Annotated in this window: 53 protein-coding genes (2 of these 53 only partly in view); 39 read left to right on the forward strand and 14 right to left on the reverse strand. The window is 39.9% G+C overall.

What is annotated here, in order from left to right:
* The 6 genes in view from gspJ to AC3KZC_RS01730 are tightly spaced (at most 14 nt apart) and all read left to right on the forward strand, a layout consistent with a single transcriptional unit that may run on beyond the window.
* Window positions 1-361: the 3' portion of a type II secretion system minor pseudopilin GspJ gene (gene gspJ / locus AC3KZC_RS01705; protein ID WP_490579562.1), read on the forward strand. The gene continues 257 nt to the left of window position 1, outside the view; the window shows 361 of its 618 coding nt (coding positions 258-618); its start codon lies beyond the left edge, outside the window; it ends in the stop codon at window positions 359-361.
* Window positions 351-1,349 (forward strand): type II secretion system minor pseudopilin GspK, encoded by a 999-nt coding sequence (gspK, locus tag AC3KZC_RS01710; protein ID WP_490579561.1) that lies wholly within the window; start codon window positions 351-353, stop codon window positions 1,347-1,349. Before gspJ ends, gspK begins: the two co-directional genes overlap by 11 nt.
* Window positions 1,346-2,551: a type II secretion system protein GspL gene (gene gspL / locus AC3KZC_RS01715; RefSeq protein ID WP_490579560.1), complete on the forward strand. Its 1,206-nt coding sequence runs from the start codon at window positions 1,346-1,348 to the stop codon at window positions 2,549-2,551. Before gspK ends, gspL begins: the two co-directional genes overlap by 4 nt.
* On the forward strand, window positions 2,548-3,015 hold the full coding sequence (locus AC3KZC_RS01720) for a type II secretion system protein M (protein WP_490579559.1): 468 nt from the start codon (window positions 2,548-2,550) through the stop codon (window positions 3,013-3,015). The genes gspL and AC3KZC_RS01720 overlap by 4 nt, the downstream gene beginning before the upstream one ends.
* Window position 3,016: 1 nt before the next feature.
* Window positions 3,017-3,775, forward strand: coding sequence for a type II secretion system protein N (locus AC3KZC_RS01725; RefSeq protein ID WP_490579558.1), 759 nt, complete (start codon window positions 3,017-3,019; stop codon window positions 3,773-3,775).
* A 14-nt stretch (window positions 3,776-3,789) separates the two neighbouring features.
* On the forward strand, window positions 3,790-4,428 hold the full coding sequence (locus AC3KZC_RS01730) for a UPF0149 family protein (RefSeq protein ID WP_490579557.1): 639 nt from the start codon (window positions 3,790-3,792) through the stop codon (window positions 4,426-4,428).
* A gap of 71 nt (window positions 4,429-4,499) precedes the next feature.
* On the opposite strand, the gene AC3KZC_RS01735 is transcribed toward AC3KZC_RS01730, so the two are convergent.
* Complete coding sequence (locus AC3KZC_RS01735; RefSeq protein ID WP_490579556.1) at window positions 4,500-4,703, reverse strand: hypothetical protein; 204 nt, start codon at window positions 4,701-4,703, stop codon at window positions 4,500-4,502.
* 1 nt (window position 4,704) lies between these two features.
* A complete protein-coding gene (locus tag AC3KZC_RS01740) occupies window positions 4,705-5,058 on the reverse strand; it encodes a hypothetical protein (RefSeq protein ID WP_490579555.1) in 354 nt (117 codons plus the stop codon).
* A 203-nt stretch (window positions 5,059-5,261) separates the two neighbouring features.
* Here AC3KZC_RS01740 and ccoG point away from each other — a divergent pair, with 203 nt between their 5' ends.
* Genes ccoG through AC3KZC_RS01760 form a run of 4 tightly spaced genes read left to right on the forward strand, consistent with a single transcriptional unit; the run spans window position 5,262 to window position 9,016 of the window.
* On the forward strand, window positions 5,262-6,686 hold the full coding sequence (gene ccoG / locus AC3KZC_RS01745) for a cytochrome c oxidase accessory protein CcoG (protein ID WP_490579554.1): 1,425 nt from the start codon (window positions 5,262-5,264) through the stop codon (window positions 6,684-6,686).
* A gap of 60 nt (window positions 6,687-6,746) precedes the next feature.
* Window positions 6,747-7,721 carry a serine/threonine protein kinase gene (locus AC3KZC_RS01750; protein WP_490579553.1) on the forward strand — a complete coding sequence of 325 codons (975 nt, stop codon included), beginning with the start codon at window positions 6,747-6,749 and terminating at the stop codon, window positions 7,719-7,721.
* A 12-nt stretch (window positions 7,722-7,733) separates the two neighbouring features.
* Window positions 7,734-8,357, forward strand: coding sequence for a thiol:disulfide interchange protein DsbA/DsbL (locus tag AC3KZC_RS01755; RefSeq protein ID WP_490579552.1), 624 nt, complete (start codon window positions 7,734-7,736; stop codon window positions 8,355-8,357).
* Window positions 8,358-8,383: 26 nt separating this feature from the next.
* Window positions 8,384-9,016: a thiol:disulfide interchange protein DsbA/DsbL gene (locus AC3KZC_RS01760; protein WP_490579551.1), complete on the forward strand. Its 633-nt coding sequence runs from the start codon at window positions 8,384-8,386 to the stop codon at window positions 9,014-9,016.
* A gap of 46 nt (window positions 9,017-9,062) precedes the next feature.
* On the opposite strand, the gene AC3KZC_RS01765 is transcribed toward AC3KZC_RS01760, so the two are convergent.
* From AC3KZC_RS01765 to AC3KZC_RS01775, 3 genes are read right to left on the reverse strand one after another with little or no spacing between them, the layout of a single operon-like run.
* On the reverse strand, window positions 9,063-9,875 hold the full coding sequence (locus tag AC3KZC_RS01765; RefSeq protein WP_490579550.1) for a DUF4198 domain-containing protein: 813 nt from the start codon (window positions 9,873-9,875) through the stop codon (window positions 9,063-9,065).
* An 8-nt stretch (window positions 9,876-9,883) separates the two neighbouring features.
* The gene (locus tag AC3KZC_RS01770) at window positions 9,884-10,381 is read right to left on the reverse strand and encodes a DUF2271 domain-containing protein (protein WP_490579549.1); all 498 of its coding nucleotides are present in this window, start codon (window positions 10,379-10,381) and stop codon (window positions 9,884-9,886) included.
* A gap of 14 nt (window positions 10,382-10,395) precedes the next feature.
* Entirely contained in the window at window positions 10,396-11,001 is a 606-nt protein-coding gene (locus AC3KZC_RS01775; protein WP_490579548.1) for a PepSY-associated TM helix domain-containing protein, read from the reverse strand.
* A gap of 502 nt (window positions 11,002-11,503) precedes the next feature.
* On the opposite strand from AC3KZC_RS01775, the gene AC3KZC_RS01780 reads away from it, so the two are divergent.
* From AC3KZC_RS01780 to AC3KZC_RS01815, 8 genes are all read left to right on the forward strand, one after another.
* Window positions 11,504-12,622, forward strand: coding sequence for an EAL domain-containing protein (locus AC3KZC_RS01780; protein ID WP_490579547.1), 1,119 nt, complete (start codon window positions 11,504-11,506; stop codon window positions 12,620-12,622).
* 418 nt (window positions 12,623-13,040) lie between these two features.
* Window positions 13,041-14,588: a 2-isopropylmalate synthase gene (gene leuA / locus AC3KZC_RS01785; protein ID WP_490579546.1), complete on the forward strand. Its 1,548-nt coding sequence runs from the start codon at window positions 13,041-13,043 to the stop codon at window positions 14,586-14,588.
* On the forward strand, window positions 14,585-15,661 hold the full coding sequence (gene leuB, locus AC3KZC_RS01790; protein ID WP_490579545.1) for a 3-isopropylmalate dehydrogenase: 1,077 nt from the start codon (window positions 14,585-14,587) through the stop codon (window positions 15,659-15,661). Before leuA ends, leuB begins: the two co-directional genes overlap by 4 nt.
* Window positions 15,662-15,715: 54 nt before the next feature.
* Entirely contained in the window at window positions 15,716-17,116 is a 1,401-nt protein-coding gene (leuC, locus tag AC3KZC_RS01795) for a 3-isopropylmalate dehydratase large subunit (protein ID WP_490579544.1), read from the forward strand.
* Window positions 17,116-17,712, forward strand: a complete 597-nt coding sequence (leuD, locus tag AC3KZC_RS01800) for a 3-isopropylmalate dehydratase small subunit (protein WP_490579543.1) — start codon at window positions 17,116-17,118, stop codon at window positions 17,710-17,712. The genes leuC and leuD overlap by 1 nt, the downstream gene beginning before the upstream one ends.
* Before the next feature lie 140 nt (window positions 17,713-17,852).
* Window positions 17,853-18,467, forward strand: coding sequence for a trimeric intracellular cation channel family protein (locus tag AC3KZC_RS01805; protein WP_490579542.1), 615 nt, complete (start codon window positions 17,853-17,855; stop codon window positions 18,465-18,467).
* A 38-nt stretch (window positions 18,468-18,505) separates the two neighbouring features.
* Entirely contained in the window at window positions 18,506-20,026 is a 1,521-nt protein-coding gene (locus tag AC3KZC_RS01810; RefSeq protein WP_490579541.1) for a YifB family Mg chelatase-like AAA ATPase, read from the forward strand.
* A gap of 84 nt (window positions 20,027-20,110) precedes the next feature.
* Window positions 20,111-21,823 (forward strand): tetratricopeptide repeat protein, encoded by a 1,713-nt coding sequence (locus AC3KZC_RS01815; RefSeq protein WP_490579540.1) that lies wholly within the window; start codon window positions 20,111-20,113, stop codon window positions 21,821-21,823.
* A gap of 26 nt (window positions 21,824-21,849) precedes the next feature.
* On the opposite strand, the gene AC3KZC_RS01820 is transcribed toward AC3KZC_RS01815, so the two are convergent.
* The gene (locus AC3KZC_RS01820) at window positions 21,850-22,554 is read right to left on the reverse strand and encodes a response regulator transcription factor (RefSeq protein WP_490579539.1); all 705 of its coding nucleotides are present in this window, start codon (window positions 22,552-22,554) and stop codon (window positions 21,850-21,852) included.
* Window positions 22,555-22,726: 172 nt separating this feature from the next.
* Window positions 22,727-25,183, reverse strand: a complete 2,457-nt coding sequence (locus AC3KZC_RS01825) for an alpha/beta hydrolase family protein (protein WP_490579538.1) — start codon at window positions 25,181-25,183, stop codon at window positions 22,727-22,729.
* Between the two features lie 312 nt (window positions 25,184-25,495).
* Between AC3KZC_RS01825 and AC3KZC_RS01830 the strand changes: the two genes are divergently transcribed.
* The 5 genes from AC3KZC_RS01830 (at window position 25,496) to AC3KZC_RS01850 (ending at window position 29,981) form a co-directional block, all read left to right on the forward strand.
* Window positions 25,496-26,128 carry a 2OG-Fe dioxygenase family protein gene (locus AC3KZC_RS01830; RefSeq protein WP_490579537.1) on the forward strand — a complete coding sequence of 211 codons (633 nt, stop codon included), beginning with the start codon at window positions 25,496-25,498 and terminating at the stop codon, window positions 26,126-26,128.
* Window positions 26,129-26,140: 12 nt separating this feature from the next.
* Window positions 26,141-27,376 (forward strand): cysteine desulfurase-like protein, encoded by a 1,236-nt coding sequence (locus AC3KZC_RS01835; RefSeq protein WP_490579536.1) that lies wholly within the window; start codon window positions 26,141-26,143, stop codon window positions 27,374-27,376.
* Between the two features lie 841 nt (window positions 27,377-28,217).
* Entirely contained in the window at window positions 28,218-28,856 is a 639-nt protein-coding gene (locus AC3KZC_RS01840; protein ID WP_490579535.1) for a class I SAM-dependent methyltransferase, read from the forward strand.
* A gap of 55 nt (window positions 28,857-28,911) precedes the next feature.
* Complete coding sequence (gene yihI, locus AC3KZC_RS01845; protein ID WP_518525905.1) at window positions 28,912-29,487, forward strand: Der GTPase-activating protein YihI; 576 nt, start codon at window positions 28,912-28,914, stop codon at window positions 29,485-29,487.
* Complete coding sequence (locus AC3KZC_RS01850; RefSeq protein WP_490579835.1) at window positions 29,484-29,981, forward strand: DUF2489 domain-containing protein; 498 nt, start codon at window positions 29,484-29,486, stop codon at window positions 29,979-29,981. Before yihI ends, AC3KZC_RS01850 begins: the two co-directional genes overlap by 4 nt.
* A 176-nt stretch (window positions 29,982-30,157) precedes the next feature.
* Here AC3KZC_RS01850 and hemN read toward each other — a convergent pair whose 3' ends face one another.
* Window positions 30,158-31,528, reverse strand: coding sequence for an oxygen-independent coproporphyrinogen III oxidase (gene hemN / locus AC3KZC_RS01855; protein WP_490579834.1), 1,371 nt, complete (start codon window positions 31,526-31,528; stop codon window positions 30,158-30,160).
* A gap of 595 nt (window positions 31,529-32,123) precedes the next feature.
* Between hemN and AC3KZC_RS01860 the strand changes: the two genes are divergently transcribed.
* The gene (locus tag AC3KZC_RS01860; protein WP_490579833.1) at window positions 32,124-33,365 is read left to right on the forward strand and encodes a malic enzyme-like NAD(P)-binding protein; all 1,242 of its coding nucleotides are present in this window, start codon (window positions 32,124-32,126) and stop codon (window positions 33,363-33,365) included.
* 40 nt (window positions 33,366-33,405) lie between these two features.
* Here the strand turns inward: AC3KZC_RS01860 and metJ are convergent, their stop codons facing one another.
* On the reverse strand, window positions 33,406-33,729 hold the full coding sequence (metJ, locus tag AC3KZC_RS01865; protein ID WP_009840547.1) for a met regulon transcriptional regulator MetJ: 324 nt from the start codon (window positions 33,727-33,729) through the stop codon (window positions 33,406-33,408).
* Window positions 33,730-33,973: 244 nt separating this feature from the next.
* Here metJ and metB point away from each other — a divergent pair, with 244 nt between their 5' ends.
* Both metB and metL read left to right on the forward strand, forming a co-directional pair.
* Window positions 33,974-35,239, forward strand: a complete 1,266-nt coding sequence (metB, locus tag AC3KZC_RS01870) for a cystathionine gamma-synthase (protein ID WP_490579832.1) — start codon at window positions 33,974-33,976, stop codon at window positions 35,237-35,239.
* A gap of 6 nt (window positions 35,240-35,245) precedes the next feature.
* The gene (gene metL, locus AC3KZC_RS01875) at window positions 35,246-37,591 is read left to right on the forward strand and encodes a bifunctional aspartate kinase/homoserine dehydrogenase II (protein ID WP_490579831.1); all 2,346 of its coding nucleotides are present in this window, start codon (window positions 35,246-35,248) and stop codon (window positions 37,589-37,591) included.
* Window positions 37,592-37,658: 67 nt separating this feature from the next.
* Here the strand turns inward: metL and AC3KZC_RS01880 are convergent, their stop codons facing one another.
* Window positions 37,659-40,121: a penicillin-binding protein 1A gene (locus AC3KZC_RS01880; RefSeq protein WP_490579830.1), complete on the reverse strand. Its 2,463-nt coding sequence runs from the start codon at window positions 40,119-40,121 to the stop codon at window positions 37,659-37,661.
* Window positions 40,122-40,256: 135 nt separating this feature from the next.
* On the opposite strand from AC3KZC_RS01880, the gene AC3KZC_RS01885 reads away from it, so the two are divergent.
* The 9 genes from AC3KZC_RS01885 to AC3KZC_RS01925 all read left to right on the forward strand — a co-directional run bounded on the left by AC3KZC_RS01885 (window position 40,257) and on the right by AC3KZC_RS01925 (window position 49,139).
* Window positions 40,257-41,336 (forward strand): pilus assembly protein PilM, encoded by a 1,080-nt coding sequence (locus AC3KZC_RS01885; RefSeq protein ID WP_490579829.1) that lies wholly within the window; start codon window positions 40,257-40,259, stop codon window positions 41,334-41,336.
* A complete protein-coding gene (locus AC3KZC_RS01890; protein WP_490579828.1) occupies window positions 41,324-41,890 on the forward strand; it encodes a PilN domain-containing protein in 567 nt (188 codons plus the stop codon). Before AC3KZC_RS01885 ends, AC3KZC_RS01890 begins: the two co-directional genes overlap by 13 nt.
* The gene (locus AC3KZC_RS01895) at window positions 41,887-42,486 is read left to right on the forward strand and encodes a type IV pilus inner membrane component PilO (RefSeq protein WP_490579827.1); all 600 of its coding nucleotides are present in this window, start codon (window positions 41,887-41,889) and stop codon (window positions 42,484-42,486) included. The genes AC3KZC_RS01890 and AC3KZC_RS01895 overlap by 4 nt, the downstream gene beginning before the upstream one ends.
* On the forward strand, window positions 42,486-43,019 hold the full coding sequence (locus AC3KZC_RS01900; protein WP_490579826.1) for a pilus assembly protein PilP: 534 nt from the start codon (window positions 42,486-42,488) through the stop codon (window positions 43,017-43,019). Before AC3KZC_RS01895 ends, AC3KZC_RS01900 begins: the two co-directional genes overlap by 1 nt.
* Window positions 43,003-45,081 (forward strand): type IV pilus secretin PilQ, encoded by a 2,079-nt coding sequence (locus AC3KZC_RS01905; RefSeq protein ID WP_490579825.1) that lies wholly within the window; start codon window positions 43,003-43,005, stop codon window positions 45,079-45,081. The genes AC3KZC_RS01900 and AC3KZC_RS01905 overlap by 17 nt, the downstream gene beginning before the upstream one ends.
* A 151-nt stretch (window positions 45,082-45,232) precedes the next feature.
* Window positions 45,233-45,751: a shikimate kinase AroK gene (aroK, locus tag AC3KZC_RS01910; protein WP_009840538.1), complete on the forward strand. Its 519-nt coding sequence runs from the start codon at window positions 45,233-45,235 to the stop codon at window positions 45,749-45,751.
* A gap of 19 nt (window positions 45,752-45,770) precedes the next feature.
* A complete protein-coding gene (gene aroB, locus AC3KZC_RS01915) occupies window positions 45,771-46,850 on the forward strand; it encodes a 3-dehydroquinate synthase (protein WP_490579824.1) in 1,080 nt (359 codons plus the stop codon).
* Complete coding sequence (locus AC3KZC_RS01920; protein WP_490579823.1) at window positions 46,840-48,258, forward strand: AAA family ATPase; 1,419 nt, start codon at window positions 46,840-46,842, stop codon at window positions 48,256-48,258. The genes aroB and AC3KZC_RS01920 overlap by 11 nt, the downstream gene beginning before the upstream one ends.
* 53 nt (window positions 48,259-48,311) lie before the next feature.
* Entirely contained in the window at window positions 48,312-49,139 is an 828-nt protein-coding gene (locus AC3KZC_RS01925) for a Dam family site-specific DNA-(adenine-N6)-methyltransferase (protein WP_490579822.1), read from the forward strand.
* 150 nt (window positions 49,140-49,289) lie between these two features.
* Here the strand turns inward: AC3KZC_RS01925 and AC3KZC_RS01930 are convergent, their stop codons facing one another.
* Together AC3KZC_RS01930 and yjgA are read right to left on the reverse strand one after the other, a co-directional pair.
* Window positions 49,290-51,836 (reverse strand): Ig-like domain-containing protein, encoded by a 2,547-nt coding sequence (locus tag AC3KZC_RS01930; RefSeq protein WP_490579821.1) that lies wholly within the window; start codon window positions 51,834-51,836, stop codon window positions 49,290-49,292.
* Between the two features lie 9 nt (window positions 51,837-51,845).
* The gene (yjgA, locus tag AC3KZC_RS01935; RefSeq protein WP_490579820.1) at window positions 51,846-52,370 is read right to left on the reverse strand and encodes a ribosome biogenesis factor YjgA; all 525 of its coding nucleotides are present in this window, start codon (window positions 52,368-52,370) and stop codon (window positions 51,846-51,848) included.
* A gap of 226 nt (window positions 52,371-52,596) precedes the next feature.
* Here yjgA and pmbA point away from each other — a divergent pair, with 226 nt between their 5' ends.
* From pmbA to AC3KZC_RS01955, 4 genes are all read left to right on the forward strand, one after another.
* A complete protein-coding gene (gene pmbA / locus AC3KZC_RS01940) occupies window positions 52,597-53,946 on the forward strand; it encodes a metalloprotease PmbA (RefSeq protein ID WP_490579819.1) in 1,350 nt (449 codons plus the stop codon).
* Window positions 53,947-54,358: 412 nt separating this feature from the next.
* Window positions 54,359-54,574, forward strand: a complete 216-nt coding sequence (locus AC3KZC_RS01945) for a ParD-like family protein (RefSeq protein WP_490579818.1) — start codon at window positions 54,359-54,361, stop codon at window positions 54,572-54,574.
* A complete protein-coding gene (gene map / locus AC3KZC_RS01950; RefSeq protein WP_490579817.1) occupies window positions 54,567-55,340 on the forward strand; it encodes a type I methionyl aminopeptidase in 774 nt (257 codons plus the stop codon). Before AC3KZC_RS01945 ends, map begins: the two co-directional genes overlap by 8 nt.
* Window positions 55,337-55,885, forward strand: a complete 549-nt coding sequence (locus AC3KZC_RS01955) for a hypothetical protein (RefSeq protein ID WP_490579816.1) — start codon at window positions 55,337-55,339, stop codon at window positions 55,883-55,885. The genes map and AC3KZC_RS01955 overlap by 4 nt, the downstream gene beginning before the upstream one ends.
* An 86-nt stretch (window positions 55,886-55,971) precedes the next feature.
* Here the strand turns inward: AC3KZC_RS01955 and AC3KZC_RS01960 are convergent, their stop codons facing one another.
* Both AC3KZC_RS01960 and AC3KZC_RS01965 read right to left on the reverse strand, forming a co-directional pair.
* Window positions 55,972-56,259, reverse strand: a complete 288-nt coding sequence (locus AC3KZC_RS01960; protein ID WP_490579815.1) for a DUF3630 family protein — start codon at window positions 56,257-56,259, stop codon at window positions 55,972-55,974.
* Between the two features lie 55 nt (window positions 56,260-56,314).
* A protein-coding gene (locus AC3KZC_RS01965) for a protein adenylyltransferase SelO (protein ID WP_490579838.1) crosses the window boundary here: on the reverse strand, window positions 56,315-57,671 show its 3' portion. Its footprint extends 95 nt past the window's final position; the window shows 1,357 of its 1,452 coding nt (coding positions 96-1,452); the start codon falls outside the window, past its right edge; the stop codon is at window positions 56,315-56,317.

Here is a 57,671-nt window from a genome sequence, read left to right on the forward strand (position 1 = left end):
ATTAAATAGCCAGTACGACGGCGTTGCCTTTGTGCGAGATGGTTGGCGTAATCCTGCGTATTTATTGCCTCGTAGTGAATTGCAGGCGGTGGCTTATCGCGTCATTGACGATAAACTTGAGCGCGTTTACAGCGTTTATGTTGATAGTCTCGATAACAGCGAGCCTCGCAGCCATGCGCTGATCGAAAATGTTGAAGAATTTAAACTGACTTTTTTAGATAAAAAAGGTAAATGGCAAACACAGTGGCGCGATAAAGAGTTACCGCTTGCGGTTGAGGTTGAATTAAAACTCAAAGAGATGCCAGCTTTAAAGCGTAAACTCTTAATTCCCGGAAGTGGAGGCGGCTCTGATGCGCGATAAGCAAAATCAACGCGGTGCTGCACTGGTTATTGTGCTTTTTGTCGTTGCGTTAGCAGCAATTCTTGCGGTCGAAATGAGCTCGCGCTTAATGATCCAAGTGCAAAAAAATAGTAATTTACAAGATTACCAACAAGCAAAATGGTACGGCTATGGCGCCGAAGCATTCGCTAAAAAAGTCATTTTAGATGCAAAACAACAAGATAAAGATAAAACCCATTTACAGCAAGCGTGGGCTGCAGATGAAACCACCTTTCCGGTTGATGGTGGTACCATTACTGGAAAAATAACTGATTTACAGGCTTGCTTAAATTTAAATGCGCTAAGAGTTTCGCCAAATTCAGATGGCAATAACTCAGTTAAAAACGATAACGATGGCCACAAAGCATTATTAGCCTTGATTAAAAATATTGAGGAATTGCCAATTGAGGAGTCTGAAGAGTCCTTAGCCGATAGCGTACTCGATTGGGTTGATGCAGATAGTCATCACTTTGGTGAAGGTGCAGAGGAAGACGAGTACTTATCTCGTAGAATTCCTTATTTAACCGCCAATCATTATTTAGCGTCTTTATCAGAATTACGCTTAATTAAAGGCTTTAATCCGTTAGTGATGAAAAAAATAACGCCTTTGGTGTGTGTGATCCCCGGTAGTAATTTATTGGCAATTAACATCAACACCCTAAAAACCGAGCAAAGCGTTATTTTGAGCGCCTTAATCAAAGATTTGGACAAAGAAGCTGCCAGTGCCATTATTTCAGCCCGTCCTCAAGATGGTTGGTCATCAGTAGGTGATTTTATTGCTGAAGCGGTTAAAAATGGTGCAAAAAATTTAAAGAACGATGACCCTAGATTTGTGTTAAAAAGTGATTATTTTCAGCTGGCTGCGACCACAACATATGCTGATAGCCGATTTCAAATCACCACGGTTTTTCATGTAGAAGAAAATAAAAAAATAACCATACTGGCGCGAAAATTTGGAGCCGTACAGTGACAGAAGCATTATTAATTCATGTAGGCAGCAATGTTAATGCTGCTATTAATTGGCTCATTTGGTCAGCCAAAGACGCTGAGATTATTGCCAGTGGCACATTAGATAACGCCAACGACTTAACTCTTTTGACCGAAAAAGGCGCGCATCGTGAGGTCGTATTATTGCTGCCCGCAGCGCAAGTGCAACTTAAAACCCTAGCCCTGCCGAGCAAATGGGGCAGAAAGCTTGAACAAGCATTGCCGTTTATTATTGAAGATGAAATTGCCAGCGATATTGATGATGTATTTATAGCAATCAATAAACCATTGACGCGAGATAATAAACATTTTGTGGAGGTGGCGTTAGTCAGTGAGTTGTTTTTACAAAATTGGCTTAATGTATTAAGCGAAAACCAACTTCAGCCCATTAAAGTGCTACCCGATGCGCTATTACTGCCCACACCGTTAGATGATTTTCACGTAAGCGCTATAGAGCTTAATCATAATTGGTTATTTCGTACCGCTGATTGGCAAATTGCACAGGTCGAAGCCTCATGGTTAAACGACTATTTAACTGCGGCGAAGGTTAATACGGTATCGCATTATTCACCGTGTGATTTTACGAATGTGGCCTTGCAAGACAACCCTACAGAGATTGACTTGCCTTTAGCTATTTTTGCTAAACAACTGCCTCTGAGCAGCCTAAATTTATTGCAAGGTCGCTTTAAAGTAAAAAAACAAGGCTCTCCTTTTTGGCAAAATTGGCGAACACCTTTGGTCGCGGCAAGTGTGGCTTTAGTGTGTTCGTTAAGTTTGAAGGGTGTTGAGCTTTTTCAATTAAAACAGCAGCTTGTTGATGTTGAAAGTACGATAGTGGCTCAATATCAAGAGGCATTCCCCGGCAGTAAAATCCGCATTAACCTCATTCAAAACCAAGTCAAAAATAAGCTATTGCAAGTTGAGGGTGGATCAGATGCAGGCTTTTTAGCTTTATTGCAAAATATCGCGCCAGTGTTTAAGCAGGTTAATGGCTTTGAGCCTCAGTCAATTCGTTACGATATGAAACGCAATGAAGTAAGAGTGCGCGCAATAGGTAAAGACTTCCAAAGTTTTAGTCAAGTGAAGCAAGAACTAGAAAAGCAGGGCTTATCAATTGAGCAAGGTGGCTTAAATAATGATGGTGATTCTGTGGTCGGTGAAATTAAAATTCGGAGCCAAGCATGAAGCAATTAACGCAATATTGGCAATCTTTAAGCACAAAAGAGCAAAAGTTACTTTCTGTTGCAGGCGCCATTTTTATCGTGTTTTTATTTGTGATGGTGGTTTGGCGGCCGCTTAACTTAGCGTTAGAGAAAACTCAAAAAGACCTTATTAAACAGCAAGAGTTATCGATTTGGCTCACAACAAGCTTGGCGAAAATTAAAACCAATGAGCCAAAAGGTAGCAGCAGTACAAACTTAAGCACCTTGGTAAACAGCAGTCGCAATCGTTATAACATCAACATCACTCGCATGGTGCCAAAAGACAATAGCCTACGTGTGACAATCGACAGCGTTGAGTTTAATAAGTTGGTCGACTGGCTCGCAGAGCTCACGTCTACGCATGGTGTTGTGATTACAAATGTCGAATTAAACAAGCACGATACACTGGGTTTTGTGAAAGTAAGTCGTTTAGAGATAGAGAAGTAATATGAAAAAAACAGCCATGCTCAGCGGATTATTTTTAGTGTGTTGGGTCTTTTTTATTATTTGTCTGATGCCTGCACATGTTGTTGCTACGTTGGCAAAACCATATTTACCCGCGCAATTAAAAATCGGTGAAGTCACCGGCTCAATTTGGCAAGGGCAAATTGCTCAATTGGCGTTTGAGCAAACTCATATTCAAAAGTTAGAGTGGGAAATTGCTCCAGCACGTTTATTGTTAGGCCAGCTCAATGCCAATATCACCTTTGGCCAAACTCGTGACGCGGCTTTGCTTTCAGGTAAAAGTTTAGTTAGTTATGGGTTATTCTCTGGTGCTTTAATACTTGATAATACTCAAGTGCGTTTACCGATTTCAGATATCATCACTGCGTTAAAACTACCTTTGCCAGTCAGTGTAAAAGGTCAGCTTATTGCCGACATTAACCACTACAAATTGGGCATGCCTTATTGCCAAGAGTTAACCGGTGACTTGTTGACCAAAGATGTATCGGTACAGGGTTTTTCGGGTTGGTTTAACATTGAAAGTTTAATTGGTGAACTTACATGCAGTGACGGCGCGCTGGCGTTGAAGGTTGAGCCAGATAATGAGCTTGGCTTAGAGGTTGACGCCACTGTGCAGGGGCCTAATCAAATTAAACTAGCTGGTTTTATTAAACCTGCGACTTCAATGCCAAAAGATGTGCATAATGCGGTAAAATTTTTGGGGCGTCCTGATGATCAAGGTCGCTACACACTTAGATTTTAATTTTAGGCGACACAGTGCAACAACTTTATTTAACACCCGATGAAAAAAAAGCGCTGGCCGATTGGCTAGCAAGTGATGAAACTGCCGAAAACGCGATGGCATTTGCGCAGCTACAAGGCTATTTATTTGCCTTAATTTGCGCCCCAGAACCACTTGATGTGGAAGTATGGGTAAAACAGGCGGTAGGCGATGATTTAAGCCAGCTTTCGCAAGATCATTTGTTTGCACTGATGGCACTTCACAATGAGATGAGCGAGCACGTGTTTGAAACAGGCTTTCAATTACCCGATTACTTTAAAGTAGCGCAGGGCTTATCGCCACAGATGTTAGTTCAAAGTGAGGCGCAGCTTTGGTCGTTAGGTTTCGCTCAAGGCGCGCAAGAGTACACTACGTCGTTACTAAAAAGTGATGAATTGCCCGAAGAGTTCGCGACCACTTTTTCATTCGCTTATCACTGTTTAGCATTTTTGGCAGAGCCAGAAAAATTAACTGAAACAGCTAGGCGTCAGGGTCATGAATTGGCGCAATATTGCCACCATATGCTTGCGTTAATGGCTGACTTTTCCTTAGGGTTTGCCGAGTTAGTTGAAGCCGCTGCATTGCAAAGTGGCCTTTTTGATGACGAAGCATGGCAGGATGCAGAAAGTGAATAGCGAGTTTTAGCTCTTTAAGATAATAAAAAAGGGTCATGTGACCCTTTTTTATTATGTTCACGTAATGACAGTTAAACAAAATCTAGTGCAATGTCAGTGCAGCCTTTTGCACAACGGGCGCCAGGGTTAGTACTTTGCTCTGGTAGGTACAATACAATAGCTTGTTGGCACTGGGGGCATTTAATCTCACGACCTTGCATCAGTTTTTTGATTGTCGCTTTTTGCTCATTAAATGATTTAGCTGAGCTTTTATTGAGCTGAGAAAAATCAATCATATTATTTATGGGTTGTAATTTCGGATGCCATAATTTGGCAAATTTGACGTAATTTGTCGCCATAAAAGAATTGATTTAAATCGCGATCGGTACAGTAGCGTTTATGAAAAATACTTACTTTGATATCTGTATCGGTATTTTCATCAAGGTGAATACGTTCTTTTTCTTTTAGTTTCACTTTTGCTTTTATCTCGGCATTTATTTTTTTTGCGAGCTTATCTTTTTGTAACTTGGTTGATTCACTCATTTTATCGCTGAACATAGCGAAGAGCTCGTCACGTGGTTTTTTAATGATTTCGTGATCAATACTCAGTAACGCTAAAATAATCACTACAAAAATAAAAAAGTTTTTCATAAATCACTCTAATTATTGATCTAATCTCAACATTTATACATCGATTGTAATAAAATGCTATGTAACTAAAGCTCGCTTAGTTTTTGTCCTCGAGTTTTAGCCAAGGGGCATTGTAAAGATAACTGCGTGCGTGCGCGACACTTTTATAGTTAAGTTGTTTATACTGAATGAGTATTTTAATCCAAACAAGTTGAGGAACTTCGATGGAAAATAAAATAAAAGTTAAAAATATTCCTGTTGATGTCAAAATTCAGCAGCCAGATCCAGAAAAGTTTGATCGTTTTAATCCAAGAAACCGAATTTATGTCCGAGCCGTTAACGGCTTGCATCAAATGCTTCGTCAGCGTTTAGGCTTTATTGCCATGCTTTCTTTTATGTTGTTGCCTTGGCTTACCTTTAATGGGCAACAAGCTATTTTGTTTGATATTTTTGAGCAAAAATTTAATATTTTTGGCATGACGCTTTGGCCTCAAGATCTCACTATTTTAGCTTGGATCTGTATTATTGCTGCGTTTGCGCTTTTTCTTGTGACTGCGTTTTATGGTCGAGTTTGGTGTGGCTATATGTGCCCACAAACGGTTTGGACGTTCATTTTCATTTGGTTTGAAGAAAAGTTTGAAGGCAGTGCCAATCAGCGTAAAAAGCTCGATCAGCGGCCAATGAACTTTGATAAGTTTTGGCGAAAATCGGCCAAGCATTTAAGTTGGGTTGGTTTTTCGTTATTCACGTCTTTGACCTTTGCTGGCTACTTTACCCCTATTGCTGATTTAATGGTGGATTTTTTCACTTGGCAAGCCAGTAGTTATGCAGTGGGGTGTGTACTGTTTTTTACTGTGTGCACGTATGGTAATGCTGGCTGGATGCGTGAAATTATGTGTTTGCATATTTGCCCTTATTCACGTTTTCAATCTGCGATGTTTGATAAAGACACGTTTACCGTAACATACGATGCAGCGCGAGGCGAAAGCCGTGGGCCGCGTAGTCGTAAACAAGATCCAAAAGAAATGGGTTTAGGTGATTGTATTGACTGTAATTTATGTGTTCAAGTATGCCCAACCGGAATAGATATCCGTAATGGTTTGCAATATGAGTGCATCAATTGTGGTGCGTGTATTGATGCCTGTGATGGGGTGATGGATAAAATGAATTATCCAAAAGGCCTTATTGCTTACACAACGGAGCGCAATTTAGAGCCTGGTAAAAATACTAAGGCAGTGCGCCCTAAACTGATCGGGTATTCGGTTGTTTTATTGGTGATGATCGGTGTATTGGCGGCAGATATTATGTCGAGAAAACCAATGGATTTAGATATTATTCGCGATCGCAATCAGTTATTTAGAGAAAGTAACGAAGGGTTGATTGAAAATACCTACACCCTTAAAATTTTAAATAAATCACAGCAAGATCATTACTATGAAATTGAAGTTGAAGGGTTAACAAACTTTACGTTTATTGGTAAACAAGAAGTGCACATTAAAGCAGGTGAGTCATATAGTTTGCCATTATCGCTCGCCATTGATCCGTATGATTTATCACAATCAGTAACAGAGTTTAACTTTGTATTGTTTATGAAAGAGACACCGGATATTCGCATTGCTCAACCGAGTAACTTCTTTAAAGGTCGCTAAGCGACAAAAATGATACACTCTAAAACGAGGCATTTGCCTCGTTTTTTTAATGGTGCCTTAATGAGCAAATTTAGTTTTAGCGATCTCACACCTGATCTTATTTTAGATGCGATAGAAACGGTGGGTGTTTATGCCGAGTCAGGTTTAATCCCCCTTAATAGTTATGAAAACCGTGTTTATCAGTTTAAAGCCGAAGATGGAAAGCGTTATGTGGCAAAATTTTATCGGCCCGAGCGCTGGACTCATGAGCAAATTAATGAAGAACACCAATTTGCATTTGAGCTTGCTGACGCAGAAGTACCTGTAGTTGCACCAATTAAAAGAGATGGCACTAGTTTATTTTCACATCAAGGGTATTTGTTCACGTTATTTCCAAGTGTAGGTGGGCGAATTTTTGAAGTTGATAATTTAGACCAGCTCGATGTTTTAGGTCGTTTTATTGGTCGTATGCACCAAACGGCCAAAGCAAAACCCTTTGTGCATCGACCAACAATTACCAGTGCAGAATACTTAGTTGAAGCGCGCGCGCATTTAGTGGCCAGTGATTTAATTCCTATGTCACTTACTACTGCTTTTTATACTGTATTAGATATGGTGATTAAGCAGGTGCAGCAGGCATACAAAGCTAATAGTCTCATTCGCTTGCATGGTGATTGCCATGCGGGCAATATAATGTGGACTGGCGAAAAGCTCATGTTTGTTGACTTGGATGACAGCCGAATGGGGCCTGCGATTCAAGATTTATGGATGATGTTAAGCGGCGATAGGCAAAACCAGCTTATTCAGCTTGATACTTTGGTTCAAGCGTATGAAGAGTTTTGTCCATTGGATTTTAGTCAGTTTAAGTTAATCGAACCTTTGCGAGCATTACGTATGGTGCATTACATGGGTTGGGTAGCAAAACGTTGGCAAGATCCCGCATTTCCACGGAACTTTCCATGGTTTGCATCAGACAAATACTGGGAACAACAAATCTTGGCCTTAAAAGAACAACTTTCGGCACTAAATGAGCCTGCGCTCAGTTTACTGCCATAACTAGAGATGATTATGATTAAAAAATTAAAATTAACCCTATTGCTATTATTACTTCCGGCTGCTGCTTGGGCGGCGCAGTTTGACGCAGGTAAGCATTATGTTGAACTTGATACAGCCAAAAGCGCGTCACCTCAGGTGTCGGAGTTTTTTTCGTTCTATTGTCCACATTGTTATAAAATGGAGCCTGTTGCTATCGCTCTGGCCGAGCAGCTTCCTAAAGGAACTGCGTTTAATAAGATCCATGTAGATTTTTTAGGTGGCTTAAACAAAGAACAGCAAACAATGTTATCGCGTGGCTATTTGGTTGCGAAAGAGAAAAACCTTGCAGAGCCTATTACTAAGGCGATTTTTAATTACATTCATCGTGATAGAGCCCAGTTTAGCAGCATTAAGGATGTACGCGATTTACTTGTGTTAAATGGCCTTGATGGTAAAGAGTTTGATGATTTGGCGTTTAGCATGCCTGTTGAAGCACAAATTAATGACATGGTTGCAGCACAAACTAAATACACTCAATTGGGTGCGTTGTCTGGTGTACCAACCTTTATTGTGAATGACAAATATAAAGTAAATTTTCACGAAGTAAAATCTCAAGAAGAATTCAATCAATTGGTTAGTTTTTTATTAGCTAAATAAAAATAAAATTTGGAGAAGGAAGAAGTATGAAGTTTTTAACTGGTTTATTATTTGCAGCATTTTTAGCGCCTATCGCTGCAGTGGCAGCGGATTACCAAGAAGGCGTTCATTATGAAGTGATATCAGATCGCGCGACTAAAAAACCTGAAATCAAAGAGTTTTTCTCTTTTTATTGCCCAGCGTGTAATAATTTTGAAAAAGTAGTTCACGATTTAAAACCGTTATTGCCAAAAGACGTTGAGTTTAAGAAAAGCCATGTTGATTTTATGGGTGGGCGCACGACTGAAAATCAGCAAATGTTATCGCAAGCCTTAGCGACTGCTGAAGTTGTACCGCAAAAAGACAAAGTGATTGCTGCATTATTTAATCACTACCATGGAAAGCAAAATAAATTTAATGATGTGCAAGATGTAAAAGATATTTTTATTGCTCAAGGTGTTGAAGCTGAAAAATTTGATAAATTATTCAATGGGTTTGCCGTAAAAACTAAGGCTGCCAAAATGAAGCGTGACCAAGATTTCTTTAAAGAAAAAGGCGCGTTAAGTTCGGTGCCTACCTTTATCGTTAATGGTCAGTATAAATTATTACTTGGCGGTAAATCGGGCGTGAGCTCAGCTGAAGATATAAATAAACTAATTAGTTATTTAGCAACTAAATAGATTTTATTGCTAAAAAAACAAAGCCCTCAATTGAGGGCTTTGTTGTTTATTCTAAACTTGCAGCAAATGTTAAAAAGAGCGAACTGGCAAGCTCATCAGCTTTATTATTGTCACTTAATGGCTCGGTATGTTCAGTGTGCAGTAAATAGCGCCCTGCATATTTTGGTACAAAACTTACTAAACCCGATTGGTCAGACACTGCGGTAATCTTTTTAATTTCATTACGATACAGCGTGCCCTCAGGAATAATATCAACTTCAACACCTTCAATGGGTTGGCCATTAAAAGTTAGCTTGAACTTAACAACTTCGTTTTGTGCAATATCAGCAGGGTGTGTCAGTGGTGTCAGTTCTAAATATTTACCACTTGATTTAAGTACAATATCACTTGCTTTATTGAGGGTGACGTAGCTTTCGACACGCGAAACGCTTAAGCGGGTGGTGAAGTCCGTTGCACCTTCAGGTGCTTGAGCCTTGGCTGTTACTTTATCTTCACGTTTACGTTGCCATTGTTCTTCGCCTTTTAGTTTAAAGCGAGTGAAATAGCTCTCAGTAACGGGATATTCGAATTTATACGTACCATCAACAGTGAGTTGGTAATCAAATACTGCTTTACGTTTACCTTGAAAAATAGCGGCAGGGACATCAGTTTTGCCTTCGGGAGTTTGAATGATGACTTTATCCGCTGAAAAAGGTTTGTCGTATTCAAATACTTGGTTACTAGCGCTGGTATCTGCTGTGATCCAGACACCACCTTTATCTGATGAAACATTAAAGTGGCTAGGCAATATCCAACGATCGTGAGCTTGCGCTTGAATGCTTACAAGGCAAAGTGCCGCTAATGCAAATGAGTGTTTCATGGTAGTCCTTATTGATAAGTGATTGTGATAGGACCTGTCTCAGCGGTTGCTGCGAGGGTCGTGGTAAATTTTTCGTCTAGAGTAAACGCGTGTTTTACTAAATTTCGGCCGCCATGTTCTCGAACCACTTCAATCAACAATGTGTAGTTTCCTGCCGGTAAAGGCTGGTTATTTTGATCAAGCCCCGTCCAAGTCAATTGGTATTTTCCAGCAGGTCGAGTCGCTGATGTCATTGCATCAACAAGGTCTTTATCATCGCGGCCAGCTTTGCGCCACCAACGTTGAATATCTTTAAGCCATTTAAAGCCTTTGTCTTCGCGCCAAAGTGCAATAGTAGCTTGATGTTTTGCGTGGCTGTCTTCAACCCATACCGCAACATAAGGGCGATGGTACTGACCTTCGGTAATGTCAGGCAGCGTAAGCGAGATTTGCATTGATGTTGCGCTGTAGGCGTTTAAGCAATAGCAAGTACATAAAAGAGCCAGTATTTTGGTGGTTATTTTCATTAAGGTCTCCAAAGTTAAGGGGTCAACGTGAGGTAAGCCAGCAAGCAGCTGCCGGTTGCAAGTAACATGTAAAAAAGTGATTTCTTCAGGCGCTTTTGTTGTGGTACGAGTAGTAACGCACCTGAAATAGAAAAAAGAATAATCAATACTGAGCAGATATCTAAAATAGCTGACCATACAAGCCCGCTGTTTCGGCCTTTATGAAGGTCATTTAAAATAGCAATAGCACCATAATCAATGCGTTCAAAATAACTTTGCTGTTCAACTAAATCTAAGGTCAATGTTTTGTAACTACCTGGTGATTTATGAACGAGTTGTATTTCGTCAGAATCGATTTGTGCGGCGTCATAATCCATTGCAAAGCTACTTTTGACGAAATGAGCAAGGGCTTGTTGTTGCTCTTCTTTTGGTAAAGACAGCAAATATGGAGGTATGGGATCTTCTTGATAGTGTGTTGTCCCTTTGGCATCAAACCAAGTGGGGTGATTGAGTGTAATGCCCGTAATTGCAAAAAAAAGCATCATCACTAATAGCGCCATGGACACATAAACATGAATAGCGCGAATAAGCGTTAATGTTGATTTGCTGAATTTAAATTTTGTTTTAGAAGGTGCGTACATTTTAGTTTTGCGTTAAATATTGTTTGTAGGTGAGTGGGTTCTTAAAGCATGGTTTTGATTCAATGGTTGGCATGGAAAAATCTTATTTGTATATAAAGTCGATATGAAGAACCAATTAAATCTATATGTTAATCTAATTGATAATCGTTTTTATTTGATTTTATGGTGTTTAAGATAAAAAAGCATTCATTATTTTTGCTTTAATACCAATCACGATAAGTAAGAGATCAAAAATAGCGTAGGAAAAACGCTTGAGAACAAGGCAGATTTTTTCGATAAGTAGTTATTCTACAATCAAAAAATCTAACGAAGTTATCGAGTGTTTTAACAAGCTAGGGTGAACAGTTATTTATTACTATTGGTATAACTGAAGATGAGGCGGTTTTGTGATGATTGATGAAAAAAGCCCCCTAATGAAAGAGGCTTAAAATTAGCGAGCCAAAGTCAGTGAGGGAATGCTTTTTGTGCTATCACTAATAGAGGGTAACTTGTCGAGAATACAATGAGCAATTTGCAATTCAATCAAACAATTTTAGTCTGCGATAGTGATGACATCAGTCGTGCCAATACGGTTAAGTGTCTTAAATATTTATGGTCAGGGCCTATTGAGCAGCGTAACTCTAGCGCTGGCGCGCAAGCATTTTTATCTCAGCCAGAAAATAAACAAGCGATTTTTATTGCCGCTTTGAGTGATTTTAGTGAAGTGGTATTTTCTTCTTGGTTGCTTGATTTAGGTTTTAAAGGGCAGTTGATTTTATTATTAAACGCCGCAGACACATTGCCCAAATTTGTACCATCAGAAGACATTACTTTGATTGATAAGCCGGTAAAACTCCATGATTTTCAAAAAATATTTTGCATTGATAAAAATGAAATAGCGACCTTGAGATTAGATAAAGCGTTCTTGTCGCAATTACTTGGTCGCCGAGATGCTTTATCAATAGAATTTCAAGCACAATACTTAGCGCGCACTGAAAAAATATGGGGTTTTGAATGCTTAACTCGTTTTCAATACCAAGGGCAAAAACTCGATACTTTTTTGGTAATAAAAGCAATTGAATCATCTGGTTTGATGAAGGAGTTCAGTTCGATATTTTTTACCCGATTAGCAGAATTGCTGCCTGCCTTTAGAAATAGCCGAATATCATTGAATTTATCTTTATATGATATTGAAAAGTACGATTTACTAAATTTAATTTCCGCGATGCTAAAACAAACAAAAATGCCAGCGCATAAGATGACCCTTGAGTTTTCTTACGATGCATATTTTAACTCTTCACCATTGGCTATTACGCTTTTGTGTCAGTTTAAGGCGTTAGGTTTTGATATGGCCATTGATGGTTATAAAGGTGATTTAGCGGCGTTAACTCGATTACCGCTGATGATAGATGAAGTGAAATTATCTTTAAGCAATCAAAAGAATCATAAAAATATTTATATTTTACCTGATATTAAAGACATTGTGCCTTTGTCACATAATTTGGGTACTCGTATAGTGTTTGCCGAAATTGAGCAATATCAGCAATTCAAAAAAGCTCAAAAGTTTTCAACCGATGCAATTTTGCAAGGGTATTATTTATCTCCTCCTGTGGGCTTTAGTGAGTTAGCTAGCTTGCGGTAAACTTTGTAGCCCAAAAGCCTGCTTTTTGGCTTACTTTTATCGAGAATGTAATAAAACTTAGAATGTTGTTCATTTTACATTTCACCTATAGATAAAACGCTTCAAGCTATAAATTTAAATATAAAAACCACAAAAGCTCTATTTTGTGGTTTTTATATTTTCAAAATTGACTTTTATATGGTTTTGCTGCTGTTTTTATGCTTGATTTGCCTGAGTGTGAATGTTAAAAAGGTGGCATTGAAATGTAAAGGTTCACGAGAAAATGCAAATAACGTCATTATTAACACTAAATATTAAACTCTCACTCTTACTTAAGAGCGATGGGGTTTAGTGTATTTGCATTAAAAGAATACGTTAAAAAACCCCGCATTAGTCGGGGTTTTTTTATGTCTATAAAATTGTTAGTTAAGGAACAGTAATGAGCGATAAAGTTTGGATTTTTGATACGACACTACGTGATGGTGAACAAGCCCTAAAAGCAAGCTTAACGGAAGATGATAAATTACAACTCGCTCATACTATTAGCCGACTAAATGTGGATGTGATGGAAGTTGGGTTTCCGGTATCAAGCCCTGCAGATTTTCGCTCAGTACAACGTATTGCGACTGAAGTTAAAGGGCCGATTATTTGTGGTTTAGCCCGTGCTGTAGCAAAAGATATTGAAGCGTGTGGCGAAGCGCTTCGCCCTGCTGAGCAGCGCCGTATTCATACTTTTATTGCCACGAGCCCATTACACCTTGAGCATAAATTGCGAATGAGCTTAGACCAAGCAACTGAAATGGCGGTTAAATCGATACAGTTAGCGCGTAATTATACTGATGATGTTGAGTTCTCATGTGAAGATGCAGGGCGCACACCGCATGATGATTTATGTCGCATTGTTGAGCGTGCAATTGCAGCGGGTGCATCAACAATCAATTTACCCGACACCGTAGGTTATGTCACACCGCAAGAATATGCAGCAATGATCCATCATTTAATGAATAACGTGCCCAATATTGATAAAGCGCGTTTAAGTGTGCATTGCCACAATGATTTAGGTTTAGCCGTGGCCAATTCAATTGCCGCTGTGCAAGCGGGGGCGCGTCAAATCGAATGTACAGTGAATGGTATTGGTGAGCGTGCTGGTAACTGTTCGATGGAAGAAGTAGCGATGATTTTAAAAATGCGCCACGACTATTTAAATCTTCATACCGATATTAATAGTGAAGAGATTTACCGCGCATCACGTCAGGTCAGCAAAATTTGTAATATGCCGGTACAACCAAACAAAGCGATTGTGGGTGAAAATGCGTTTGCCCATAGCTCAGGCATTCACCAAGATGGCGTTTTAAAAGCGCAAAATACCTATGAAATTATGTCGCCAGAAACGGTGGGCGTACCGAGTAATCAACTTAATATGACGTCGCGATCTGGTCGCCATGTTATTCAGCATCGTTTGAATGAATTAGGTTACCAAAGTGGTGATTACGATATGGAAAGTTTGTATGAAAGCTTTTTAGCGCTCGCAGATCAAAAAGGGACCGTGTACGACTACGACCTAGAAGCGATGATCCATTTTAATAAAATCACTGACAAAGATGACCAGTATCAATTGGACTTTGTTCATTCAACGTCAAACTCTCAATCGGTTGCAAGTAGCACAGTTGGTTTGGTGATTGGGGGTGATAAAGTCTCTGAAGCTGCCACCGGTAACGGCCCTGTTGAGGCATCTTACAAAGCCATTAAACGCATTACAGGCATGGACGTTGAAGTGATTGAATACAACCTTGATGCAACAGGGGCAGGTGAAAGCTCACTTGGCCAAGTGGATATTATTGCCAAATTTGACGGCAAACAATACCACGGTGCGGGGCTTGCGGCCGATATCGTTGAGGCATCTGTGCGCGCTATGGTGCGTGTTTACAATTTAATTTATCGGGCACAGCAAGTGTCAGACATCAAACAACAAAGGAAAGCAGGATGAGTCAGTCAAGTTATAACATTGCCGTACTAGCAGGTGATGGTATTGGCCCAGAAGTAATGGTTGCAGCAGAACAAGTACTTGATGCCGTAAGTCAAAAATTTGGTTTTACCTTGAACCGTAGTCACCATGCAATTGGCGGCGCAGCGATTGATCAGTTTGGTCAAGCTTTACCGCCTGCAACATTAGCAGCGTGTGAGCAAGCTGATGCCATTTTATTTGGTTCTGTCGGTGGGCCAAAATGGGAAAAGCTTCCCCCTGCAGAGCAACCTGAGCGTGCATCTTTGTTACCGTTGCGTAAGCATTTTGGCTTGTTTTGTAATTTACGCCCAGCGCAACTATTACCAGCATTGAGTGCAGCATCGCCTTTACGTGCTGATATCAGCGAAAAAGGGTTTGATATTTTATGCGTACGCGAACTCACAGGCGGTATTTATTTTGGTGAAAAAGGTCGCAGTGGTGAAGGTGAGGACGAAGCAGCATTTGATACCCAAACATATTCACGCAAAGAGATTGCTCGTATCGCGCACTTTGCTTTTTCAGCCGCGCGTTTACGTCGTAATAAAGTGACCTCAGTTGATAAAGCAAATGTCTTGGCCTCAAGTGTACTTTGGCGTGAAGTGGTTACTGAAGTATCAAAAGATTACCCCGATGTGGCGCTTGAATATATTTATGTTGATAACGCGGCAATGCAATTGGTTAAAAACCCTGCGCAATTTGATGTGTTACTGTGTGATAACTTATTTGGCGACATTTTATCGGACGAATGCGCCATGATCACCGGTTCAATGGGGTTGCTTCCTTCTGCTAGTTTAAATCAATCTGGTTTTGGTTTGTATGAACCCGCTGGTGGCTCTGCGCCTGATATTGCAGGAAAAGGCATTGCCAATCCAATCGCTCAAATTTTAAGTGCGGCATTAATGTTACGTTACTCACTTAAACAAGAAGAAGCGGCGCGTACCATTGAAAAAGCAGTGGCCGAAGCGGTTGCAGCGGGTGTTGGCACGCCGGATATTTACCCTAAAGCAGGGTGTACAACGGCGGATGTTGCTGCGGCAATAGTTGCGCGTATCTAATTCATTTTGTTGCACTCACCGTCACCGAGTGCCACTTTTTACGAGGTAAGCATTGTGGCTCAAACCTTATATGACAAAATTTGGCAGGCGCATAAAATCACTGCCATTAACGAACAAACCGATTTATTGTACGTAGACCGTCACCTTGTGCATGAAGTCACTTCACCGCAAGCTTTTGCAGGGCTGAGAGAAAAAAATAGAAAAGTCCGCCGTCCAGACAAAACCTTTGCGACCATGGATCATAATATCTCAACTAAAGAACGCTCATTGGCTGCAGCAAGCAAGGTTGCTCAAAACCAACTCAATGCCTTAACCGAAAACTGTAAAGAATTTGGTGTGCCTTTGTATGACTTAAGCTCGATTAATCAAGGTATTGTTCATGTAATGGGGCCTGAGCAAGGCATCACTTTGCCAGGAACTACCATAGTATGTGGTGATAGCCATACATCTACTCACGGCGCATTTGGTGCATTGGCTCATGGTATTGGAACCTCAGAAGTTGAACATGTTCTTGCGACACAAACTTTGCAGCAAAAAAAGGCACGCTCATTGAAAATTCAAATCAATGGCTCACTAAAACCAACGGTAACAGCAAAAGATTTGATCATGGCTGTGATAGGTCGCCTTGGTACTGCGGGCGGCAATGGTTATGTGGCAGAATTTTGTGGTCAAGCCATCCGCGAGCTTTCGATGGAAGCGCGTATGACGCTGTGTAACATGAGCATTGAAATGGGCGCCAAAGCCGGTTTAATTGCCCCAGACCAAACAACTTATGATTATTTAGAAGGTCGCCCATTTGCGCCAAAAGGTGCCGATTGGCATCAAGCGGTTGCGTATTGGCAGACGCTGGAATCGGATGATGATGCCGTATTTGATCATGTAGTTGAGTTTGAAGCGGCAGACATTCAACCACAAATTACGTGGGGCACAAGTCCTGAGCAAGTAATTGGTGTTGATGGAATTATTCCTGATCCTGATAAAGAGCCCGATTTAATTAAAGCCGATGCAATTCGCAGAGCGCTTGCTTATATGGGTTTAACACCAGGGCAAAAAATCTCAGACGTCAAAGTGGATACCGTGTTTATTGGTTCATGTACTAATAGCCGGATTGAAGATTTACGTGCCGCTGCCGCCATTGTGCAAGGCAAGCAAGTCGTTAATGGCATTGAGGCCTTAATTGTACCTGGTTCTGGTTTAGTTAAAAAACAAGCTGAAGACGAAGGGTTGGCTGACATTTTTAAAGCAGCTGGTTTTGAATGGCGTGAGCCGGGTTGTTCTATGTGTTTAGCCATGAACGACGATCGTCTTGAAGCGGGTAAACGCTGCGCTTCTACCTCAAATCGTAATTTTGAGGGGCGTCAAGGTCGTGGTGGGCGTACTCATTTAGTGAGTCCAGCCATGGCTGCTGCTGCGGCAGTATATGGTCACTTTGTTGATATTAGAGGAGAGGTGTAATGAGCGTGTTTCATCAAGGGCTGTTAGCGCCATTAGACAAAAATAATGTCGATACCGATCAAATTATTCCTAAGCAATTTTTAACGTCAACTAGCCGAGATGGCTTTGATAAGGCGCTATTTTATGACTGGCGTTATCTTGATAATGGCGAGCTTAATCCAGAATTTATTTTGAATGAACGTCGTTATCAAGGAGCTAGCGTTTTACTGACCCGCGACAATTTTGGCTGTGGCTCATCACGTGAGCATGCACCTTGGGCATTAAAGCAATATGGTTTTGAAGTTATCTTAGCTGAAAGCTTTGCCGATATTTTCTTTAATAATTGTGTTAATAATCAAATGCTCGCTATTGCGCTGCCAAGTGAGGTATTAGACCAATTATTTGCATTAGCTCAACAGCAAGAGTTACAAATTGATGTTGATTTAGCCGCGCAGCAACTGCGCAGTGAGCACTTTGCTCCGATTAGTTTTACAGTGCGCGCCGACATTAAAGAGCGTTTATTAAGTGGCCTTGATTTTATCGGCGTAACAGAAACATTGAATCACGAGATCCAGCGTTTTGAAGACGAACTTGCCCAGGCAAGGTCTTGGCAATAATGGTTTGTAACTCAGTGAAATAACAATAGATCTGCAATCCTAATTGCAATCAATCAGTATTGAGGTAATCTGTAGGGCTAGACTTAATTTGTCTAGCCCTTTTTTGTTTGTATTACGATAAGTTGATATTTGAGAGTGTTATGGAAGCGTGGTTTCTTTGGTTTGATTTAATTGGTGTTGCAGTGTTTGCTATTTCGGGGGCGCTGGTGGCGCACCGTAAAAAGCTCGATGGTTTTGGAGTGATAGTACTTGCCGCAGTAACAGGTATTGGTGGGGGGACAATTCGCGATGTCATTCTCGATGCACCTGTCTTTTGGTTGCACAACCCAAGTTATCTTTATTCGATTTTAGGTGCATCCGCTATCACCATTTATTGGCTCAATAAACGCGGTGCTATGCATAAAATTATTATTGAAAGTGCAGATGCCCTTGGTTTAGCCTTTTTTGTGGTGATGGGGGTGCAAAAAGCGCTTGATTACGGCATGCCGAATATCACCGCAGTGGTGATGGGTGTCATAACAGGTTGTTTTGGTGGGATGATCCGCGATGTACTGGCCCGCTCTACGCCAATGGTATTAAAAAGTGAGCTATATGCAACGACCTGTATTTTTGGTGGTATTGTTTATACCCAATGTCTAAACTTTGAAGTGGCCAAAGAAATTGCCATGATCTTAGGAATGTTAGCCACCCTTTCTTTACGTGCAGCTGCAATTAAGTGGCGTTGGAGTTTACATGTTTTTAAATATCCAAACTAAACTACAATAATTATATTATTTAAATTAAAGGACATGGAATGTCTTTAGCGCGTATTTATTCTCGAGCCCAAGTGGGCATTCAAGCACCTGAGGTCATTGTTGAAGTTCACTTAGGCAACGGTTTACCTTCATTTAGTATTGTCGGATTGCCCGAAACCTCTGTTAAAGAAGCCAAAGATAGGGTGCGTAGCGCGCTTATTAATTCTCAGTTTTCATTTCCAGATCAACGAATTACCGTTAATTTAGCCCCTGCTGACTTACCCAAGGAAGGGGGGCGGTTTGATTTAGCTATTGCAGTTGGTATTTTGATTGCCTCAGAACAATTAACATGCGCTGATATTGGTCAGTATGAGTTTTATGGCGAGCTGGCGCTAAGTGGTGAGATTCGCACTGTATCGGCTATTATCCCAAGTGTTATGGCTGCCACAGTCGCTAATCGCTGTTGTGTTTTACCGAGTGAAAATGATCCGCTAGCAAGCTTAATTGAGGGTTCAAATCGTAAAGCCTGTGCGAGTTTACAGCATGTTTGGCTTGATTTAAGTGGGCAAATTCCCCTTGCGTTTAATCAGGCGTATCAAATGGCTGAACCTCAAAATAATGAGGCTGAGCATTTACTTGATCTCAATGAAGTTAAGGGGCAACAGCAAGGTAAGCGTGCGTTAGAAATCGCCGCGGCAGGTCAGCATAATTTATTGTTTTTAGGGCCGCCAGGCACAGGTAAATCAATGCTAGCGCAGCGCATGACGGGTATCATGCCGCATATGAGTACCGCAGAAGCGCTCGAAACCGCAGCAGTGTATTCTATTACGGGCCAACAAATTGAATTAGCAAATTGGCGCAAGCGACCTTATCGAAATCCCCATCATACCTGCTCAGCGGTTGCGCTGGTGGGTGGTTCATCGAACCCTCGGCCGGGGGAAATTAGTTTGGCCCATAATGGTATTTTGTTTTTAGATGAGTTGCCAGAATTTGAGCGTAAGGTGCTTGATAGTTTGCGAGAGCCAATGGAAACGGGCAAGGTGGTGATTTCGCGCGCTGCTCGCCAAGCTGAATTTCCTGCTAATTTTCAATTGATTGCTGCGTTAAATCCAAGCCCAACAGGTTGCCATACCGATAAACGCTCAACCCCTGACCAAGTATTAAAGTATCTAAGTAAAATATCTGGCCCATTTTTAGACCGTATTGATTTACAAGTTGAATTACCAAGGCTGCCTGCTGCGCAACTGCAAAGCGTTGAGCATGCAGAGTCAAGTGTTCAAGTGAAGGCGCGTGTTGTGGCGGCGTATGAAATACAAATGAAGCGTCAAGGAAAGGTTAATGCACTGCTCAGCAACAAGGAAATTGCCATACATTGTTCGTTGGCTGAGTCGGAGTCGCAATTTTTAGCACAAGTAAGTGAAAAACTAGGGTTATCTCCTCGCTCGTATCATCGAATTATCAAAGTGGCGCGTACCATTGCCGATTTAGCGGGCGAACCGCAGATTTGTTTAGCACATTTGAAAGAGGCTATCGGTTATCGTGCTTTAGAACGGCTGTTAAATCAATTATCTCAGTATTAATCATGACTTTCTGCATTTAGTGGTTTGCACCATAATTTACCAACTGTTAACATGCTATTTGTTGATATTTATAAGGAGAAAGATATGAAAAGATTAGCGCTTTTACTCGGTTCACTATTTAGTGTGCCTGTAGTGGCTGATGCAAATAAAGCGATGGATCTCTATCTTAATCAAAATTATCAACAAGCGTTTAATCTTTTCTTGGATACCGCTCATTTGGGGCATGCAAAAAGCCAATTTAATATTGGTGTGCAATATCTTCGTGGTCAAGGGGTGCAGGCTGACCCAATCATGGCATACAGTTATTTAACTTTAGCACTTGATAATGGCTTTATGATGGCAAAACAAGCTCGTTTGTCTGTTGAAAAAAGGCTTTCTGAAGAGCAGCTGGTTGAAGCTGAAAAGAAGGCTCAAGATTTAATCGCACTGTATGGTGCTAAGGGAAGTGATAATTTAGAAAATAAGTTCGTTTATGCTCGTACTATTAATCCAACACCAAAACGTACTATTAACCCTGATGCTGAATATCCGTCTACTTTTGCTCGAGAGGGAGTGCCTGGTTTTGCCTCGTATTTATTTGATATTGACCGTAATGGGGTACCAAGGGATTTAGTGTTATTGCAGTCTTATCCAGATGCTGCATTTGGTGAAAGTATTAAAGAAAAGCTCGAAAACTCGCGCTACCAAATTCTAAAAGTTGCAGGGAGCTTACGTACGTTCACTAATGCCCAATTTAGTGGTGTATTTCGAAGTGCTAACCTTTCAGCTGAAATGAAAGAAAATATTGCCAGTAAACAAACGGTATTATTAGGGCAAGCGAAAGTAGGGGATATTAACGCACAAGCTGAGCTGGCCAACATGTTAACACTGATGAATGATGTTGCAGACCATGTGGCTGAGATTGACCCAGAGAAAGTGCTTGGTGCGAAAGAGCTGCCCTCGCGCATTTTTTTCAAAGACGATATGCAGCCTGAATTCAACTTTAGCGATAACATAACTGGAAATTTTCATAATTTCAGTTACTTAGTCTGGGTAGATCAACAGGGGAAAGTGAGTCAGAAAAAGCCTTTTTATAGTCATGCCGTACCGCAGGCGCTAATTGATAATGCTGTTGCGACCTTAGATAAATGGGAGTTGACCTATTTAGAGCCGCAAAAAGTAAAGTCAGAACAAGGCCCTTATCTGGTTGAGTTCTTTTATAATAATGAACCTAAAAACACGCGATTTTCGAATTATCTAACGCGCAGTAATGTCACTATTAAAGCTATTGTTAATAAACCTAAAGAGCAATTAGCAGACTATTGGCGTAAGGAAGCAGCGAAGGGGGGGCACGCAGAAAGTTTGTTTTTATTAGGGGCAAACTGTAATTTACCACTTCTTACCATTGCTGCTAACAACGACTTTTTACCTGCTCAAGTACAAGCCGCAAAATGTATTTTGCAGAATGAAGAGTTAACCGGCAATGAGCAGCAGCGCGTTGAAAACTGGTTAAAAGAGGCATCGATCAAAGGTAATTTAATCGCTAAGCGAGAGCTGGCGGGTTTGTATGCGCGCAGTTCTAATATGCGTAGTGAATTAGAGCAAGCCATTGCACTGGGTAAGGAAGTGATAGATAAAGAAGATGACCCGTGGACGCTTGAGTTTATGGCTGCAGCGTATGCAAAATTGGGGCAGTTTGAAGATGCTGTTTCGCTACAAAAACAAGCAGTGAAACAAGCATGGAGCAAAGACTATTTTATGGCACCGTTTGAGCAACGTTTAACTGCGTATGAAAACTCTGAAATAGCCCCGTGGTAATCAGTCGTTTTTAAAACATGATTTCATTAACCTAACGAAATCATGTAACCTTTACCGCGTACTGTCACAATGCGTTTTTGGTCTTTTTCGTCACCGAGTTTTTTACGTAACCGACCAATTAATACATCGACTGTTCTATCGGCTGGACTCCAATCTGTTTGGCCTATCTCTTCTGATAGTTTTTCGCGCGACGTTGCTTTACCTGCATTTGAAATTAAACAAATTAGCACTTTGTGTTCGGCTTCAGTGAGGCGCATTTCTTCACCGTTACCACAAATTAACGTGCGGTGCTCGGGATGAACTTTAATGTCGGCATATTCGATGTAGTCTTCAGAATCATCTGTATCAATTACGATCCGCTTACACAGCGCACGCATGCGAAGTTCTAGCTCAAGTAAATCAACGGGTTTGCAAATATAGTCATCGGCACCTTGCGCTAATCCGGCAATGCGGTCTGATTGTGAATCACGACTTGAAAGCATGATAACGCCAATATTCGTAAAAGCATTGAGTTCTTTGGCAAGTAATAAGCCGTCTTTACCGGGTAAAACAATATCAACAATCGCTAATTGAATCGCGTTTTGAGGGTTGTGCTGCTGAGTTTGCACAATCTTAAGGGCTTGAGTTCCTGTCGTATCAATCACAAAGCTAAAGCCACTACCACTGAAGTGGGTTTCTATGCGCTTAACTAATAATTCGTCATCTTCGACCAATAAAACTCTAACTGTCATTATTATTTATCACAAATTTTGGGGAGTGAATTATACCATCAATCTAACTTGTTCAGAAAAACAAGGCGATAGTAATTTTGTATGTAAATGTAAACAATTATAGACTTAAAAGTCCATTATTCGAACAAATTGCTTAAAAAGGGCTAACCACAAGTGTTAGCCCAAATAAAGATTACTGATTTGGGTAAAGAGAGTTCCACCATTGGGGTTGGTTTTTTAGCTTTGCATCAAAATAAGCAAGCATGGTATTCCACCAATGAAAACGCTGCTCTCGCGTAATAATTTGGTGGTCAGCCCCTTTGTATTCAACTAACTCAACATCTTTATTCAATAATTTAAGCGCTGTGTACATGTTATGGCTTTCGCCTTTTGGCACATTAGTATCGGCATCACCATGAATTAATAGTAGTGGTGTTGTCACTTTATCGGCATGAAAAACAGGGCTACGCTGGCTATAAAGTTCACTGTTATTCCACGGAAAGCTATTTTTAGAAGCCTCGCCAGAATATAAGTAGCCCCACCAACCTTGACCCCAGTATGAGGTAATGTTTGAGATGCCAGCATGAGCAATTGATGCGCTAAACATATCGGTTTGAGTAGCAAGTAACATTGTCATGAAGCCACCGTAAGAGGCACCTAAGTTACCTACTTTTTTAGCATCAACATAAGGATATGCTTTTAGGAACTCTTGTGTGCCTTGCATAATATCATTGGCAGTATATTCACCCCATGCATTAACGTGTTTAGCCGAAAACTCTTGGCCAAAGCCAGTTGTTCCGGTTGGTTGAATTACATAGACTACGTAACCATGATCAGCCCATAAATTAAAAGGATAACGGCCTGTAAAGCCTCGGTTAACCGGTGAAGTACCTCCGTAGTAGTAAACGAGCGCAGGGTATTGTTTATTGCGATCAAGATTATGTGGTAAGTACACACGACCACTGATTTCAACGCCTTCTTTATTGGTAAAGTTAAACTCATCTAGTTTTGCAATGTGAGAGTTTGCATAAAATTCAGAATGAGAATTCCATAGAGTCTCTGCATTATTCTTTTTCAAATTAATGCGCTGTAAACGCTGCGCTAAAGAAGCGTTGCTACCAGTAACCAATAATTGAGCGTTTTTTTCTTCACTGATTGAGAAACGCTCTACCACATCTAATTCAGTATCGATTTTTTTGAACTGATTTTTCTTGTTATCAAAAAGATACAGTTGTTTTGTGTCTTTTTCAGTTACATACACAATCGCATCTTGGTTATTGATAACCGTAAAGGCTTCAATTGCCGGATCGAATTTTTTTGATAATGCGGTTACTTTCGTGCCATCGAAGCTGACATTGTAAAGTTGCCCGTCATAGTTGTTTGCTAATAATTCGGTGGCAATGGTTCTGCCTGCACCTTCTTTAAAATCAGGCCCTGCAGTAATAAATAAACCATTTTTATGGTAGCGGGCTTGGTTAAAGGTGCGGTATTGGCCAATGAGGGTTTCGCTATTATCAGCTAAATTAACTTCAACAAGCTGCGTTAGCATGTGTGGAGGCGCTTGGTAGTCAATTGGATTGCGGCTAAGCAAAACGGTGTTACGGGAGGCGCTGTAATCTTCTAAACTATGGCTATGTGATTGATTACTTACTTGTCGTATTAAGCCAGATTGAAGGTCGAGTAAGTAAATGTGATTACTATTGCGCGCATAAGACCAGCGATCTTCCAGTCCTTTATAGTGTTTTGTTAGGCCTGTATTGCTTGGTGCACTTTTATACCACGAAAAAATTAAGGTATTAGAGTCGAAAAACTCAAAATTACTCGCCCCGTCTAATTTGTCAGTAATCATTCGGCTGGTTAATGTTTTGCGTTCAAGGCTGCGTAATTGGCCATTGACACTGTAAATGAGGGTTTTGTTATCTGGGCTCCACGCAAAATTTGATGCTTCACCATTATCCCAGCTATAGCGTACTTGGTAATTAGCATCGCGCAATTGTGTTGTTGTAATTGCTCTATCACCGTTTTTATCATCGTAACGAGTTGATGAAATCACCATGTTTTTGGCATCGGGAGCTAGGCTGATCTGACTGATTGTTGTTGCATCAAAAAGCTGTTTGGCAGAAAGTTGATTGAGCTCTTTGACTACAGTAATTTGGTCGTGGTCTGCTTTACCTGCAAAGTCTATGGCGACTTTATTCCAATCTGCAACCTGCTCAGCCAACATTAGTAACTGATATTCACCAGTTGGTAAGGTGAGTTCAATCGCATTGTCTTTGAGAGCGTTCGCTTGGCCATTAATAAATAAAGTGCCCTTATCGATACCCTTAAACGTCATTTTACCTTGGGTAAAGCGTTCGACTTCGATATTAAATTTTAATGCTTGAATGCCCGCAGCGGTGAGTTGTTGAACAGACTCTAATGATTGCCACGATAACGTATTACCAAACACGTTCATTTTAGCGGTATCTTTAGTTAGTTCAGCAGCTAAATTTGCCAATATTGCATCTTGTTGGCCGGTTTCATGGGGTTTTAATTGGCTTAGCTCGGCAAGCGGTCCAATGTAATTAATGTCTTTTTTATTTAATTCAAGTGCATGTAATTGTGTGCTTAACGCAATTAAGCAGGCAGTGGAAAGTAATTTTTTCAGCATCGGGTTATCCAATCATTTGAAGTGCGCTTACTATAATCATTTTTCAGTTTTTACGGCACTGTTGTGCGATAAATCTATATAGATAGACGATATTTGGCAGTCGATTTACCCTTTATTAATTCACGCCGCGAAAAAGGCTGGCTGTTTGTAATTAAATTGTGAATTAAATTTATTTGAATAAAAAAATCAATAAATATGTATTTTAAAGATAAAAAAGGTAAATATTTTTCATTGGTTGCTTTTTATAGCTATAAATCTGCGCTTGGTATGCATTAAAATTCCATTAATTAATCTGCTTTTTGTAGGAAAGATATGAGTGCTTTGAACAACCAGAATTTATTGCAGTTGCGTTTCTTAAATCAAGAGACGATTGCGCAAGTGAAACCATCATTTGATGACTTGCCAACCAATCCTTATGCGGACGGGGCATTTCGTTTGCGTCGCTATTGTGTGATTAAAATGATTGATGGCCAATTAACATTGCAGCCAGCAAAAGCATTTGTACAAAATGACGATATTAATACATTTCAAGGTAATGTAGAGCGAGTTTACGAAAACTTATCGCCGCAGCTACTTGCGACAGATGGTATGAAGCATATCGTAAACGAGTTTTGTCAATTGAGTCAGATTTCGCCTGATTCTGAAATAGAAATTCATCAATTTAGAATGCTTGCGATTGATAGTGATACACCACCGGCACCCGAAGGCATTCATCAAGATGGTTTTGATCATGTTTGTATTTGTGGTGTTTCGCATGAAAACATCGAAGGTGGCGAGTTACTCGTGTACGAAAACCGCGATGTTGAACCTTGTTTTAAAATGGCAATTAAAGACGGCATGTTTGCACTGATTAATGATCGCCACGTGTGGCACAACGCAACACCAATGAACAAAATTAATGCTGATAAAGTCGGCTATCTAGATTGTTTTGTGCTTACTGCTTAAGAGATTTTAATCATGAATGTAACGGCTCTCCGTCAGCAATTTCCAGCTTTAAATCAATTTGTTAATAACAACACTCCGATTTTTTTTGATGGCCCAGGTGGCTCACAAGTACCACAAGGTGTACTTGATGCAATGGGGGCTTATTTGGGGTTTTATAACTCAAATTTAGGTGGTGCATTTTTCTCAAGTGAAAAAACAGTTGAAGTGATGGCGCAGGCGCGTCAAGCGGTCGCGGATTTACTTCATTCTCCAAGTGCGGATCAAATCGTATTTGGTGCGAATATGACAAGCTTAACCTTTAGCTTTAGTCGAGCAATTTCAAGAGATTGGCAAGTTGGTGATGAAATTATCGTAACCAATGCAGATCATTTCTCGAATGTATCATCGTGGCAATTAGCCGCTGAAGATAAAGGTGTAAAGGTCAACACTGCTCGAGTTAATGAGGCTGACTGCACTCTTGATTACGATCACTTTACTGCACTACTTAACAAAAAAACCAAATTGGTTGCTGTGACGTATGCCTCAAATACCACAGGTTCAATTAATGATATTAAACGTATTGTTGAAGCTGCGCATAAAGTTGGGGCCTTAGTTTATGTTGATGCGGTGCATTTTGCGCCTCATGAGCTCATTGATGTGCAAGCGCTCAATTGCGATTTTTTAGCGTGTTCAGCTTATAAGTTTTTTGGCCCGCATGTTGGTATTGTTTACGGCAAGCGTGCGCATTTAGAAGGGTTTACGCCTTATAAAGTGGAACCTGCTAAAGATCTGATCCCTGGTCGCTGGGAAACGGGCACGCAAAGTTTTGAAGGGCTTGCTGGTGTGGTTGCCGCCATTGATTACATTGCTGCAATCAGTGATTTACCAAAAACAGAATCTCGCCGAGCTCGCTTGGCTGATGCTTTTGCCATTAGTAAAGACCATGAGATGGCACTTAGTCAGCATTTTCTAACGCGTTTAGCTGAATTTCCACAAATAAAATTGTATGGGATCAGTGATATGACGCGATTGGCTGATCGCACTCCAACGTTTGCATTGACCTTTGCTGATCATGCTCCCAATGAGGTGTCGCGTTTTTTAGGCGATGCTGCAATGTGTGTGTGGGATGGTCATTTTTATGCTCAAGGTTTATGTGAGCAGCTAGGGGTATTACATACTGGCGGTGTGGTTCGCATTGGTTGTATGCATTACAACACCTTAGCTGAAATTGATGCGCTATTTGATCGTATTGCTTTATTGTTGAAATAAAAAAGAGCATCTAAATCTTAAAGGCGATATTCGAAAGACTATCGCCTTTTTTGTTTTTGATTCACTGCAAATTTTTTGTTGGCTATTACTACAAGCTGACTAATAGTAGGTATCAGAAAGCTTCGTCTCAAGCTCATAAAGAGGCTACTGTAGAAGTGAAAAAACAGGTACCGAACTCGAAAATTATGAAGTTTTTACTTTTCAGAGATTATTTGAAATATTTTAATTAGCTTGTTTTTTATGCAGTAAATGGCATTTATTAACTTTAATTTCTTTAGAATAACAAAGTAACATTGTTTTTGTGGGTTATATCTCACAAGGTTTGTGAGAATAACGCTATGTTTACGTGTGCGTTAAGTCTGTTTATCTTTCTGTGGTTAGACTTAAGTCTATGTAATTAAAATGAATCAAAAATTATGTCGTTATTTTTATTATTTATTTTATATAAATTAGTTGTAACAAAATTATTAACAAGTATATTAATGCCTGTCGCACAGACAAACAAAACAACACGGAAAGGCGTTAATACGGAAGTTATAGCGATAAATTTGCGCAAAAGGGGACTTGAACGTTAAAACTAGTTAGTTTTAAGTTCACCAAAGGAATGCAAAGAAAGTGTTAGGAAGACCGAAAATAATAAAATTCATGGAAGTTTAATAATAAAAACAATATGGATAGTAAAAAAATAATAAAAATATGACTGAAGACAATGATCGAACAGTCGAAGGGAGAGGTGTCCAGGTTTCTAGACACTCGAATTAATAGGCGGTAGAGCAATCTACCGCCTTTTTATTTTGTTTTTTGTTATACTGCACCCATTCACATGCTAACCCATCTCACTATGACTAATTGTTGCACTCTGTGTGGTGCTGACGCTATATCACATTTTCATACCGACAAGCGCCGAGAATATGTTCGATGTTCGGTGTGTCATTTGGTGTTTGTACCAGAAGCTTTTTACCTCAATACTGAGGATGAAAAGGCCATGTATGACAATCATGATAATAATATCGAGGATGAAGGCTATCAGCGGTTCTTACAGCGTGTGGTGAGTCCTTTAGTTGAGAAAATAAGCCCTAAAAGTATCGGGCTTGATTTTGGTTGTGGTCCTGGCCCTGCTTTAGCGCACATGCTGACGCAGCTAGGATTTAGCATGAATGTCTATGATATTTTTTATGCACCAGATAATACAGTGCTAAAGCAGCAGTATGATTTTGTAACTTGCACTGAGGTGATTGAGCATTTTAATCAGCCAGCTAAAGAGTGGCCGCTGCTCGTGTCATTAGTGAAATCAGGTGGAGTTTTGGCGTTAATGACTAAGCTAGTGATTGATCACGAACGCTTTTTAAATTGGCATTATAAAAATGACCCAACCCATGTGTCTTTTTTTAGTCGTGAAACGTTTGAATTTTTAGCAAAGCGAGACAATTTAATGGTTGAGTTTGTTGGTAATGACGTAATCATTTTTAAAAAGCCATAACGAAATCTTACCTATTGATGTAAAATACACCCAATTACTGAACGGTTGAAAGCAAATGAGCAGAACGAAAACACGTAAAGGTGGCAGCCTTGCCCCAAAAAAATTAAGTAAAGATAAATTGAAAGAAATGCGCGCACTAAAAGATGTGCGTGCAAAAGCAAAAACAGGAAATAAACCTGGTACGCGTAATGCTGTTGAAAGTAAAAAAAGTCAAACAGAAAATACTGTGAAAAAAGACGTACAACCAGGCAAAGGAAGTAAAAAACCAGTTAGCTTAGTTGGCGGTGCTGCAGCTGTAATCGTGGCAGAGCCAGTACTGAAACGTCACCTTGAACCTCAAGTTGAATTGAAAAAGGTTGCCCCTGTCGAACTTTCTCCAGAGCAAGAGTTAGAGCAACTTGAAAATGATCAACGTTTACTTGATTTAATCGATCGCCATGAAGGTGGTGAATTGTTAACAGGTAAAGATGCCAAATACTTTAATACTAAAATCGCCCGTCATCAGGCTTTATGTGAGCTATTAGGCATCGAAGATGAAGATGATGAGCAAGATGATGATATGTATAGCCAGTTTTTATCAAATAATTTAGCTGATGAGTGGCTAGATGATGATGACGAGGACGATAAATGAGTGCGTTATTAATCGTAAGCTTTATTTTAGGTACGGTTATTATTGCAGGGCTGGCATTTTATGCTGGCCGACTCTTGCTCCAAGTAAAAGTACAAAATGAAAATATAGCGGCAAAAAAAGCAGAGTATTTAGCTCAGCAAGCACAGAAAAACCTTAAGTTATCCGACAGCATTAATTTGATTGCTAAAGCGATGAAAGAAAAGCAATGTGAATATTCGGAAGGGTGCTTACGCATTTGGGTCTTGATGTCACAATATCAGTTTGGGCAAGAGCTTGACTTAGTTAAGGCTTATCCAGGTGTTTATAAAATGTATGATGCGGTGAAAGATATGCCGACACATCAAGCCCGTAAAAAATACTCAAAGAAAGAGATTTTTCAGCAAGATTCTTTACGCTGGCGTAAAGAAGAAGAGTTTGAAGCTGAAATTATGCAAGATTTAGCGCTAATCATTGAGCGCTTTCCAGCAGATCCTGCTACAAAAACGGTACTCTAATCGTTTCAGTTATAAAAAAGCGACCACGAGGTCGCTTTTTTATTTTTTGAGCCGGTTAATCAACCTCAAAATTAGATAATCAATCTTCTCAGTTTGCTACTTACAACGTTTACAGTGTTGGATTAACATCCGATAGGTCAGTTATTAACACGGTAATCCTCTTCGGTGACTAGAGGTTAAATAACTTGTGAAAAACGGGTGAGCTTAGCTTGGCGCTGTAAATATGCATCAAACGCCATACAAATAATGCGAATAAATAGCCGCCCTTTTGCTGTTACCGTAATTGAGTTAGGCTCGATAGTGACCATATTATCGTCTGAAAGTGCGTGCAACTGCGTTAAAGCAGCTGAAAAGTAGTCATTAAAATCAATACCATACTTATTTTCAATTGTGGGTATATCAAGTGAAAAATGACAAATAAGTTGACGAATAACATCGGCTCTTAAACAATCGTCATCATTTAATGTCAGCCCTTTGCATACCGCAATTCCTTTAGTTTCTACAGCTTGGTAATAGTCTTTTAACTCTTTAGGATTTTGAAAAATACTTTTTCCAATCTGAGAGATTGAAGACACCCCTAAACCGAGTAAATCACAATCACCATGTGTGGTATAACCTTGGAAGTTACGATGTAAAAGCCCTTGTTGTTGTGCAAGCGCTAAGCTGTCTTCTTTCTTTGCAAAATGATCCATGCCAATTAATACATAACCAGCTGCGGTCATTTGCGCTAGGGTATTTTTAAACATAGTTAGCTTGTCTGCAGCGCTCGGTAAGTCTTGTTCTTTTATCTTGCGTTGTGCGGCAAAGCGGTCTGGGATATGGGCATAATTAAAGACTGACACTCTATCAGGTGACAGGCTAATAAGCTGATCTATTGTTGCAGCAAAACTTTCAGGTGTCTGTAATGGTAAACCATAAATCATATCGGTATTAACAGACTTAAAGCCAAGTTTTCGCGCTTCAAGCACTAAATTCGCGACATTTTCGGCACATTGTTCACGATTTACCGCTTTTTGCACTTCATCATTAAAATCTTGGATCCCAAATGAGACACGATTGAATCCTAAGCTATAAAGAGCAGTTAGCATGTTATCAGCAAGTGAGCGAGGATCTATTTCAATCCCTTTTTGTGCGTCAGGTTTAAAATTAAAATATTGATTCAGCATCTTAATCAAACGGCTCATTTGCGGTTCATCAAGAAAAGTTGGAGTGCCCCCACCCAAATGCAGTTGTTCCACTTCATAGTGTTGGAAAAATGGTGCTTGAGCTGCTATTTCTTGTTCTAGATAATCGAGGTATAAATCGGCTTTATGTTGATGGCGTGTCACTATTTTATTACAGCCACAGTAGTAGCAAAGCTGATGGCAAAACGGAATATGGATATAAAGTGAGAGTTTTTTATTGTTTGTATCCGTCAGTGCATGAAGCATCTCTTTTTTGGTAAAGCCATCATTAAATGATAGAGCTGTAGGATAAGAGGTATATCTTGGCCCTGAGACGTTATATTTCTTGATGAGCGAGTCATCCCAATCAATGGTATTTTGCACGACGAATGCCTTCGAGGAAGTTAGTTAGGCATAAAATTATAATCTTGCTACAAATCTCCGCTTTGATCTGGCACAAAGTCAATCAAAGTTATACAAAACGTAGTGTGGCTCAAATTGCAAATTTATTCACTTAGCCGAGTTAATTTCGAGCGTTGTTGCTGCGCGTTATTAATGCAACGCTAGCATTGACACTGAAATTTAAACTGGTCACATCTGTTTTTATCTTGAGGCTTAATGTGGTTTTTTAAAGGTAATTATTACGCAGTTAGACGTAGTTTGTTTGAGTGCTTACTTAATTTTTTATTGGTTGTATTCAGTTATAAAAAGCTAATTCCTTATGCTTTTTACAACTGTGTTCGATGATTTTATATTCATAATTTTGCTTATTTATATGCATAAATAAGTTATGTTGATAGGTAATTTCTGCGAAAGAGAGAGTAAAATCACTAAAAAAAGGTAGAATATAGGCAAATGATCGTTTTTTGATGTTTGACAGTATTTTACTTGAAATTCTGCTTAATACAGGTATCGTTAAACTCAGTAGCGAATTTTATCTCACTCTCACACTTAACTTCTTGCAGGAAAATATCGCCTCATGTCAGACTTTAGAGAACAAGCTTTAAAATATCATGCCGAACCCGTTCCAGGTAAAATCAGTATTGAATTATCAAAACCCGCTGAAACAGCCAAAGATCTTGCGCTAGCATATAGCCCAGGAGTTGCTGAGCCTGTTCGAGAAATTGCAGCAAATCCAGCTGATGCTTATAAATATACCGCTAAAGGTAATTTAGTTGCTGTTATTTCAAATGGTACGGCAATTTTGGGATTAGGAAATTTAGGCCCACTCGCATCTAAACCTGTGATGGAAGGTAAAGCGTTATTGTTTAAGCGCTTTGCGGGCATTGATTCTATTGATATTGAAGTAAAGCACCGCACTACAGAAGACTTCATTAATACGGTTGAAAATATTGCTGACACTTTTGGTGGCATCAATCTTGAAGATATTAAAGCACCTGAGTGTTTTGAAATCGAAAAAGCCTTAATTGAGCGTTGTGATATTCCAGTATTTCATGATGACCAGCATGGCACTGCGATTGTAACTGCAGCAGGTATGCTTAATGCGTTAGAAGTACAAGGTAAAAACTTGCATGATGCGCAAATCGTGTGTTTGGGCGCAGGTGCGGCCGCGATAGCCTGTATGGAGCTTTTGATTAAGTGTGGTGCTCAGCGTGAGCATATTTATATGCTAGATCGCAAAGGCGTCATTCATACGCGTCGTGATGATTTAAACGAATATAAAGAGCTGTTTGCAAATAATACTGATAAGCGCACTTTGCAAGATGTGATCACTGATGCCGATGTGTTTGTTGGTGTGTCAGGCCCTAATTTAATTACAGCGGATGACTTAAAGTTAATGGCTGATAAGCCTGTTGTTTTTGCATGTTCGAATCCAGATCCTGAGATTCATCCCGATGAAGCAAATGCAGCGCGTTCAGATTTAATCATGGCAACAGGCCGTTCTGATTATCCAAACCAAGTGAATAACGTGTTGTGTTTTCCGTTTATTTTCCGTGGTGCGCTTGATGTGCGAGCAAAAACAATTAATGATGAAATGAAAATTGCTGCGGTAAATGCAATTCGCCAGATAGCGAAGGAGCCTGTTCCTGTTGAGGTGTTGCAAGCTGCTGGTGTCGATGGATTGGAATTTGGTAAGCACTATATTATTCCAAAACCAATGGATCCGCGTTTATTGCCTCGAGTGGCATTGGCAGTGGCCAAAGCTGCGGTAGCATCAGGAGTTGCTAGAATTCCTTTACCAGATAATTACATGGAATAATTAATACGTTAAAAAAGCCTCAACTTAGTTGAGGCTTTTTTTATTCGTCTTCTAAAACGGGGAGTTCTAATCCCATTCTAAGCATAATGTCGCGGACTTCGGCTGGCACATGTTCAGGGTTATCTTTACGTAAATCTTCATCATTAGGTAGCGGTTGACCAGTAAAAGCATGAAGAAAAGCTTCACATAACAATTCACTATTGGTGGCGTGGCGTAAGTTATTAACTTGGCGGCGCGTACGCTCATCAGTTAACACTTTAAGCACATTTAGTGGGATAGAAACGGTAATTTTTTTTACTTGCTCAGATTTTTTACCGTGCTCTGCATATGGGTGAATGTATTCACCATTCCATTTTGTTGCCATAAATATTGGTTGCCTTAATTGAACTGCGTGCCTTGTTTGCCAATGTTGTAATGATTATAAATTCAAAAAGATATTATTTATAATCTAAAGTTATTGGCTTTGTCGTGGCGAAATTTTATCGGTTTAAAATATATAGTCAAATACCATTTATTTAGCTATTTAGACGTATAAATGTTTTGACTTCTCCTTGATGATAATCTAACCTTTTAGACGTCTAAACATCTAACTGTTTGTGGGTTTTAAAATGAACGATACCAAAAAAACGACTATCGCAGTCCGTAAAGGAATTGAAGCGGATAAACATCATGGTGCTGTTGTACCACCTCTTTATTTATCAACGACTTATTCGTTTGCTGATTTCAATACTAAACGTGCATATGACTATGGCCGCAGTGGTAACCCTACGCGTGATATTTTAGCTGAAACATTAGCAGAGCTTGAAGGTGGCGTTAAAGGCATTGTTACAGCAACGGGTATGGCCGCAGTTCATTTGGTCACTCAATTGTTATCAAGTCAAGATACACTCGTGATCCCGCATGATTGTTATGGTGGTAGTTATCGTTTATTTACCAGCTTAGAAAGACGTGGTTTATTAAAATTAAAGGTAGTTAATTTTACACTTGAGCAAAGTTTTGTAGAAATTGAGCAAATCAAACCAAAATTAATTTGGATTGAAACACCGAGCAACCCGTTATTGCGTTTGACTGATATTGCTAAAGTTGTCGCTACGGCGCAAAAATGCGGCGCATTAGTGGCTGCAGATAACACCTTTTTATCACCAGCTTTGCAAAATCCAATTGAGTTCGGGGTTGATGTTGTTGTGCATTCAACCACTAAATATATTAATGGTCACTCAGATGTAGTGGGTGGCGCTGTTATAGTTCGTACGCAAGAGTTAGGTGATGAGCTTGCTTGGTGGGCTAATAACATTGGTATTACTGGTGCGCCATTTGATAGTTATTTAACCTTGCGTGGCATTCGTACATTAAATGTTAGGATTAAACAACATGAGCAAAATGCTTTTGCAATTGCACAATATTTAGAGCGTAGTCCTTTTATTAAAAGTGTTTATTACCCGGGCCTTGAATCGCATCCGCAGCATGAGTTAGCGAAAAAACAACAACGTGGTTTTGGTGGGATGGTGAGTTTTGATATCAAAGGTGATATCAATGATGCCGCCCGCTTTTTAACTAATTTTAAGCATTTCACGTTGGCTGAGTCTTTAGGTGGCGTTGAAAGTTTAATTTGCCACCCTGCGACTATGACGCATGCAGGGATGGATCCAAAAGCACGTTTAGAAGCCGGTGTGGGTGATACATTAATTCGAATTTCCGTTGGTATTGAAGATGTTGAAGATTTATTAGCTGATTTAGAACGAAATTTTTCTGAAACTCGCCCAGGTGAGGCGGATATTAGCCCGGTATCTGTTTCAAAATCAGTGCAATCAGACGAGAAAAATGACTCTTCTGCTGCATTTAGTTTTAGTCCCGCTCACGTTGCATTATGGTAATTTAATATGATTCGTTCAGTTCATAAATTTGGTGGTTCTAGCTTAAGCAGCGCGCAGCGATATCATGCGGTCGCCAATATAATTTTACAACAAGCCACATTAGGTGACGTGATTGTTGTTTCTGCGGCAGGTAAAACAACCGATACATTAGTTAAATTGTGGCAAAGTTATCAGCAGTCTGATCAACAGGCCGTAAATGATGTTTTGGCCTTACTCTCTGCAAATCAGTTTGATTTAATTAATGACTTATTAACCGATACTTTTAAAAAAGTGGCATTAGAGCAATTAGATTCAGAGCTTATTTCGATTACTAAAAAAATTACTCAAAAGCATCTCGAAGAAGCGCATCTTTTAGCTCATGGTGAGCTGTGGTCTGCACGATTACTTGGCTTATATTTACAGCAACTTAGTGTTGCCGCACAAAGCTTTGATGCAAGAGATTTACTGGTTTTAGAGCAAGGTGTTTTACTGCATCAACAAAATGAAAGTGCTTGCCAGCAGTTTAATCTTGATAAATATAATGTTGTTACAGGCTTTATAGCCAGTGACGAGCAAGGTAATACAGTGACGTTAGGGCGTAATGGCAGTGATTACAGCGCTACGTTATTTGCACGTTATATCTCTGCTGCCAGTGTTTCAATATGGACTGATACCCAAGGCGTATTTAGTACTGATCCACGTAAAGTAAAGCAGGCTATTCGTTATGGCAAAATTTGTCGTGGTCAGGCAAATTTACTTGCTCGATTAGGTAATCCGGTTTTACATGCCAAAACATTAACACCGCTTAAAGATACCGACATTAAGCTCGTTGTGCGCAGCAGTTTTGATAGTAGTAGTGCAGCGACTGAAATTGTGAAAGAGGGTTTTGCCAAACAAAAGCGCTTTATCACTAATTTAGATCATTACGATTTATTAAAAGTAGCTGATTTACATGAAGGTGAAGTAGGTGAGCTTAGTCGAGTAGTGCAGCACGCTTTGCATCATTTTGTTGAACAAGGTGAAGTATATTTACTCGTACCAGCTGCTTTGGGGCGTCAGGTATTGGCCTTGTTGGCTGGGCGTTGTAATTTAGTCGAGTCGAACGTTTCAGGTATCGCTTTAGTTTGCCAACATGGTGATGGTCATCAGTTGGCACAGGCCGCAAAATCAATTTTGGCAGAAAATAATGTTAATTTACGTTTTGCTTATAGCCATGATGATTATTGTATTCTGCTTTGTGAGCAGCAGTTTGATACCGATAGACTGACAATTTTGCATGATAAGTTAGTCAGTGTGTCACAAGAGTTAGCTGTGGTTGTTGCAGGTTTGGGCAATGTTGGTACCGTGTTTCTTGAACAGTTAAAAGAGCAGTTAAGTCGTCTCAATACATTGTTGCCTGTGGAATTGGTTGGTTTAATTCGAAGCGAGCAAATGCTATTCAATCCAACCGGTATTGATGTACAAAATTGGCAAGCTGCGTGGCAGGAAAATTCAGTTTCATATCATGAAACTGAATTATTAAGCCATTTGGCTGAGCTTGATTATGAACATAAGTTAGTAATTGATATCACAGCAAGTGAGCAGTTTAGTCAATTATACCCTCAATTTGTTGAGCATAACTGTCATCTTATTTGCGCTAATAAATATGCAGGAACGGCTCCACTTGCTTGGTATGAGCAATTACAACAAAATTTAAAGTTACGTAATTTGCAGTGGCGTTACAATACCTCTGTTGGTGCCGGATTACCGATTAATTTTGCTTTAAATGATTTGCAAAATTCAGGCGATAAAGTGCAAAGGCTAAGTGGTGTTTTCTCTGGTACGTTGTCGTGGCTTTGTTGTCACTATACTGGTGAAGTGCCTTTCTCTGAGCTAGTGATGCAAGCAAAAGCAATGGGTTATAGTGAACCCGATCCAAGAGAGGATCTTTCTGGTCGGGATGTACAGCGTAAATTACTTATTTTAGCCAGAGAGTTAGGTTTAACCTTGGAGCTTGATGATATTGCGCTTTCGCCTTTAATGCCTCAAGCATTGAGCGAAGGTGATTGGGCATTTTTTGTTGATAATCTACCTTTGCTCGATACTTATGTGAGTGAGCTTGCAGCACAAGCAGCGTTGGAAGATAAGGTATTACGTTATGTTGCTGAACTCGTTTTATCGGGTGATAAAGTGACTGCTCGGGTTGGGCTGCAAGGTGTTGCTAAGCAAGATTCTTTAGCGACTTTAAAGCCGGGTGATAATATTTTTGTTATTAATAGCCGTTGGTACCAAGATAATCCACTGGTGATCCAAGGCCCTGGCGCTGGTAAAGAAGTAACAGCGGCTGGAGTACATTCGGATTTATATTGGCTTTGTGTTTCACTTGCTAAGTAACTGATTAAAGCTAAAAATAAAAAAAAGGCGCATCGCGCCTTTTTTTGTGCCTTTTCAATATCGATGATTAAAACAGTTCTTCACCTTCAGACTCCGGCGAATTGACTTCAAAGATGGCTTCAGCTTTTGGTTGTGCGTATTGGGTTGGCACAGTCTCTTTGGTGAAAAATTCAAAACCGCTGCGGTGGTCAGTTTTGTCACTTAATAGCCCTGAGGCAAAATCAATTCTTACCGAAATTAACCCATCAGGTTGATAGACATTTGATTGTGGCATGCCTTCAAGTGCATATTCCATGAAACTGAGCCATGCAGGAAGTGCTGTTTTAGCACCTGACTCGCCACCGAAAGTCTGGTTTTTATCCAGGTTGCTATTGTAGCTTGTACGACCAAGCGGAATGCCTGGATTATCAAAACCAACCCAGGTGGTAGTGAGTAAGTCACGATTGAAACCAGTAAACCATGTATCAACAGCGTCATTGGTAGTACCTGTTTTACCTGATAAATCATGACGCTTTAGCTTTTGAGCGCGCCAACCTGTACCTTGCCACGCTGTTTTATGTTGCCAGCTACCACCACCCCAAATCCCGCTTTTTAACGCATCTGCAATCAAAAATGAGTTTTGTACGCTTATTACACGCGGTGCATAGTGAAAACTATCTTTTATCTCATCATTTGAGCATTCGGCACACGCAACTAAAGGTTGAGTCTGTTTTAGGAGGTTATTATTGGCATCATTAATACGTTCAATAAAAAAAGGCTCAATTAAGTGGCCTCCATTAGCAAACGCCGCCATACCTGTTGCAAGCTCGAGTGGAGAGAGGGAGATACTGCCAAGAGCAAGAGATTCATTGCGTTGGATATCTGCAGGGCTAAAGCCAAATCCAAGTAAATAGTCAGCGGTTTTATTAAGTCCGACCGCTCTTAATAAACGAACAGAAATAACGTTTTTGGATTCGGCAAGTGCACGTCTTACGCGGATAGGCCCAACATAAACCTCGGGATCATTTTTAGGACGCCATGCGGTGCCATTTGTTTCGTCCCATTTATTGATTGGAGCATCATTCACAATGCTTGCGAGTGTGAATCCATTCTCTAGAGCGGCAGAGTAAATAAAAGGTTTGATGTTGGAGCCAACTTGGCGTTTAGCCTGAACAGCACGATTGTACTGACTTTGTTCAAAACTATATCCTCCAACAATCGCTTTAATCGCACCATCTTGTGGGTTTAAAGAAACAAGAGCGCCAGATACTTGAGGAATTTGACTTAAGCTCCAGTGGCCATCTTGCGACTCTTTTAACCAAACAACAGCACCAGTATTAAGTATTTGGCTTGCACTTGAAGGTGCTGGGCCTTGTTTGCTGTTACGTAAATAAGCCCGAGCCCACTTCAATCCATCCCATTGCACCGTAATAAAACGACCATCTTTAACAAGAGCTGTAATTGACTGTTCTTGAACGCCGGTAACGACAGCGGCTTTTAAATCATTAAATTCTTTAGCTTGTGCTAGGTAATCAAGAATATCACGAGGTGCCCATGCTTCTTGTGTTTCAAAATCCCACAAATGAAGGTTTGGGCCACGATAACCATGACGTGTATCGTATTGCTCTAGGTTATCTATAACTGCTTTTTCGGCCATTAATTGTGTATTGGCATCAATGGTTGTGTAAACGCGAAGCCCCTTATTATATGCATCCTCTTCACCAAACATTTTGACCATTTCAGCGCGCACCATTTCTGATAGATAAGGTGCTGACACTTCAATTTCTGCCCCATGGAACTTAACGGTGATAGGTTCATTAATTGCATCTTGATACACAGCTTCAGTTATGTACTTTTCATCGAGCATTCTCGCTAAAACAATGTTTCGGCGTTTTTTAGCTCTTTGTGGGTGCCTAAAAGGATTTAAAGCAGAGGGGGCTTGTAATAAACCAGTGAGCATTGCATGTTGCGAAAGTGTTAATTCACTTATGTGCTTACCAAAATAAACTTGTGCAGCAGCACCAACGCCAAATGCTCGGTTACCAAACTCCATTTTGTTTAGATAAAGTTCTAAAATTTCGTCTTTACTAAGTAACTCCTCAATGTGTAAAGCGATAAATATTTCTTTAATTTTACGTATGTAGGCTTTTTCACGTGTTAAGAAAAACCCCCTTGCAACCTGCATGGTTAACGTACTGGCACCTTGCTTTTTCTCTCCGGTAGTTATAAGTACAATAGCAGAACGGATAATACCGATAGGATCAACACCGGGATGATCATAAAAACGACTATCCTCAGTCGCAATAAGCGCATTTATTAAGTCTTGAGGCATTTGTTCGATGCTTAAAGGAATGCGTCTTTTTTCACCAAACTGATTAATTAACTTGCCATCTTTAGTAAAAACTAAAAGTGGTGATTGTAGCTGGACGTCTTTTAAAACCTTCACACTTGGAATATCTGATTTAACATAATAGTACAAACCTATTATGCTCAAAATACCTAAAGCGCTACAAATGATAAGAAAACGTAAAATGTTTTTAAATAAAGTCACTTAAATATCCTTAAACAGACTCCCATTTAGGTTTTAACACTGGTAGTATATCCTGATTAAAAAATGAATTAAAAATTTTTCGCTAGATTTTATAAAGTTATTATAATTATAAAAAAAAAGGATAGCGTTAGAGTTATGTTAACGAAACTTATAAAAAAGCCTTCTGTATGGATGGTCGGTATTGATATTGGTTCACACTCAGTCAAAGCTGTCCTATTAAGCCAAAAAGACGCACATTATCGATTAGAGGCAATTGCTATCGAACCTATGCCCAAAGGTGCTATGGTTGAGCGATCTATTCAAGATATTGAAGCTGTTTCTCGAGTTATTAGCAAAATTCGAAAGAAGATGCCTAAATCAGTGCAACAAGCTGCAGTGGCTGTTTCTGGTCAAACTGTGATCACTAAAGTTATTTTCATGGATGTTGCATTAACTGACAGTGAGCTTGAATCCCAAATTGAGATTGAAGCTGATAGTCTTATTCCATACCCTTTAGATGAAGTTAGTCTTGATTTCGAAAAGCTTCATATTAATGAGTCCGATCCATCAAAAGTCAATGTATTACTTTCTGCAGCACGAACAGAGAGCATTGAGGCCCGTGTCGGTGCGATTGATGCCGCAGGTTTTGAACCTAAAGTTGTTGACGTTGAGGCATATGCATTAAGTCGGAATATAGATTTATGCTATGCATCTTTACCTGCTGATGCAGCTAATAAAATCGTAGCATTTATTGACGTGGGTGCATCACTAACACTTGTTAGTGTTGTGCAAAAAGGGCAAACCATTTATACACGAGACCAAGTGTTTGGTGGAGAGCAATATACCAACACAATCGTATCGTATTACAATAAAAGTTTTGATGAAGCTGAACTTGCTAAGATAAACGGTGATTTGCCTCCTAACTATACATTTGAAGTATTAGCTCCTTTTCAAACAGCATTTTTGCAACAAGTTCGTCGCGCGGTGCAAATGTTTTTAACTACAACGGGTAAAGATCAGATTGATTACATCGTCCTATCAGGTGGAACATCATTGATTAGAGGTCTTGAGAAGTTACTTGTTGATGAATTAGGCATACACTCTATTATTATTGATCCATTCAGTAGTATGGAGCTTGCTCCGACAATTGATAGAGAGCAGCTAGATAAAAATAAAGCACAATTGGCAGTAGCAACAGGATTAGCTTTGAGGAGTTTCTCGCCATGCCACATATAAATCTGCTGCCTTGGCGCGAAGCTTCGCGTAAAGAGGCGCAAAAGCAATATCTTTCAATTTTGTTTCTGGTCACTCTTATTTCATTCGGTTCCATGTTTGTTATCAGTATGGTCTATTCATCAATGAAAGAAGGCCAAAATCTAAGAAATGGCTTTTTAACAGCTGAAATATTAGTTTTAGATAAGCGAATCGCAGAGATAAAAGAGCTTGATAAGAAAAAGGATAGCTTGCAACAACGGATGCGCCTAATCGAAGAGTTACAAAGTAGTCGTAACTTAGGTACGCAGATTATGGATGAACTGGCAAAAATGGTTCCTTCAGGTGTCTATTTAACAAGCTTAGAGCGTAAAGACAGGGCGCTTCAAATAGTCGGTAAAAGCGAGTCTAATAATCGTCTATCTGCAATGTTGAGGCAGCTAGAAGGTTCATATTTATTTGAAAAACCGGTTATGCAAGACATTATCGCGGTTGAGAAACAATCTCGATTATTAAGTGATTTTAACATGCAATTCAGTGTTAAGCCGTTTGAGCAAATTGGAGAGGCTGGCAAATGAATATTGATTTGAAATCACTTAATGAAATTGATTTTAGTGAATTAGATTTAGAGAATATTGGTTCTTGGCCTGTCGCTGTAAAGTTTATAGCGGCTATTGTTGTCGCATTTGCTGTTTCGATACTGACCTACAATCTCTTTGTTTCAGGTGAAATTGAAGCCTACGACAATGCAGTGGCTAAAGAAGAAGAATTAAGAACGACCTTTAAAGTTAAGTATGCAGTTGCAAGTAATTTAGAAACTTACAAACAACAAATGATTGAAATGGAAGATAAGTTCTCTCAATTACTCAAACGTTTACCTACCTCAAATGAAACGCCAGGCTTACTCGATGATTTATCTTATGTAGGTACAACGAGTGGTTTAACGTTTAATAAAATTGGCTGGCTACCTGAAATAGAAAAAGAGTTTTACACCGAGCTACCAATTAAAATTGAGGTTGTTGGGAGTTACCACGAGTTTGGTGAGTTTGTAAGTAAAGTTGCGCAATTGCCTCGAATTGTTAGTTTGCATGATTTCAATATTGAATCTAAAGGTGATGAGCGTCTGCACTTTAGTGTGGTTGCGAAAACTTATCGTTATGAGGAAACTCAATAATGAAAAAAGTCGCCTTTATTGTGTTACCTTTATTACTTACTGGTTGTTTTGATGATATTACAGAGCAACAAGAATTTATTAATCAAGTTCGTGCTGCAACTAAAGCGAAAGTTGAGCCTATTCCTGAAATAACTCAGTTTGAGCACTTTGCTTATAACGCACAGGAACTGAGGAGCCCATTTGTGGCGCCAAAGCCTGAAGTTATTCAGGATAATTTATTGCAAGTTCAAAACTGTTTGCATCCAGATCCTAAACGTAAAAAAGAGCCGTTAGAAGGTTATCCACTTGATAACATCAAGATGAAAGGTACTTTAGGTAGTGGCTTGGATACTTGGGCATTGATTACTGCTTCAGATGAGACTCTTTATCGTGTTACTAGAGGTAATTATATGGGCCTTTATCACGGTAAAGTACTGCAAGTTAAAGGTAGCTATATTGAGCTACTAGAAATGATACCTGATGGTGCAGGATGTTGGAAAGAACGCCTGACAAAAGTAGAAATAGTGGAGGCGGGCAATGCATCCAAAAAATAATAAAGGGCTTAATTATATGCACAAGGGAATAACTAAGTTGAATCAACGTCTATCAGCAATTCTTAGTTTGTTGTTTATACTGATGGCATCTTCAGCAAGTGCTGTGCCTCTATTATACGATGTACGATATAACCCTTTACTTGAGGGTGAAACAGAAATCGAATTCGTATTCGATGAAGAGATTTATATTGAGCCAAAAATTCAGGTATTCAGTGAGCCTGCTCGTATTGAACTCTTCTTCGATGAAGCTGATTACGAAGAGAATTTAACAGAGGTTTTAATCAATAAAGCCGGTGTAAAAAAAGTAACGAATGAATTTGTAAATGATGGCTTTAAAGTAACGATTTTTTTAGATCATTTAAAAATATATCAAACACGAACTGATAAAAACTTATTTTACCTCCATGTTTCGGATAATCCGACCCAGGATGCTGCTGAAACAAATACCATTGATAACTCTCAAACGTATATTAATAAGATTCAAGCTGTTGATTTTCGTCGTGGTGAAAAAGGCGAAGCGCGTATCTTAATTTTCTTACAAGAGAATATGGCTGCAATCGATGTATCTGAAAAGGCGGGGAAAGTTGTCGCTGTTTTCCACAATACTGACATTCTTGATGATTTATTATACCAATTAGATGTAATGGATTATGGTACTGTTGTTAATACAATTGAAACCTTTAAAGATGGTGCTAATAGCCGTATTGTAATCGATACAACTAGTGAATTTGATTACAACTACCAGCAACTTGATAATATTTTTACCCTAACAGTTGAAAAAGATACCTCAAAGAAAAGCTTTTTAGGTGATGGTAAAAATTATCAAGGAAAGCCTATGTCGCTGAACTTCCAAGATATTTCTATTCGTTCTGTATTACAAATAATTGCCGATTTAAATGGTTTCAATTTAGTGACTAGTGATTCGGTTAACGGGAATGTAACGCTTCGTTTAGATGGTGTACCTTGGGATCAAGCGCTTGACATAGTACTTCGCGTTAAAGGTTTAGATAAGCGTATGGATGGTTCAATCTTAATGGTTGCTCCAACAGAAGAGTTAGCAGCAAGAGAAGCAAAGGAATTAAAAGCCAAGCAACAAGTTGAAAACTTAGAACCGCTTTACAGTGAGTATATCCAGCTTAACTATGCCAAAGCAGAAGATTTCTCAACGTTACTTATCTCGCAAGGCAACTCTATAATGTCTACACGAGGTGCTGTTTCAGTTGATGCACGTACTAATACATTACTAATCAAAGACACAGCAAAAAGTATTGAAAACGTTCGCCGTATGGTTGAAACCTTAGATGTTGCTGTTAAACAAGTTGTTATCGAATCTCGAATGGTGACTGTACGTGACAGCGTACAAGAAGATTTAGGTATTCGTTGGGGGTTTAGTGATCAACAATTAACAGATGGCCTTTCGGGTTCATTAACTGGCGCCCAAAAAATATCTACAGGTATCATCCCTACAATAGCTGAGCGTTTAAATGTGAATTTACCAGTAGCTAATCCAGCAGGTAGTATTGGTATGCATGTTGCGAAGTTGGCTGATGGTACATTAATTGATTTAGAGCTCTCGGCATTAGAACAAGAAAATAAAGCAGAGATTATTGCAAGTCCGCGTATTACCACTGCTAATCAAAAGAAAGCACGTATTGAGCAAGGTACTGAGATACCTTATGTTCAAGCAGCTTCTAGTGGTGCGACAACGGTTGAGTTTAAAAAGGCGGTATTAAGTCTTGAAGTAACGCCTCATATTACACCTGATAATAAAGTCATATTAGATTTAATTATCACTCAAGATACACCGGGCGACACGGTACAAACACCAACGGGGAATGCGGTTGCTATTAATACTCAAGAGATTAGAACACAGGTATTGGTTGAGAATGGTCAAACAATAGTTTTAGGTGGTATATATCAACAGCAAGTTATCAATAGTTCTTCTAAGGTTCCTTTATTAGGTGACATACCTTATTTGGGTACTTTATTTAAGCGGACAAGTGAGAAAACAGAGAAGAAAGAACTGTTGATTTTCGTAACGCCGAAGATTTTGAAAGACTAAAACAAAATAAAAAGGCCCTAAAGGGCCTTTTTATTTCATTTCACTTGAAATCCCTATTCGAATACTGAGATAATCAGCCCCTTAATTTTTGGGGCCAGCTCAGTAGGCGGGGTTTATTTTAAATTTTAGAGTTAGATTGTAATAAACAGATATGGCTGAAAAACGTAATATATTTCTAGTGGGCCCTATGGGTGCAGGTAAAAGCACCATTGGTCGTCATTTAGCAGATCAACTGCACCTTGAGTTTTTCGACTCTGATCAAGAGATCGAACGTCGCACGGGCGCTGATATTGCTTGGGTTTTCGATATCGAAGGTGAAGAAGGCTTTCGACGTCGTGAAGAGACAGTAATTTCTGATTTAACTGAAATGCAGGGTATCGTATTAGCAACTGGCGGTGGTTCAGTGCTGAGTAAAGATGTCCGTAATAAGTTGTCAGCACGTGGTATTGTAGTTTATTTGGAAACTCCAATCGAAAAACAAGTAGCTCGTACGCAAAGAGACAAAAAACGTCCTCTATTGCAAACTGAAGAAGATCCGAAAGAGGTTCTTGAACGCTTATCAGAAGAACGCGTACCTTTATACGAGGAAGTTTCTGATATTGTTGTTCGCACTGATGAACAAAGTGCAAAAGTAGTAGCTAACTTGATTATAGAAAAACTAGACTTTTAAAAGTTATGGAGAACCGCTTATGCTTGAATTGACTGTTAATTTAGATGAGCGTAGTTATCCAATATATATTGGCCCCGGTACATTCGAAGCCGGGGTTAACCTTCTTGATTATGTCAAATCGCGACGTCCTGTTATTGTTACAAATGAGGTTGTTGCACCACTTTATTTAGAATCATTATTAAACAAATTAGCATCTTGCAATCCACTTCATATTATTTTACCTGATGGCGAGCAATATAAAACATTAGAGTATTTTGAAAAGGTATCCGCATTTTTATTAGAAAATAACTGCGGCCGTGATACCTGTTTAATTGCCTTAGGTGGTGGTGTTATCGGTGATTTAACAGGGTTTGTAGCTGCCTGTTATCAGCGTGGAGTTCCTTTTATTCAAATCCCTACAACGTTGTTATCACAAGTTGATTCATCTGTAGGTGGAAAGACTGCAGTTAATCACCCTCTGGGTAAAAACATGATAGGGGCGTTTTATCAGCCCGATCTAGTACTGATTGATACCAATAGTTTGAGCACTCTTCCAGAGCGTGAATTTGCTGCAGGGATGGCTGAAGTCATAAAATATGGTCTCATTTATGACACCGAATTATTCGCTTACCTTGAGCAACATGTATTAGCAATTAAAGCGCAATCAACGGTACATTTAGAGCATATTATTTTTAGATGTTGTGAAATTAAAGCGTTAATTGTTGCAGAAGATGAGACCGAGCAAGGTCAGCGCGCTTTACTTAATTTGGGCCATACATTTGGCCATGCAATCGAAGCCCAGATGGGTTACGGTAATTGGTTACATGGAGAAGCTGTTTCTGCTGGAATGGTTATGGCTTGCAAGCTGGGCTATATGCGTGGAAAGCTAAGCCAAAATGAATTACAGCGTATAATAAGTCTACTTAAAGCTTATGATTTACCTGTTCATTTTCCTCAGGAGATGGGCATTGATGTATTCATTAAGCACATGAAAAAAGATAAAAAAAATAAGCTAGGAACAATTCGTTTTATTTTGCCAAAAAGTTTTGGCCAATGCGAGCTTGTTTCAGATGTCACCGAAGCTGATTTAGAGGATTTGATATCTTCAAATGCAAGCTAGGATCTTACCCAGCAGACAAGCTTTGGTCGATCGTATCGAATTGCAATATGAATATGGTCAACCTATCATTTCATTACTTGGTCAGTCAGGACTAGGTAAAAGTTATTTACTTGAAACTTTTCTCTCAAACAAATACCCTGAATTCACTAAAATTTATTTGTCTTTAAACAGTAAAAGTGATGACTTATCTGTAATTAGCCAAATATTAGAGCAAAGCTTCAAGTCGCCCCTGATCGATCAATCTTTATCATTAACAGATAATTTCAAAGAGCTTTGTCTTACTTATAGTATTACTCCTATTTTACTGGTGATTGATAATGCTCAGTATCTGAGTGATGAGCTAACTGCCGATATTGAGCTGTTAACTCAATTTCAGCAGGTTTTAGTGTTAACTGCTTCAGTAGGCCGGCTGCAATTTAGTCAATCGACCAATATTTTTATTGAGCCTCTGAGTGCGCCAGAGAGTCGTCAGTTTCTGGCTATGTATTATGAGCGTTTGCCACACTCGTTTGATCCCGTTTTTACGCATTTTATTGAGGCGGCTGAAGGCAATCCTAATTTACTCTTAAATTGGGGGGAAATTAAAATAGAAGGGCCTGCATCAGACCCTAAAATAATAAAACGGCAATATTTGAGTTGGTTAGTTTCGTTACTGATTTTATTGGTGGTGGTAATCTCAAGCTTTTTATATTTTGTTTATGAAAAGCCGACCGTTTTATCTCAACAAGCAAATGATCAAGACGTTGTTCAGTTAGACCTTGCATTACAACAGACAGAAATATCTGACATAACTCCGAGCGTAACAGTATCGGAAAATCTTGATGCTGCACCAGAGCAAGGTGCAGCAGATTTATTGGTGAGTGAGCCGGAAATAACGTCGGTTCAACAACAGGCGACAATTGAGCTTATTCAATCTGATGACCAAATTGCTACAACTGAGACTGTAGAGATTAACAATAACGCACAACCGAATCATATATTAGCTGAGTTATTGTTGGATCCTGATAAGGCGCCTCAATTAACCCAAGAGCCCCAATTACCGGGCACTGATGGCGTTGATTTGATGGCAGTTAAACCATCAGAGCCTGCAGTTAATTCTGACTTAATGGATGATTTTGAGTGGTTTAGTAATCAAAATGATAAATTGATTATGTTACAGCTTATAGCCTTGAGTAATCGCGATGTGCTAGTCGAGTTTTTAGAGAGCCATGAGTTAGTAGAGCCTAAAATATATCAAGCAGTCAGAAATGATAAACAATGGTGGGTCGTAACAATTGGGCCTTATACAGATATTGCCCAAAGCCAAGAAGCAAAGGCTAAACTTGCTCCTCAGTTATTGCAATTGCAGCCATTTTCAAAATCAATCGCCACAATTAATAATGAAATCGCGCGTTTAAAACGTAAGTAATCTCCTCCTATTTAGGGTAAAATTGCCCAATCAAAAAGATTGTTAATTAATAAATGAAACAAAAAACACGCGCTTTTTTAAAGTGGGCAGGCGGAAAATATAGTCTAGTTGATGAAATTACAGCTCGACTGCCAGAAGCTGATATATTAGTAGAGCCTTTTGCAGGGGCTGGTTCCGTTTTCCTTAATACAGATTACTCGCATTATTTTTTGAATGACATTAATGCAGATCTCATTAATTTGTATAACGAATTAAAGCATGCACCTGATGAGTTTATCAGCGACGCCAAAAAGTTATTTGTTGATCTTAATAATCATAGTGATGCTTATTATCAGTATCGAGTTCAGTTCAATGCTAGCCAGGATGCTTATGAGCGTGCGGTATTATTTTTATACCTTAATCGTCATGGTTACAATGGCTTATGTCGTTATAATCTAAAAGGAATTTTTAATGTCCCTTTTGGTAAATATAAAAAGCCATACTTTCCTGAAAAAGAACTGTATTTTTTCGCTGAAAAATCACAAAAAGCTACCTTCACTTGTAAAGGTTATGCCGAGGTGTTTAATAACTTGCCTCGTTCATCCGTTGTGTATTGTGATCCGCCTTATGTTCCATTAAGTAAAACGGCCTCTTTTACAGCTTATGCTAAAGGTGGGTTTGATTTAGATGACCAAGCTCAGTTGGCTAATCTTGCAGAACGAGCTGCATTTGAGCAGGGGATCCCTGTATTAATTTCAAATCATGATACTGTTTGGACTCGGAAAATTTATACGCAAGCATCGCTTGATATGATCCAAGTTAAACGGACTATTAGCCCAAAAGGTGGCTCACGTAATAAAGTCGCTGAGTTAATGGCACTTTATCATTCAGCGGGTGGTTGATCCGTTCCTTGTTGTATCTATCAAAATATTGACGTTGAAAAACTGTAGAGTTAAATGAAAAAAGCCCATAACCAATTAAGGTGCTTTGGGCTTAAATTTGTTGTGGAGCTCGTTTGTAGTGCTTCATCAATCAGCACTACAAATGGATGCTTAGATGAGTGGGATGCTAATAATAGAGCTTGTCTCTAAACCACTCGGAGCCGTGATTTTGATAGTTACAATCGTTTGCGTACTAGGCGATGTTGCACTTAAATCGTTTTCAATAGCAAAGTTGATTAACTGACCGCCAAATAAACCATTATTGATAGCATCCTTGAAGCTGATATTCGCATTGAGCTGGGCTTCAGTGATGGCGCGAGGAGTGCCAATTGTATTTGCTACTGTAAAGTTAGTCGTTCCAGAAATTGAACCTTTACTGGAAGTGATAGATACTGTAGTACCAAGAGGCATAGTTTGAAGCGCTGTATCTGCAAAATAAAGCTGGTATGAACGAGTGCTGTTACGCGCGATACTATTAACAATACCGTTTGTTGTTTCACCAGCATAATTACTTAATAGAGAGTTACGAACACTGGATTCATAAAGCGAATAGAGGCTTTCAGAAGACGCCATAACGAGTTTAATCGCTTTTCTGACATTGATAGAGCGATTAACTGCAGCGCCACATTTATCCGTACTCGTGCATTGTGGGCCATTAAATTTACCATCTTCCATGCTGTAGTTATCATCAGCAAGATCCATTTGATTATTGCGATCAAAATCTAAGAATAGTTCACCATTATCACGCACCAAATTTTCGTTATCATCGCGCCATGCTTCTGGCATATCAATAAAGCCTGATGGTAAATATTCAGAGCGACCAAAACCACTTGCAACAAGTTGATTTGGTTTCGCAGTGCCGTCAGCATTATCAAACGTGTTATTACCATTGGTATCAAAAAATGTTTCGTGCCCGATTGCGGTGGCTAAAATGGTAACGCGATGGTTATACACTTTAGGTTCAGCGCTGCGCCATGTTACTTGGCAGCTACCATTACTAGTTTGACACGATGGGGTAATTAACCCGCCTTCGGTAGTGAAATTGACTGTTGTACCATCAGGTACGGGATTATTAAAACTATCAGCAAGCCATACACTTATTGGCACGTTAACGCCATTGATTGAGTTTGTTTCTGGATTAAGAGTTTGGGCTGAAAGGGTAAAACTATTTTGATCAGCAAGACCAGTATTAACAGATAAAAGATCTGATTGAGTTTGAATTATTTCATTTTTTTCAGTTTTTGCCTTGGCAGTTACCCGCACCACTGTTGGTACATTACCAGCGGTTACCTTAGTACCAACTTCACCTTTAGAGTTAGTGACTGCGCTAGTTGGAAATAAAGTTAGGTTACCTAAGTTACTGTCGAGTGTAAAAGTTACTTCTTGTTGAGCCAAAGGGTTACCCAGTCGGCTTTTAACTAAGAAACTCAAAGTTGATATTTCCTGTTTACCTTGCCCTCCGGTACCTTTTAAGACTATTGATTCAGGCTCTGCAGCGATGAATTCAATAGCCCCCAGTGATTCTGCAAGTAAGCTTACGTTTTGACTGAGTGTCAGTGTTTCACCATTGCTATTTACAGAGGCAATGATTTGATCTTGGTTACCTTTGCTACCAGCACAGCTGATATCTTCATAAGTTGCGGCCGCTTCACCATTAATTGTGACAACTTGGGCATCAATGTTTGCTTTTTCGTTATTAACACAACTAGAACTGAACGAAATAGCCGTCGGAGTTTGAATACGTTTACCACTTGCATCTAACAGTGCAATCTTGAGGCCTAACGTCCCGCCAGCGCTTAATTCAACACTTTGATCGTCTTTTTTAGTAAGGGTTACGCCTAACTGATTTGGAATGAAATTGTTATTTTTATCGAAGTGACCAGCCTGAAGTTTAGGTGCATCTACTACATCTTTATTTAAAATTTGGTAGTTAAAACCTCGATTAACCGTGCTGCTTTGCTCTGTGTTTTGATAGTTCACCGTCATAGAGGCTGCGCCTATGGCGTTATCATTAGTAGCTGATAAATCTACAGAAGTGATACCTTGTTGATTCGTTAAGCCTGATGGCGCTGAGAGTGAGCCAAGTTCAGCATTGAACTTAACAATTTCATTTTCTAGAGGTTCACCTTGCGCGGATGTCAGTGTTACTTGCACTTTTACGCTTTCACCTTGGCGAAAGCGATTGGCTGCAACGCCATCTTTAAGCATCGAGATTGCAAGTTCGGGTAATTGAGAACCAACCGTCTCATTATTAATGAACTCATAATCTTTACTCGTACTGACGCCTTGAGCGGTCGCACTAAAGGTTGCAGCACCAACATTGCTAAGGTCGCTGGTTAAGTAGACTTGAGCAATACCTTGTGCATCGGTTAATTTTGAGCTTTGCGCTAAAGTACCAAGTGGGGTTGAAAAGCTAACCGCTGTATTGGCAACTACTTGACTGTTGCGCTTTAAATTTGCCTGAACGCAAACTGTTTCCCCAGCCTTAAAGCTCGGCGCTGACACTGCTAAGCAATTTTCATCAAGAAGTGTTAAAACAATACTGACAGGGGCGTTTGGATCTGGGGGAATGACTTCGTCATTTTTACCAGATGACCCATTACAGGCAGTTAATACACAAAGAGCTAATAAGCTTAAACAATGTCGAGTGTCGATCATTTATATCCCTTAATTGTGAATATACTCTTTCAAATATTGAAATAACTCACGGTAAAATTTGGCAGGTTTACCGGCTTCATGTTCTTTTTTAGCTAACCGAGTGAGTTGACGTAGTTTTTGTCTATCTAAACTAGCATATTGTAAAACTAACTCATCAATTTTTTTATCACCTAGTTCAATAACTTGGTCTCTTGTACGCTCAAGTTTATGAAAAATGACAATCGACTCATTGCCTTTATCTAAAATTGCATTTAAAGCACTTTTAATCTCATCAATGTTTTCAGCCAAACGAACTTGTTTGCCCACAAAATTGAGATGGCGACGATACGCCTCAGTTTTGTTATTGATTTTATCAGCAAGAACTAATGCTTCTTTTAAATCTTCATTTAATGGCAGCTTTTCGCGTTGCTTTTTATTTAAAGCGCAAATTTTACCTGCTAAATCGTGTGCTTCATGGGCTTCACGTTTTAACTCACTTTTTGAGATAAAAATAATATCTTCATCAATTACTTTGTTGGCATTTTTTTTGGCCATAAATCTGAGCTCACTTGCTTATAAATATTCAATTGTAATGAAGAGATTATACCAACTGCTTTGGTTTATTTCTCATAGATAGGTCGCTTTCTTACGTTAAAACATTAAATAGTTAAATTAGCTGGTTTTAGTGCCAGATTTAGACGGCTATTTCAATACAAAATCACGACCAACCTTAATTGCTTATGATATCCTTTAGCTAATTACAACTTTTAGGTTTTAGTTTATGAGTTCACAGCGTGAAGATACTGTTTATCAGCAAATAGCTGAAGTCAAACAAGCGGTCGAGCAGGCCTTAGAGCAAGCAAAGGCGTTAGGTGCAACGGCTGCTGAAGCCGCGATGTCGAGTACTTCAGGCTTGTCGGTGACAACGCGATTAGGCGAAGTCGAAACGATAGAGTTTAATCAAGATGGTGCGCTGGGAATTAGTGTTTATGTTGGTAACAAAAAAGGTTCAGCTTCAACGGCAGATTTAAGCCCTCAAGCATTAAAATCTGTGGTTGCCAAAGCAATTGAAATAGCTAAATACACCTCAGAAGATCCGTGTAATGGTTTAGCAGATAAAAACTTACTTGAGTTTAGCCCTCCCGATCTTGATTTGTACCACCCTTGGGATGTATCTCCTGAACATGGTATTGAGTTGTGCCAGCAAGCTGAAGAGGCTGCGATGGGGTATGATAAACGCATTGTTAACTCAGATGGCGCAAGTTTTAGTTCACACCAAGGTATTCGAATTTATGGTAATAGCCATGGATTCCTGGCTGGCTTTCCACGTACTAGACACAGCATTAGCTGTATGGTAATTGGTCAAGATGGCGAGCAAATGGAACGAGAGTCTGCCTATACGTTATCGCGATTACAAAGTGGATTAAAATGTGCGAAATCAGTCGGTATCGAAGCTGCCAGTGAAACATTAGCAAAACTTAATAGCCGAAAAATACCTACTGGAAAATATCCCGTAGTATTTAGAGCTGATGTTGCAAACTCTTTATTTGGCCACTTAGTTTCAGCGATCGGTGGTGGGGCTCTTTACCGCAAGTCGAGTTTTTTACTGGACTCCCTGGGTACAAAAATTTTTAGTGATGTGGTGAGTGTGGTTGAGCGCCCTCATGTTTTACAAGGTTTAGCATCGACTCCTTTTGATAGCGAAGGGGTTAAAACGCAAGATCGTACGATTATTGAAAAAGGTGTGTTAGAAACCTATTTATTAGGTACTTATGCATCGCGCCAAATGAAGATGACAGCGACAGGCCATGCTGGAGGGATTCATAATTGGTATATATCAGCCACTGAACCTGATTTAGCGGCAATGCTTAAAACCATGGGAACCGGACTGCTCGTGACCGAGCTGATGGGTCAGGGCGTTAATACCGTAAATGGTGATTATTCTCGTGGTGCATCAGGTTTTTGGGTTGAAAATGGTCAAATACAATACCCAGTGAGTGAAATTACCATCGCGGGTAATTTAAAAGATATGTTTAAAGATATCGTGGCGTTAGGGGGCGATTTTGATTTACGTGGTAGTGTGAACACTGGATCGATATTGATTTCTAAAATGCAGGTTGCAGGCCAATAATACTTAAGTTTTTTATAAAAAACATGTTGTTGAATAGACCCCCAATAGTTGGATATCCAATTGCTGGGGGTTTTTTATTTCCATACATTGTAGGACATTCAAGTTAAAGTATGCCCAGATCGCCTAATCGCAGATTTCAGCAGAAGTAGGTATAGAACCGAATGTAAGGTCTCACCTTATCCGATATTAGTGCTGAGTTTATAGTGGAAGAGCAAATTAAATGCTTTCAGAAGCATATTCAGAGAATGTCTATTATACCGAACGTATTAAGCTGACATTAAAGGGACTGAGCTTGATATAACATCGAAATCAGGTTTGAGTAGTCGCTTCGCCTCCCTTTTTTGCCGATAAAATACGAATGATATATAGTGTGTATATGTTTCGTATATTTGATAAATATTGAAAGGCAATTGTGGGAATAATTAAAGTATCTGATGATCTGCATCAGGAAATTCGTAAAGCCAGCGCGGTAATGGCGCGCTCAATTAATGCACAAGCTGAATTTTGGGCCAAGATGGGTATGTTAGCTGAGCTCAATCCTCACCTCACTTACAATGACTTGATTAAACAAGAACTTACCAGAGCGGATTTACATTCTTTTGTCACTTTAGAGGATGAACATGAGTAAGGTCATTATTAAAACTGCAGTTGAAATTGAATTAATGCGGCTATCAGGCCAATTACTAGCAAAGGTTTTTGCCAAGCTTGATGGTTTTGTGGCTGAAGGCATCACTACCATGGCGATTAATGATTTTGTCGAGCGCTATATTGTTGATGAGCTTAATGCGCGCCCAGCGAGCAAAGGGCAATACGGTTATCAATATAGCTTAAATACCTCGGTTAATGATGTGGTTTGTCATGGTATTCCAAATCAAGCACCGCTGCAGCAAGGTGATATTGTAAATGTGGATATTACGCTTGAAAAAAATGGATTTATTGCAGATTCAAGCAAAATGTACTTGATTGGTCAGTGTTCAGTTGAGGCTGAGCGATTATGCGACATGACTTATCAAGCGATGTGGCAAGGGATTAAAAAAGTAAAAGCGGGGGCAACCTTAGGAGATATTGGTTTTGCGATAGCCAGTTTTGCTCATCAAAATGGCTACAGTGTCGTTAAAGAATATTGCGGCCATGGTATTGGCGCACAAATGCATGAAGCGCCACAAGTATTACACTATGGGCGAATGAAAACAGGTTTAGTTCTTGAGCCGGGCATGACCTTTACCATTGAACCGATGATTAACCAAGGTAAAGCAAAAATTAAAAACCTTAAAGATGGCTGGACAGTGGTTACTGCTGATAAAAAGCTATCTGCGCAGTGGGAACACACTATTTTAGTGACTGATACGGGCTATGAAGTATTGACCCTTCGCGCCGAAGAAACATTAGTGTGACACTGAATCAGTTACCTGCACAATTGGGTTACAGTGCGCTGCTGTTGATTGATGGCAGCGCCCATCCGCCAACAAAAATGGGAGTTGCGGGTTATCGTTTAATTGCAGCGCAAAACAAAAATCTTCAAGGCGCTAACCATTTTGCGCAACGTCCTGTGAGCGAAACACTTACGATCAAAACATTTCAGCCTACCAGTTCTACTCACCTTGAGATTCACGCAGCCTTGTGGGCGCTGGAAGAGGTTGCCCATTACAACGACAGCTTAGCCATAGTGTCGGATTGCCAAACCTTATGCCAATTAACAACGCGGCGCAGCCGTTTAGAGGCGATGCACTTTTGTAATCGACAAGGGCAATTACTGGCACTTGGTAACGCTTATAAGCAGTTGTTTGCTCATTGCGATCACTGGCTTTTAAAAACAGGGCAACCGCTTGGTTTTATTCAGCTCAAAGGGCATTGCAAGCCCTCGCAACGAGATGAACTAGCAAGCGAGTTTGCAGACCTTGATCAGGCAATACGCAAAGTATTGCGCGGGTTGATTTAGCACTTCGTAAGCGCCATAAGTACAGTTAATGCTGTTTTTGTATTGCTTAGGAGCTAGGTGCTTTATTTATAGCGCAGTACTTCATTTTAGTTCGATAAGCATTTCATAAGCTCTGGCAGTAAATGCTCAGCAAATGCGCCTTCACCATTAATCCACACGCTGTTGCTGTAGTGTTCAAAATGTAAATCAAAACCTTCACCTTCAAAGGTAAAGCGCTGTAAATGGCGATCTGCGCCTTGTTCAAGTTGCTGAAGGCTAATGGCTTCGTGGCTCAAAAAAATACTGGCCCACAAGGCAAAATCATCATCGCTTGGCATTACGCTGGGTCGAACAATTAAAACTTGGTGGTCTTGGTCTAATTCTATTTGGCTCATAGTACTTATTCTGTTGTTAAATTAGCGATAAAGTTGGTTTTTTATTAAGTACCTATTAAGTGCCACAGAAAGTACGATAGAATTTATCGCCATCAGTCGGGGTATCTTGGTACTGCGCTGTTGAGTCTAGTGCATGATATGGGCTTCGTAAAACCGCTAAAAATTCCTCGATAGCAGTCGGTATTCCTCGTTCAAAATCAGCTAACAGCGCTTCAACATGATGATTGCGCGGGATCACTTGTGGATTGGTAATACGCATAAGCTCTGCGGCGGTTGAGGTCGTGATGTGCTGCTGATTAAGATATGCCAACCAACGGGATTGCCAAGCCTGCAAATGAGAGGAAGGCGCTGCTATGGGGTTGCTTGCCTGTAACTGTAAACGTAAGCCATTAAAGGTATTGGTATAATCGAGTTCATGTTCTTGCATGAGGGTAAGCAGCTCATCGGCTAGTAAAGTGGTCTGTTCATCAGCAGCAACACAGCCTAATTTGTTGGCCATCATTGTATTGTACGCAGCTTGATACTGGGCTGAGAATTCATGAATTAACGGCTCAACGTGTGCTACGGCAGCCGCTTGGTCAGCATCAATTAATGGCAATAGTGCTTCGGCTAAACGTGCCATATTCCACTGGGCAATTCGGCCTTGATTGCCAAAGGCATAACGGCTATTGCGGTCAATTGAGCTAAACACTGTACCAAGATGATAGTGATTCATCATTGCACAGGGTCCAAAATCAATAGTATCACCACAAATTGCGGTATTGTCGGTATTCATTACCCCATGAATAAACCCAACACGACTCCATGCAACAACAAGGGTTATTTGCTTATTAATCACCGCTTGTAAAAAATCAACGATGCGTTGCGAACCTGTGCTGGTGATTTCAGGATAATGGCGATTGATGGCGTATTCAGTCAAAGTGGCTAGTGCCTCAAGATTACCTTGCGCGGCAAAATACTGAAAAGTACCAACGCGTAAATGGCTAGCAGCAATGCGGGTGACCACAGCGCCCATTTTAGCTTGATCACGAAAAACCTTATCACCGGTTTTCACGACCGCTAAGCAGCGTGTAGTGGGTACACCAAGTGCCGCCATGGCCTCGCTCATAATGTATTCACGTACCGCAGGGCCCAGTGCGCAGCGACCATCTCCCTGACGGGAAAAGGCGGTTGGGCCAGAACCTTTTAATGCGATATCAAAGCGTTGTCCGTTGATATCAAGCAACTCACCGAGCAAATGGGCGCGGCCATCACCAAGCTGTGGATTAAAATGACCAAACTGATGACCGGCATACACTTGGGCGATAGGCTCTGCACCTTTGGGTAATTCGTTACCGCTAAAATAAAGGGCTAATTGCTGCGGGTTATTTTGCAGTTCTGGCGAGAGATTAAATTGCTCTGCCAAGGGCTTA

This window comes from Pseudoalteromonas sp. J2K-J031, assembly GCF_058197095.2.

Bases quoted from the DNA above. Each gene is read 5' to 3' on its own strand.
- AC3KZC_RS01740 (WP_490579555.1), bottom strand. From the start codon at position 5,058: ATGAAAAACTTTTTTATTTTTGTAGTGATTATTTTAGCGTTACTGAGT.
- AC3KZC_RS01765 (WP_490579550.1), bottom strand. From the start codon at position 9,875: ATGAAACACTCATTTGCATTAGCGGCACTTTGCCTTGTAAGCATTCAA.
- AC3KZC_RS01895 (WP_490579827.1), top strand. From the start codon at position 41,887: ATGAATATTGATTTGAAATCACTTAATGAAATTGATTTTAGTGAATTA.
- AC3KZC_RS01840 (WP_490579535.1), top strand. From the start codon at position 28,218: ATGACTAATTGTTGCACTCTGTGTGGTGCTGACGCTATATCACATTTT.
- AC3KZC_RS01775 (WP_490579548.1), bottom strand. From the start codon at position 11,001: ATGTACGCACCTTCTAAAACAAAATTTAAATTCAGCAAATCAACATTA.
- AC3KZC_RS01750 (WP_490579553.1), top strand. From the start codon at position 6,747: ATGAGCAAATTTAGTTTTAGCGATCTCACACCTGATCTTATTTTAGAT.
- AC3KZC_RS01760 (WP_490579551.1), top strand. From the start codon at position 8,384: ATGAAGTTTTTAACTGGTTTATTATTTGCAGCATTTTTAGCGCCTATC.
- ccoG (WP_490579554.1), top strand. From the start codon at position 5,262: ATGGAAAATAAAATAAAAGTTAAAAATATTCCTGTTGATGTCAAAATT.
- AC3KZC_RS01960 (WP_490579815.1), bottom strand. From the start codon at position 56,259: ATGAGCCAAATAGAATTAGACCAAGACCACCAAGTTTTAATTGTTCGA.
- leuA (WP_490579546.1), top strand. From the start codon at position 13,041: ATGAGCGATAAAGTTTGGATTTTTGATACGACACTACGTGATGGTGAA.
- AC3KZC_RS01890 (WP_490579828.1), top strand. From the start codon at position 41,324: ATGCCACATATAAATCTGCTGCCTTGGCGCGAAGCTTCGCGTAAAGAG.
- AC3KZC_RS01920 (WP_490579823.1), top strand. From the start codon at position 46,840: ATGCAAGCTAGGATCTTACCCAGCAGACAAGCTTTGGTCGATCGTATC.
- AC3KZC_RS01860 (WP_490579833.1), top strand. From the start codon at position 32,124: ATGTCAGACTTTAGAGAACAAGCTTTAAAATATCATGCCGAACCCGTT.
- AC3KZC_RS01900 (WP_490579826.1), top strand. From the start codon at position 42,486: ATGAAAAAAGTCGCCTTTATTGTGTTACCTTTATTACTTACTGGTTGT.
- AC3KZC_RS01820 (WP_490579539.1), bottom strand. From the start codon at position 22,554: ATGACAGTTAGAGTTTTATTGGTCGAAGATGACGAATTATTAGTTAAG.
- metJ (WP_009840547.1), bottom strand. From the start codon at position 33,729: ATGGCAACAAAATGGAATGGTGAATACATTCACCCATATGCAGAGCAC.
- AC3KZC_RS01830 (WP_490579537.1), top strand. From the start codon at position 25,496: ATGAGTGCTTTGAACAACCAGAATTTATTGCAGTTGCGTTTCTTAAAT.
- yihI (WP_518525905.1), top strand. From the start codon at position 28,912: ATGAGCAGAACGAAAACACGTAAAGGTGGCAGCCTTGCCCCAAAAAAA.
- gspK (WP_490579561.1), top strand. From the start codon at position 351: ATGCGCGATAAGCAAAATCAACGCGGTGCTGCACTGGTTATTGTGCTT.
- AC3KZC_RS01815 (WP_490579540.1), top strand. From the start codon at position 20,111: ATGAAAAGATTAGCGCTTTTACTCGGTTCACTATTTAGTGTGCCTGTA.
- AC3KZC_RS01805 (WP_490579542.1), top strand. From the start codon at position 17,853: ATGGAAGCGTGGTTTCTTTGGTTTGATTTAATTGGTGTTGCAGTGTTT.
- AC3KZC_RS01735 (WP_490579556.1), bottom strand. From the start codon at position 4,703: ATGATTGATTTTTCTCAGCTCAATAAAAGCTCAGCTAAATCATTTAAT.
- map (WP_490579817.1), top strand. From the start codon at position 54,567: ATGAGTAAGGTCATTATTAAAACTGCAGTTGAAATTGAATTAATGCGG.
- aroB (WP_490579824.1), top strand. From the start codon at position 45,771: ATGCTTGAATTGACTGTTAATTTAGATGAGCGTAGTTATCCAATATAT.
- AC3KZC_RS01780 (WP_490579547.1), top strand. From the start codon at position 11,504: ATGAGCAATTTGCAATTCAATCAAACAATTTTAGTCTGCGATAGTGAT.
- aroK (WP_009840538.1), top strand. From the start codon at position 45,233: ATGGCTGAAAAACGTAATATATTTCTAGTGGGCCCTATGGGTGCAGGT.
- leuB (WP_490579545.1), top strand. From the start codon at position 14,585: ATGAGTCAGTCAAGTTATAACATTGCCGTACTAGCAGGTGATGGTATT.
- AC3KZC_RS01925 (WP_490579822.1), top strand. From the start codon at position 48,312: ATGAAACAAAAAACACGCGCTTTTTTAAAGTGGGCAGGCGGAAAATAT.
- AC3KZC_RS01930 (WP_490579821.1), bottom strand. From the start codon at position 51,836: ATGATCGACACTCGACATTGTTTAAGCTTATTAGCTCTTTGTGTATTA.
- AC3KZC_RS01720 (WP_490579559.1), top strand. From the start codon at position 2,548: ATGAAGCAATTAACGCAATATTGGCAATCTTTAAGCACAAAAGAGCAA.
- AC3KZC_RS01850 (WP_490579835.1), top strand. From the start codon at position 29,484: ATGAGTGCGTTATTAATCGTAAGCTTTATTTTAGGTACGGTTATTATT.
- pmbA (WP_490579819.1), top strand. From the start codon at position 52,597: ATGAGTTCACAGCGTGAAGATACTGTTTATCAGCAAATAGCTGAAGTC.
- AC3KZC_RS01725 (WP_490579558.1), top strand. From the start codon at position 3,017: ATGAAAAAAACAGCCATGCTCAGCGGATTATTTTTAGTGTGTTGGGTC.
- AC3KZC_RS01770 (WP_490579549.1), bottom strand. From the start codon at position 10,381: ATGAAAATAACCACCAAAATACTGGCTCTTTTATGTACTTGCTATTGC.
- yjgA (WP_490579820.1), bottom strand. From the start codon at position 52,370: ATGGCCAAAAAAAATGCCAACAAAGTAATTGATGAAGATATTATTTTT.
- leuD (WP_490579543.1), top strand. From the start codon at position 17,116: ATGAGCGTGTTTCATCAAGGGCTGTTAGCGCCATTAGACAAAAATAAT.
- AC3KZC_RS01810 (WP_490579541.1), top strand. From the start codon at position 18,506: ATGTCTTTAGCGCGTATTTATTCTCGAGCCCAAGTGGGCATTCAAGCA.
- AC3KZC_RS01885 (WP_490579829.1), top strand. From the start codon at position 40,257: ATGTTAACGAAACTTATAAAAAAGCCTTCTGTATGGATGGTCGGTATT.
- AC3KZC_RS01835 (WP_490579536.1), top strand. From the start codon at position 26,141: ATGAATGTAACGGCTCTCCGTCAGCAATTTCCAGCTTTAAATCAATTT.
- AC3KZC_RS01905 (WP_490579825.1), top strand. From the start codon at position 43,003: ATGCATCCAAAAAATAATAAAGGGCTTAATTATATGCACAAGGGAATA.
- metL (WP_490579831.1), top strand. From the start codon at position 35,246: ATGATTCGTTCAGTTCATAAATTTGGTGGTTCTAGCTTAAGCAGCGCG.
- AC3KZC_RS01755 (WP_490579552.1), top strand. From the start codon at position 7,734: ATGATTAAAAAATTAAAATTAACCCTATTGCTATTATTACTTCCGGCT.
- AC3KZC_RS01825 (WP_490579538.1), bottom strand. From the start codon at position 25,183: ATGCTGAAAAAATTACTTTCCACTGCCTGCTTAATTGCGTTAAGCACA.
- metB (WP_490579832.1), top strand. From the start codon at position 33,974: ATGAACGATACCAAAAAAACGACTATCGCAGTCCGTAAAGGAATTGAA.